Source organism: Alkaliphilus peptidifermentans DSM 18978 (assembly GCF_900101495.1).
Lineage (GTDB): Bacteria > Bacillota > Clostridia > Peptostreptococcales > Natronincolaceae > Alkaliphilus_C > Alkaliphilus_C peptidifermentans.
In genome coordinates this window covers 1-57,671 of sequence record NZ_FMUS01000002.1, presented here as the reverse complement: position 1 = coordinate 57,671, position 57,671 = coordinate 1, and the positions used below count along the sequence as shown (strand labels likewise).

The window sequence follows — 57,671 nt, the reverse complement described above, 5'->3', positions numbered from 1 at the left end:
TGGTGGTGCAGTCGTATCGGTGGCTATTTTAATGAATATCTCCTTATTAATTCCAATCATTGGTGGGATTTATTTTGCAGAAGCAGTATCAGTAATTTTACAAGTTGCTTCATATAAGTTGACTGGGAAACGTATATTTAAAATGAGTCCACTTCATCATCATTATGAGCTTAGTGGATGGGCCGAAACAAAAGTAGTTGTTGTTTTTTGGATTACAACTGTTATATTATGCCTAATTGGCATGATAGCAATAAGCTAAGAAAGCAGGTGTTGGAATGAACCTTAAAGATAAAAAGATACTAGTTATAGGCTTGGCAGTTACAGGTCTTCCCTTGGTAAAGGTTTTAGTAGAACTTGGGGGAAGGGTAATTGTTAATGATCTTAAATCCCCAAAGGACTTAGCTGAAGCCATTGAAGAACTTAGGGACGTAAAGGTAGATTATATTTTAGAAAGGCATCCTCAAGATATAAAGGAGCTTGGTGCAATTGATTTGGCTGTTGTATCTCCTGGAATACCTTTAGATATACCCTTCATACAAAAATTAAAAACTGAAGGGATTGAAGTTATTGGAGAAATTGAACTATCATATCGTCTCTCTAAGGCCAACATTATAGCCATTACAGGAACAAATGGAAAAACAACTACTACGGCATTAACTGGAGCTATTTTTCAAAATACAGGGGTCAAAACATATGTAGTAGGTAATATTGGAGTTGCTGCTATATCTAAAGCATTAGAAACAAAAGAAGGGGAGCCTATGGTGATGGAAGTAAGTAGCTTTCAATTAGAAAGTATAGTGAATTTTCATCCTAGAGTTGCGGCAATACTTAATCTAACACCAGATCATCTTAATAGACATAAGACAATGGAAAATTATCGGGATGCAAAGTTTAATATTTTTGCAAATCAAGATCCAGAAGACTATGCTATTATAAATTATGATGATGAACTATGCAGGAATCATAGCAGTAGTCTTAAAGCAAAAAAAATTTACTTCAGTAGAAAACAACAGCTGAAGGAAGGTATTTATGTTGAAGATGATGTTATAGTAATTTCATTTAATAATCAAAAGATCAATGTGATTTCAACAGATGAAATAAAAATTCCAGGTAATCATAATTTGGAGAATGCCCTTGCGGCAACAGCAATGGCCTTCGTAATGGGTGTAGATATAGAAATAATATCAAAAACCTTAAAGGAATTTGAAGGTGTAGAACATCGAACAGAATATGTTGATACCATAGAGGGAGTCAATTTTATTAATGACTCAAAGGGAACAAATCCAGATGCTTCAATTAAAGCTATTGAGGCTATTAAAGAACCAATAATTTTACTTGCAGGAGGTATGGATAAGGGAAGTGATTTTACTGAGTTTATACAGTCCTTTGGGGGTAAGGTTAAGGAAATGATAGTTTATGGAGAAACAGCAGAAAAGCTACAGGCTACAGCTAGAGCCTTGGGCTTTAATAACTATACTATAGTAAAGGATTTGGATGAGGCTGTTGTAGCAGCCTTTAAATTAGCAGTTACTGGTGACACTGTATTGCTATCACCAGCATGTGCCAGTTGGGATATGTATCCAAATTTTGAGGAGAGAGGAAAACATTTTAAAAATATTGTTTCTAGATTAAGGAGGTCTTAATAATGAAAAAAAAGGCTCCCTATGATTCTATAATTACACTGACAGTAGCTGCCCTTGTGTCTATTGGAATTATTATGGTGTTTAGTTCAAGCTTCTCCCATGCGTTAGTACAAAGGAATGACGGGTATTATTTTTTAAAGCGTATGTTAGCCTGGACATGTGTAGGAAGCTTTGCTATGTATTTCTGTGCCAAGTTCCCCTATTGGAAGTGGGAGAGATATGCAAATATTCTATTCTTCCTCAGTATAGGCCTGTTAATTGCAGTACTCACACCATTAGGAACTGAATTGAATTTTGCTCAGCGATGGATTTTTATAGGTCCTATAAGTATTATGCCATCTGAAATTGCAAAATTTGCTGTCATTATATACGTATCCACCAGTATCACAAGGAAAAAAGATAAAATGCAAAGTTTTGTTAATGGAGTTATACCTTACCTATTGATAATTGCTGTATACTTTGCGTTAATATTTTTCCAGCCAGATTTCAGTACGGCCTTTGTAGTGGCTGTAATTATTATGTCTATGGTATTTGTTGGTGGAATGAAGCTTTCTCATTTTATTGGCTTATCGCTTGCTGGTGCTGGAGCTATTTCGTCCATGATAGCGTATTTTTTTCTCACAGGAAAGACCTATAAGGCTAGTCGTATAATAGCATTTTTAGACCCTTGGGCAGATCCTACAGATACAGGTTTTCAAGTAATACAATCTTTGTTGGCGCTGGGCTCTGGAGGTTTATTTGGGCGAGGCTTGGGTAGAAGTGTGCAGAAGCATTTCTATCTTCCTGAACCACAGAATGATTTTATTTTTGCAATAATTGGTGAGGAATTAGGCTTTATAGGCAGTGTAGTGATCTTATTACTGTTCTTAGTGCTCATTTGGCGAGGTATAAGGCTTGCAATTAATGCACCTGACATGCTGAGCTGCCTAATGGCTACCGGTATAATTTGTATGATTACCATTCAGGTACTTATTAACATTGCTGTAGCAACATCATCTATGCCAGTTACGGGAATGCCGCTGCCCTTTATTAGCTATGGGGGAAATACACTGGCTATTTTTATGGCAGCAGCAGGAGTACTGCTGAATATATCAAGGTATGTTAACCCCGATAGGAGATGATGCAAATGAAAATTGTTATAAGTGGTGGTGGTACGGGAGGACATATTTACCCAGCAATTGCCATTGCTAACAAAATTAAAGAAAACAATAGTAGTGCTGAAATTCTTTTTATTGGAACAAGAGAAGGCTTGGAAAGTGATGTGGTTCCCCAAGCCGGGTTTAAGATGGAGTATATTACAATTAGTTACCTTAAGAGGAAGTTATCCTTTCATAATGTAAAAACAGGATTTAAGCTTATGAAGGGATTATGGGAGGCTAGAAGAATATTAAGGGTCTTTAAACCTGATATAGTTATAGGGACAGGAGGCTTTGTTTGTGGTCCTGTATTATATGCTGCCACTAGGATGGGGTTAAAAACAATGATACACGAGCAAAACGTTTTTCCAGGGCTTACAAATCGTATTCTTTCTAGATATGTAGATAGAATATTATTAAGCTTTGAAGATGCAAAAAAATATTTTAAGTATGATAATAAGATAATAGTTACTGGTAATCCAATTAGGGATGATTTCACCAGGGTCACAGAGGCAGAGGCAAAGGCTATCTATAGAAGTGAAGGTAACAAAGCTTTAGTACTAATAGTTGGAGGAAGCGGTGGTTCATCAAAATTAAACAACGCAGTCCTATCAATCTTAGAAAACACTAATAATTTTGATTTTCAGCTCCTGTGGGCGACAGGTAAAAATCATTATAGTAGAGTTATTGAGGCTATACAAAATAAAAATATATTAAATAATCATAAAATAATTCCATATATTAACAATATGCCCCATGCAATAAAGGCTTGTGATTTAATAGTATGTAGTGCAGGAGCAATTACAATAGCAGAGGTTACTGCGGCTGCAAAACCATCAATTCTTATTCCTAAGGCCCATACAGCCGAAAATCATCAAGAATATAATGCCGAAGCATTAGATAAAATTGGTGCAGCAGTTATGATTAAAGAAAATGAATTATCAGCAGAAACTTTATTGAATCATATAAATAATATTTTAAATAATAAGAAATTATTGGAGTCAATGAAGAAAGCAAGCTTTACTTCGGCTAAAATAGACGCAGTTGAGCAAATCTACAGGGAGATTCTAAAGCTAATAAATTAGAAAAGTAACACCTTCGAGTTTTTTGCATAATATGTTTATATATTTGGTAATTTTCATAATTGAATCAATTATAATACATAATATATAGAACTTTGGAGGTGACCAACTAGTGAGTAGGTATGAAATCCTTGGAGGAAATAAATTAGTTGGGGAAGTACGAGTGAATGGAGCGAAAAATTCTGTACTTCCTATATTAGCAGCAACGGTATTAAATGGTGGACTAAATGTAGTACACGATATTCCTAGATTATCAGATGTTATTACAATGACAAAAATTTTAAGGTCAGTAGGTTGTGAAGTGAAAAGGGAGAACAATACTCTGGTGGTCAATTCAAAGGGATTGAACAACTATGAGATTCCTGAGGATCTTGTTAGGGAAATGCGTTCTTCTATTATTTTTCTAGGTGCAATGCTTTCGAGATGTGGAAAGGTTAAAATTAGCTATCCAGGTGGATAGTAATACATATTGAACATATAAATCAAATGATGAATTTTATATGTTAAATGATGATTGAAATAAGACTATAGAATTGAAATTGAAGTTATAAATGGAATAAAGAAATTAAATTATTAATTTCTAAAATTCTGAGGATGACTAAGAATTGTAATTATACAAAGCTTTTAAAAAATTAATAATTATCATAAAAAAAAGTTTGTATGATGGATTATACTATGGTATAATTTTACTGTAATAGGAGCATCAATAAAATTAGGAGGTGAGAAGATGATTATCAATACTTTAGTTAACAGTGGTTCAAAAGTGTTTTTAACTACTAATGCAGCAATTTTTGTAGCAAACAAGGGAGTAGTGTGTCCAAAATTAAATAATCTGTTAATTAAGGAAAAAAATCATCTTTACTCATAGACTGATTAATAAGTTAATTCAGCCTAGGTAAGGGGATACTTACCTAGGCTTTAATTATTTTTGATATTATTTTAGTAAGTAATATTTTGCCTAGGAAGTAGTTTTCTTTCTAGGTTTTTTTATTGCATAGGAATTCAGGATTCAAATCACCATTAGAAAGTCCTAAGCAATAGGGGGTTTTTAATGTTTTTGTACTATTTCAAGGAGGAGATGTAGATGGAAAAAGTGTTAGGTAATAAAAAAAATAAGGGATTGTTCATTATTTAGCTTAGTTAAAAATAATAATTTTTGACCGCAAGGGGGGTCTACTATGAAGAATTTAAAGGAACTATGGAACTATATGAAGGGAAATAGAAGTCGGTACTTAGGTGCAGTTATAAGCATTGGGCTTGCAACTATATTTAGTCTTGCAGCACCTTTAATTATTAAAGTTACTATTGATTCAATAATTGGTAGTAAAGAATTAGAAGCACCAATTTGGATAGAAAGGATGATCACTGAATTTGGAGGTGTTGAGGTTCTTAGAGATAAACTTTGGATACCTGCAGCTGTAATTGTTGGATTTGCAGTTGTGAGGGGTGTTTTCTTGTTCTTGAAGGGTAAGTGGTCAGCAGAAGCAGCAGAAAAGGTTGCAAAAAGAATACGTGATGGTGTTTATAATCATTTGCAGTACCTTCCCTATCAATATCATGTAAATGCAGAAACAGGAGATTTAATTCAGAGATGTACCTCTGATGTTGAAACAATTAGAAAATTTTTAGCAACACAATTTGTCGAAATAGGCAGTGCGTTATTTATGTTACTATTTACTATTTATATAATGCTACCTATGGATATAACCTTAACATTGATCTCTATGGCCTTGATACCAATAATTTTTATTTTTACAGTTATATTCTTTATAAAGGTAAAAGAGGCATTTAGGTTAATGGAGGAAGCTGAGGGTAAAATGTCTTCAACTCTTCAGGAAAATCTAACAGGACTAAGGGTTGTAAGGGCTTTTGGACGACAGGCCCACGAAGTGGAAAAGTTTGATAAAAATAATAAAACAAACAGGGATTTAACCTATAAACTAATTCGTTTATTTGCATGGTATTGGTCTATATCAGATTTTATGTGTATGCTGCAAATGGGGATTGTCCTTATGACAAGTGTATACTGGACATTTACTGGAAGAATTACCTTGGGTACAATGGTTGTATTCAATACCTATGTGGGAATGCTCTTATGGCCTATCAGACAGATGGGAAGAGTTATTACCGATTTAGGTAAAGCAATGGTCTCTTTGGAACGGATTAGTGAAATACTTGATGTGCCTAAGGAAATCATGGAGAATACCAGTGAAAAACCAGCAATTGAAGGAAGTATCTCCTTTAAAGATGTATCCTTTGAATATGAAAAAGATAAGCCGATTTTAAAAAATATAAGCTTTGATGTTAAGGCAGGGGAGACTATAGCCATATTAGGACCTACAGGAGCAGGGAAAACAACACTAGTACATCTGTTGGCAAGACTTTTTGATTATCAGAAGGGATCAATTACAATAGATGGCAAGGAACTAAAGGATATTGACAAAAAATGGATTAGGAAGAATGTTGGTCTAATATTACAGGAACCATTCCTGTTTGCAAAATCAATAAAAGAAAACATTAGACTGGGAAAGGGAAATGCTCCGGACGATGAGGTTTATAGCGTTGCTAAAGTTGCATCAATCCATGATGTGGTTTTAGAGTTTGACAAAGGCTATGAAACACTAGTTGGAGAAAGGGGAGTATCCCTTTCAGGAGGACAAAAACAAAGGCTGGCTATTGCCAGAACCCTTATTTCAGATGCCCCAATAGTTGTTTTTGATGATTCATTAAGTGCAGTAGATACTGAAACAGATGCTGCTATTCGAGGAGCATTGAAAAAAAGAAAAAACAATGCGACTACATTTATAATTTCTCATCGAATTGCAACCTTATCTGAGGCCGACTTTATCTTAGTATTAGATAAGGGTCAACTTGTGGAGATGGGAAAACACGAGGATTTAATTAATCAAAAGGGCTTATATAGTAGGATTTGGAAAATACAAAGCCTAGAGGATGAAATTTTAGGAAAATCCAGTTGATGCAAATATTTAATAAAGTATTTATACAGCATTAGAGTATAGAAGGCAGGGTGATAAGATGATGGAACTTAAGGAACAAGAACATAATCAGAAATTTGATCTGAAGCTTTGGTGGGAGATATTTAAGTATACTCTACCGATGAAAAAACTAATTCTACTATTGATTGTTTCAATGGTTTTAGTGGCAGTGGTTGAAGCAGCATTCCCTCTAATGACTTTAGTAGCAATCGATCGTTTTATTTATGAAGGGCAATTAGAGGGGATATCAGGCTTTATAGCCCTATATGGATTGTTGGTAATATTACTGGCGGGAAACATATGGTTATTTATATCAATAGCCGGTAAAATTGAAACTACTTTGACCTATGATATTAGAAAAAAGGGATTTAAAAGACTTCAAGAGCTTTCCTTATCATACTATGATAATAAAGCTGTTGGATGGCTGATGGCTCGAATGACTTCTGATATAACGAGACTAGGTGAAATAGTATCGTGGGGTATGGTTGATATTTTATGGGGCTTTACAAAAATGACAGCAATTATTGCTGTAATGCTATTTCTTAATTGGCAGTTGGCATTAATATCACTTTCAGTAATCCCAATATTATTAATTACAAGTCTATACTTCCAGAAAAAAATATTAAAAGAATATAGAAGTGTAAGAAAAATAAATTCAAAAATTACTGGGTCCTTTAATGAGGGTATAACAGGAGCAAAAACTACAAAGGTATTGGTAAGAGAAGCAGAAAATTTAGAAGAGTTCACAGGTATTACAAGAGAAATGCAGGCTTCATCAATTAGAGCCGCCATATTCTCATCTATGTTTCTACCTATTGTATTAACCTTTGGAAGTATTGGAACAGCCTTGGCTCTATGGTTTGGAGGGATAGAGGTTGCAAAATATGCAATAACCTATGGAACTTTAGTAGCTTTCATTTCATATACAATTCAATTCTTTGAACCAATAAGAGAATTAGCAAGGGTATTTGCAGAGATTCAATCTGCCCATGCATCGGCAGAGCGAGTAATGTCTATGATTAATACTGAGCCAGAAATTAAAGACAGCTTAGAAATTGTAAGCCAGTATGGTGATTCCTTTGATCCTTTAAGAAAGAATTGGCCAGAGATAAAGGGAAATATAACCTTTAGAAATGTTTCCTTTAGCTATATTTCAGAAGAACCAATTCTAAAGGATTTCAATTTAGAAGTAAAGGCAGGAGAAACAATAGCCCTTGTGGGGGAAACTGGTTCGGGTAAAAGTACAATAGTAAACCTGGCCTGTCGTTTTTATGAACCGACAAAGGGAGAAATATTAATTGATGGAGTTAATTATAGGGAACGGTCTCAGCTATGGCTTCAATCTAATTTAGGATATGTTTTGCAAAGTCCCCACTTGTTTAGTGGAACCATAAAAGAAAACATTCAATACGGCAGACTTGATGCCAATGAAATGGATATTATTAGGGCAGCAAAGCTTGTAAATGCCCATGATTTTATTATGAAGCTGGAAAAGGGATATGATTCTGAGGTGGGTGAAGGTGGTGGTTTATTATCATCAGGAGAAAAACAGCTAATTTCATTTGCAAGGGCAGTATTGGCAAATCCTAAGATTTTTGTTTTAGATGAGGCTACCTCATCCATTGATACAGAAACAGAGCAGATGATTCAAAAAGCCATAAGTCGAATTTTAAAGGGCAGAACAAGCTTTATTATTGCCCATAGACTTTCTACAATACGCTCTGCAGATAGAATTCTTGTTATTAGAAAAGGGAGAATAGAAGAAGCAGGTAATCATCTTCAGCTTATACAAAAGAAGGGCTACTATTATAGACTATATACCAATCAATTTATGGAGGAAGAAGGAAAGAAGGCTTTAGAAAAATAAATTTTGGTTTGAAAGCTGGTTAAGGTGAATTTCCTTAACCAGCTTTCCTATTTAATATAGATATCAACATTTTGTCTTTAACAGAGCCATAGAAAAAATATGTTTTTAAATTTATAATTTTCTTGAATAATTAATTGCAAAATGTGAAAATATATGTTATAAATAACTGTATAAGCAAAAGTTTATTAAATAAACAAAAGTAAAGGAGGTACTATGACTGAGCGGGAAAGGCAAATAATCGAATTAATAAAGAAAAACCCTCTTGTTTCACAAAAGGAGCTTGCCAACAGCCTTAATATTACTAGGTCTTCTGTAGCTGTCCATATTACAAACCTGCAAAGGAAAGGCTATATAGCTGGTAAGGGATATATTGTTAAGGAAGGTGAATATGTGTGTATAATAGGTGGCACAAACGTTGACATTCAGGGCTTTCCAAAGGAAAATTTTGTTATAAGAGACTCTAATCCTGGTAGTGTTAAAATTTCATTTGGTGGTGTAGGCCGAAACATTGGTGAGAATCTAGTGAAATTAGGTATTGAAACCAAGCTTATTAGTGTTATCGGGGATGACCCCTATGGTAAAAGGATTTTAACGGAGGCTCTTAAAACAGGGCTAGACATGTCTGAATCACTTACATTAAAGGGCAAGTCAACCTCAACATATCTGTCCCTTTTAGATGAGAAGGGAGACATGTTAGGAGCTATATCAGATATGGATATATTTAATGAATTAACAGTTCAGTATTTGCAGGAGAAAAATCATCTGCTTCAACATGCTGCTCTTTGCATAGTAGATACAAACATTCCTACCGAGACAATAGAATATGCCTTAACACATCATAAAGATAAAGTGTTTTTCTTAGACACTGTATCCACTTCGAAAGCTGTACGAATTAAGGACTTAATTGGCAAATTTCACACTATTAAGCCCAATAGAGTAGAGGCAGAAATTCTTGCGGGAATTAAGATTAATAACGAAGCTGATATTAAAAGAGCAGGAGAGTACTTTTTGAAAAAGGGAGTAAGAAGAGCTTTTATTACCTTAGGAGAAGGCGGGGTATATTATACAAATGGAATTGAGGATGGAATAATAAATGCATCGAAAAGAGAGGTAGTAAATGCTACGGGTGCTGGTGATGCTTTTATGGCGGCGTTAATTTATAGCTATTTAAATAAGTTTCATATTAAAAAATCAACTATATTTGCTATGGCTGCAGCACAGGTGGCTTTATCTCATGAAAATACAATTAACCCCAATATGTCAATCGATAATATAAATAGAGAAATGGAGGATATCGACTTATGTTAGGAAAATATATTGAAGTTCATCCAGAGGTGAAATCTGCAATAGAAAATAATCAACCAGTAGTTGCTTTAGAGTCAACTATTATTTCCCATGGTATGCCTTATCCACAAAATGTAGAAACCGCCCTTCGAGTAGAAGAGATTGTTAGAAAAAATGGAGCAATACCTGCTACTATTGCCATAATCAATGGCAAACTAAAGGCAGGGCTAACAATAGATGAAATAGAGTATCTTGGAAAAGGGAAAGACATCCATAAAGCAAGTCGTAGGGATATACCTTTTATAATTGCAAAAAAAGCTGATGGTGCCACAACAGTTGCATCTACAATGATTATTGCAGATCTAGCCGGCATTAGAGTATTTGCTACTGGTGGAATTGGCGGTGTCCATAGGGGAGCCAATAATACCTTTGATATTTCAGCAGACCTACAGGAGTTAGCCAACACCAATCTTGCAGTTGTTTGTGCAGGAGCTAAATCAATACTAGATATAGGATTAACCCTTGAATATCTTGAAACCCATGGAGTACCAGTAGTAGGCTATAAAACTAATGAATTGCCAGCCTTCTATACAAGAAGAAGTGGTTTTAATGTTGACTACAGTGTTGAGGATACAAAGGAGCTGGCATTTGCATTAAAGGCAAAATGGGATATTGGCTTAAAGGGTGGTATTGTGGTGGCTAATCCTATACCTGAAGAATATGAAATGAACTATGATATGATTAATAATGCAATTGATAATGCTGTTGTTGAGGCCGAGGCAAAAGGAATTAAGGGAAAGGAAAGCACTCCATTTCTTTTAGCTAAGGTTAAAGAGATTACAGAAGGTAATAGCTTAGATGCCAACATTCACCTGGTATATAATAATGCTGAAGTAGCTGCAAAGCTAGCTGTCGATTTCGCAAAGTTATAGGCTCTTTATATAAATGTCCAAATGAAATGAGTAATGAGTAATGGCTAATGAGTAATGAGTAATGAGTAATTAGTAATGAGTAATTAGTAATGCAAGTAGGAGTTTGATAAAAATCAAATTCCTTTTTTTATTTGCCTCTTAGCTCTTAGCACTTATTTCAATTTTCAATTTTCAATTCTCAATTCTCAATTTTCTCTTTTATCTCTTAACTCTTTTTTAAAAGTTCGTTAATAGGACAACGGGAAGGGTGCATAAGCTTAATTAAGTAATTAGCTATAGAGGAAGGTGGAGGATTTGAGTAGTGAAAAGATTAAATCAAATGGTGATGAGAAGATTGAAGTAAAGCATGAATGGGCTGGAGAAAAAGAATTTCAGGTGATGCTAGAGGAATTAATTATAAAAAGAATATTAAAAGAAGAAGTCAATTGATAAGGGTAGGGTGGTGAAATTGAAGGTATATGGCTATGTCAGATTATCAAGAGATGAAGACAAGGAAAATTACTCCTCTATCTTGCAGCAAAGGAATATTATACATGAAAGAGCAAGAGAATTGGGTTATGAGATTGCTGAGATATATGAGGATGATAATATATCCGGTTACAGCTTTGATAGACCTGGTTTAAACAGGCTTATTGAAGAAATAAATCAAGGAGAGGTAGCTATTCTTATAGTAAAGGATAGTTCAAGAATTGGTCGGCATAATGCTAAAACTTTACTTTTTTTTGAACTTCTTAAAGAAAATGATGTTAGGTTAATTCTTGCTACAGAAAATTATGATAGTAAAATTGATAACGATGATCTTCTTGGTCTTCGAACATGGTATAACGAAATGTACATTAAGGATATAAGTAGAAAGATAACGGAAAACATTAGAAGTAAGCAAAAAAACGGCGGCTTGGTGATAAAAAGTCATTTTGGATATGTTAAGGATGCAAATGATAAACACAAACTATTAATAGATGAAGAGGCAGCAGAGATTATTAGAATGATTTTCGCAAGATATATTGAAGGATTGGGATATAGAAAAATCTCAGATGAATTAAACCTATTAAAGCTCCCTACTCCTTCCCAATATCTAAAAAAACAGAGGGGAGGTAAGTTTAAAACTGCATCAAAATGGAGTAGTGTTCACGTACAAAGAATCATAACCAATGACTTTTATATGGGGACCTTAAGATGTGGGAAAACTAGAAAAAAGAAGATAAAAGGAGCTTCATACTTAGTGGAAGAGGATAAGCAGATTATTTATGAAAATCATCATCCAGCTATAATATCAAAGGAAGATTTTTTGTTGTCTAGACAGATCAATGAGCGAAGGAATAATAGAAAAATAAGAGGTGGTAAAAGGGGGATAAATCTTTTTTCAGGATTTGTATACTGTAATGAATGTGGTAGTTACATGATTGCTAGAAAAAGAAAAAATCATGCCATAGGCTACTATTGTGGCGAATATCATAAGCATGGTAGAAAAGCATGCACTACTCATTATGTGTCAGAGGAAAATCTAAAAACAATAATAAGTACCAGTATTAAGCAGTTTATACTATGTAATAATTTAGATGTTATTCAAATTAAAAGGAAGGTTAAAAATATAAAAAAAAATAGTATTAATATAGAAAAAAGAATTGAAAAACTTTATTCCAGCATAGATAATAAAAAAGATGAAGCAAAAAATTATATAAGGTTATGGGCAAAAAATCAATTGGAGGATGAGCTTTACCAAGAAATCATATATGAAACTTACGCTGATTTGAATAATATGAAGGCTGCTTTAGAAAGATTGTTGGCAAAAAAAGACCTACATCGGTCAGAGGATACATTAGATAATACGGACTTTTTAGATAATTTTATGAACGATTTTGAACTTCAACGAGATGATATAGAACTATTGATAGAAAAAATAGTAGTCAAGCAGAATGATTCAACAGATCTTCTAAAAATAGTAATTATTTGGAGTTTTAAAGATCCAATGTGTATATCTAATCAGGTGGATGTGAAATTGGACCTAGACCGATAGATTTACATTTAAAATCATTAAAAGAATTAGGAGCCAATATCGAAGAAAAGCATGGTTTTCTAATTTGTGAGGCTAAAGAGCTTCGTGGTACAGAAATACAATTGGATTTTCCCAGCGTAGGAGCTACAGAAAACACAATTTTATCTGCTATATTTGCTAAGGGAACTACTGTAATAAGAAATGCCGCAAGAGAACCAGAAATAATAGATCTAGAGAATTTTATAAATAGTATAGGTGGCAGGGTAAGTGGAGCAGGAACAGCTACAATAGTAATTGATGGTGTAAAAAATCTTCATGATGTTGAGCATCGTATAATTCCAGATCGAATTGTGGCAGGTACCTATCTGATAGCTGCAGCTATAACAAAGGGAAAAATTGAGTTATCAAACATTATACCCGAGCATCTACAATCAGTGATCTATAAGCTGCGGGAGAGCGGCTGTATTATTGATTTAGAAGATCAAAGAATAAGATTAGCTGCACCCCAAAAATTGATAGCTGTAGATACAATCAAAACTCTTCCATATCCTGGCTTTCCTACAGATATGCAATCACAGATGATGGCTTTAATGAGTGTATCGGATGGAACAAGTGTATTTGTAGAAACAATTTTTGAAAATAGATTTAAGCATGCTGAAGAACTTGCCCGGATGGGTGCGAATATAAAGGTTAATGGACGTATTGCCCTTGTTAAAGGAGTGAAGGGCCTTACTGGTGCAAAGGTAAGTGCTAAAGACTTAAGAGGTGGAGCTGCCTTAATACTTGCAGCTTTATCAGCAGAGGGAAAAACTATTATTGAAAATGTTAAGCATGTTGAGCGTGGTTATGATAATATTCATGGTATTATGAATAGCTTGGGTGGTATAATTATAAAACAAGAAATACCAAATGAAGACTGATATCTGATATAATAAAATAATAGCTCTAAATAATCTAAGCAGTATTGTACTGCTTTTGATTTATTTCAATTTTGTACATGCTGTAACGTGAGGAAGGATATATTATGGGCGCTCAAGAGAGGCAAAAACGAAAAAAAATTCGTAGAAAGCTAAGAGGCTTTTTTTCTCTAATGCTAATTTTAGTAGTGTTTTTGCTTTGGGGAATTTATGGTATTCTACAATCAGATTTTATGAATTTAAAGGTAGTGGATGTAGAAGGGAATATTACATTAACAAGTGAAGAGGTTTTAGAAGCTTCCCAACTGCTACTCCAAAGAAATATTCTTAAGTATAATTTACAGGATATCCAGGAAAATATTGAGACTCATCCATATATCAAGACAGCAGAGATTGAAAGAAAACTACCAAATAGATTAATTATCAATGTGAAGGAGAGAAAAGAATATGCTATAATAGCATATATGGGTTCTTATCTATATATAGATAATGAAGGAGTCGTACTTAAAATAAGTGATAGCTATTTTTCTAATCAAATACCATTAATTACTGGATTAAGTCTGGAAAGCTTTGAGCTTGGGGGAGATATAGTTTCCTCTAACACAATCGGATTAATTAATGGATTAAGATTAATAGAGGCAGCTAATTTAAGTGATATGATAGATATTATCTCTGAATTAAATATTAATGAAGTAGATAATCTTCGTTTAATTACAATAGATGGTATAGAGGTTCTATTAGGAACCAGTGAGAATCCTGTGTATCAAATGCTTACATTAAGAGAAGTGCTTGTGAATTTATACTCCATGGAGAAAAGAGATGTCATTATAGATGTTCGATATGAGGGACATGTAACAGTAAAAGAGCGAAACATACAGGAGGAAGAGCAATGACGGATAAAAGGGGAAAAGTAGTCTTTGTTATCCTATGCATCATATTTGGAATAGCCTTATCAATGCAATTTAAGTCCGTAACTTCTAATACTAATGAAGGAAAGTTTCTTTCTTCCAATAGAGGCCAACAGGTGAGAATCCTTAGATCTGAGAATGAAAGGTTAAATCAAGAGCTTGCTGAGCTAGAAAAAAGACTTAGAGAGTATGAGCTATTTGAAGAGGATGAAAACTTTATTATTAGAAACCTAAAGAATGATTTGGAAAAGTATAGAATTTTGTCTGGACATAATTCAGTAGAAGGACCAGGAGTTACTATAAAAATAGAAGATACCTACAGTCTAGAAGGAGAAACAAGTAGATTTATTATGTACAATTATGATATCATTCTGGAGTTAATTAATAAGCTAAATGCAGCAGGGGCAGAAGCAATTTCGATTAATGACATCAGATATACTTCAACTACTGAAGTTTTCCTGAATTCAAATAGAATCCATATAAATGGTATAGCTACCTCGCCTCCATATTATATTAATGCAATAGGTAATCCAGAAACCTTGGAAGCAGCTTTGAACATGCGATTTGATTTAGTATGGAGATTAAGACAAGAGGATAGAATTAGAGTAAGTGTGAACAAAGAAGAAAACATTGAAATGTCAAGATATGATAGGCCTATGACATTTAAATATGCTAAACCGGTAGAGGCTAGTCAATAGATGCATGGAGGTTTTAAGAATGATAAATAGGTATGATACACTTAAAATCTTAATAATATTTGTTATATTTGGTTTTTTTCTTACGTTTCAAATCCGAAATATTGAAGAGGACTATAGTTTTGTTAGTCTAAAAACCATGAGTGACTTACAGGATCAAGTTAATAGAGAATTAGAGGACATTAAAAACTTCAGAGAACTTGTGATAGAAAAAGAAAACCGCTTAAATGAGTATAAGAAAGCATTATCAGAAGATGGAAGTATAAGGGATGTATTAAGAAGTGAATTGGACAGCGTAAAAATGATAAGCGGCTATACTGATTTACAAGGTCCTGGGATTATAGTTAAACTAAGTGACAGTGAAAGAGAGCTTTATGAGGGAGAGAATCCAAATGACTTAATTATTCATCGGACAGATGTTTTAATGATTATTAATGATTTAAAGATTGCAGGTGCAGAGGCTATTTCCATAAATGGGCAAAGAATAATTCATGCATCGGAAGTACTATGTTCTGGAGCAACCATTACTATTAATAATCATGTTTATGGACAGCCATTTATTATTGTAGCCATAGGAGATCCTATTACATTAGATGCTGCAATTAAGTCCGCAGATTCCTATGGATCACATTTAAGGGATTTTTTTGGTATTAAAGTAGAATCTCAAACCAGTCCAAGAGTAAGAATTTCAAAATATAACGGTGACTTCGCAATGAAATTTGCAGCACCAAGGGAAGGTGAATAGCTTGATTATTGCTTTAATTGGTCTATTAATTGGAATTATTTTAGGCTTGTATTTACCCATAACTTATCCAGCAGCCTATTCTTTATATATTTCTGTAGCTATCCTGGCTGCTCTTGACTCCGTTTTCGGTGCAATTAGGTCCAACATGGAGAATAAGTTCAATACAGAAATATTTGTTTCGGGTTTTTTTGGCAATGCCATTTTAGCAGGACTATTAGCCTATATTGGTGATCGAATAGGTGTACCCCTTTATTATGCAGCTATTTTTGCCTTTGGAAATCGTTTATTCCAAAACTTTGCAATCATAAGACGTTACCTTCTGCAGCATAATAGAGGATAAAAATAGTAATTGGAAATAAATCCCCTATATGGTATTATTTTTACCTCTAATATCTTGGAAAAATTAAATTTTATTGAGTTAGAAAAAAGGAAATCTATTGTTTTTGTTGAATTAAATAATCATTGTAGATGTATATAAAGTACTAAATCATAAAATGTCATTTTTTAGTACATAAGTCTCTAGATAAATATCAATCTATATGTTACAGTGTTAGAAAGATATTGTAATATCATTAGGGAAGTTTATACAAAATAGGACAAATACTTCTTCTAGGTAAGTGAATCTAGAATATCGAATATTTGTCTGCTCATATACATAACGAGGGGGTAGTTACTGTGTTAGAATTTGATGTAGATATGGATCAATTTGCACAAATAAAAGTAGTTGGCGTTGGCGGTGGTGGAAATAATGCAGTGAATAGAATGATTGAGTCCGGACTAAAGGGTGTTGAGTTTATAGCTGTTAATACAGATAAACAAGCTTTATTCACTTCAAAGGCTGAGCATAAAATTCAAATAGGGGAAAAGCTTACAAAAGGGCTTGGAGCAGGTGCTAACCCTGAAGTTGGTAGAAAAGCTGCTGAAGAAAGCAGAGAAGACGTATGTAAGCTACTTCAAGGAGCAGATATGGTTTTTGTTACTGCTGGTATGGGTGGAGGTACAGGTACTGGTGCAGCACCAATTGTAGCGGAAATAGCCAAGGAGATGGGAATACTTACTGTAGGTGTAGTTACAAAACCATTTACTTTTGAAGGCAAACGAAGATTAACTCATGCAGAGCAAGGAATAGAAGAATTGAAAAGTCGTGTTGATACTTTGGTTACTATACCAAACGATAGACTTTTACAGGTCATTGAAAAGAAAACTACAATGCTAGAGGCTTTTCAAATAGCAGATGATGTATTGAAGCAAGGTGTTCAAGGTATTTCAGATTTAATTGCAGTACCTGGTCTTGTTAATCTAGACTTTGCCGATGTTAAAACAATTATGTTGGAGCAGGGCTTAGCCCATATGGGAATTGGACGGGCTAGTGGAGAGAATCGTGCAGTTGAGGCAGCTAAGCAAGCTATACAAAGTCCATTGCTTGAAACCTCCATCGAGGGAGCAAAGGGAGTATTACTAAATATTACCGGTGGCTCTGGCTTAGGACTATTTGAGGTGAATGAGGCTGCTGAGTTGGTTACTCAGGCTGCAGATCAAGATGCTAATATTATTTTTGGTGCTGTAATAAATGAAGACTTAAAAGATGAAATACGTATTACTGTTATTGCAACCGGATTTGAAAAGGATCTAATGAAGATATTAGATAAACAAGGAAAATCAATAATTAATGCATCTGTAAAGGAAGTAGCTGCTAGCAATGATGAAGGTCAAAAAAATGATGACCTTGATATACCGATATTCTTAAGAAGAAAAAAATAATAAATATTATATAACCTAGAACCTGTTAAATAACAGGTTCTTTTTGTATTGATGATATTGATTTATAAAGAAAAATTTCGACCCGATAAATTGACAAAAAAATAAAATATCATCCTATATAATAGACATAAAGAAATGACCAATTGAATATTTCTATAATAAAGTGATATGTCCCTAATGGGAGGAGATATAATTGATTGTATACGCTGAATATGTGTTTCTTGAAAATTTTATTATGAATTATATAATTCTTTCACTAACATCAAAATTTGGAAAGGCTATACCAAAGAGATTTCAAATAGCTATTGCATCTTCGATAGGGGCGTTATATGCATTTATTATTTTTTTTCCTTCACTACATTTTTTATTTTCTTTTATAATGAAAATAGCTTGCTCTATGTTTATTATTGTTATAGCCTTTACTCCCTATAGGTTTAAAGACTTTTTTCGATTATTAGGCATTTTTTACCTAATTACTATCATCTTTGGAGGAGCAGGCTTTGCACTGTTTTATTTTACCAACTTCAATGGAATAATCAGTAATGGTATTTTTTACATAACCAATATATCTGTAAAAAATATTATATTGTCCTGCGGAATTGGTTATATACTAATAAATTTCTGTTGGGGCTACGTTCAGAAGCAATTAACAAGAGAAAAAATTCTTATGAAGGTAAAGATTCATATGAATGGTGAAGTTGTAGAGCTAATTGGCATGGTGGATACTGGTAATTCTTTGATAGATCCTATAACACATTACCCAGTAATGATCGTGGAATTCGATGCAATACTTAATTTGCTTCCAGAAGATATACATGCTATTTTTTTGGCCACTAGATTTCCAAATTATAACGAAATATCTTCTTCCTGCATTAATGCATCATGGATAACTAGGCTTAGAATTATTCCTTATGAGGCCTTAGGGACTGAGAACGGAATGCTTGTGGGCTTTAAACCAGATGGTGTTATTATAGAAAAAGATAGTCAGATTAAAAATATTAACGATATTATTATTGCTATATATAGTAAAAAACTCTCCAAGACAGGGGATTACAGAGCTTTGCTTCACCCAGATTTAGTTTAAAAAACAAAATGGCACAGGAGGTCTACTAAATTGAAAAGTCTATTATTAAAAAGCCGGTTAATACTACGATACTATTTTATAAAAGTGATAAAGCGATTAAATATTTATACCGATGAAGGTATTTATTATATTGGCGGTAGCGAAGCTTTACCACCCCCATTATCTAATGATGAAGAAAGCTTTTTAATATCAAAGCTTAAGGATGATGAAAGTACTGTACGTACAATACTAATTGAACGTAATCTAAGACTTGTAGTTTATATAGCAAGAAAGTTTGAGAATACAGGGGTGGGAGTTGAAGATCTTATATCAATTGGTACAATAGGGTTAATAAAAGCTGTTAATACCTTTAATCCAGATAAAAATATTAAGCTTGCCACATATGCCTCAAGATGTATTGAAAATGAAATATTAATGTATTTAAGGCGCAATAATAAGATCAGGATGGAGGTTTCATTCGATGAACCTTTAAATATTGATTGGGATGGAAATGAGTTGTTATTATCTGATATCTTAGGTACAGAAAACGATATAATATATAGATTTTTAGAGGAGGAAGTAGATAAAGAATTACTCAAACTAGCTTTAAATAAATTATCTAAGAGAGAAAAAAAGATAATGGAATTACGATTTGGTCTTTTTACAGGGCAAGAACGAACACAAAAAGAGGTTGCAGATATTTTAGGAATTTCTCAATCTTACATTTCTAGGCTAGAAAAACGTATTATAGTTCGTTTGAAAAAAGAAATTAATCGGTTAGTATAAGAAAGAGTCGTCTATATAAGTAGGCGATTTTTTTATTGCATACTTTATTTTTTTGACTGCTTTTTTATTCTTCTGCATATGTAATCGTATAAAAATATTACATCAGTCAATAATTAAAATATAGAAAGGGGTAATTCAAGTTGAAAGGACTGAAGTAAAACAATGCATATAAACAAAGTAGAAATTTGCGGAGTTAACACATCGGAATTACCAGTATTAACCAATCAGCAAATGAGAAAACTCTTCGACAGAATTAATCAAGGAGATTTTACTGCTCGGGAAGAATTTATAAGGGGAAATCTAAGGTTGGTTTTAAGTGTTATTCAGCGTTTTAATAATAGGGGAGAGCACGTAGATGACTTGTTTCAAGTGGGGTGTATAGGGCTGATTAAGGCAATAGACAATTTTGATCTTTCTCAGAATGTAAGATTTTCTACATATGCAGTACCCATGATAATAGGAGAGATACGAAGATATTTGAGAGATAATAATTCTATTCGCGTCAGTAGATCCTTAAGAGATACAGCATATAAGGCACTTCAAATAAGAGATCAACTGGTAAATAAAAATGGAAAGGAACCAAACATAACAGAAATTGCAGAGCAGCTAAATGTTCCTAGAGAAGATATAGTATTCGCTTTAGATGCTATACAAGATCCAGTTTCACTTTTTGAACCAATTTATCATGATAGCGGAGATGCAATTTTCGTTATGGATCAGGTAAGTGACGAAAAGAGTGAAGATGAAACCTGGATTGATAGCATTGCTTTAGGTGAAGCTATGAGGCGGCTTAATGACAGAGAAAAACTAATATTATCTTTAAGATTTTTTGAAGGTAGAACTCAAATGGAGGTGGCTGACGAAATTGGTATTTCTCAGGCACAGGTTTCTAGACTTGAAAAAACTGCCCTTAGACATATGAAAAAATATATATAGAAAAACTTAATGAAGAATGAATAATTAATAATGAGGGAATTTGACGAGGTCAAATTCCTTTTTTATTTTTGGTATAAAACTGATTTAAAAATGATAAATATGTATGGTAGAGACAAGTTTAATGATTGTTCAAAGGATAACCATGTGAAAAAATAGGAGGGATAAAATGCTAAGGGCATCTGAATTAACACAAAAGGAAGTTATAAATATAACTGACGGTAAGCGTATTGGTATGATTGTTGATCTAGAGGTGGATTTGCTAAAGGGAAGGATTAATGCAATTATAATACCAGGTGAAGGGAAATTTATGGGTATATTTGGTAAGGAGCATGATTATGAAATTAGCTGGAATCAAATTAAAAAAATAGGCGAAGATGTTATATTAATTGAAATGAAAAGCAGTGTAGAACCCTATAGAATAATTGAAGATGAGAAGAAAAAGATAGTAGAGCCTGAGTTTATACAAAAAAAAGTGAATGATGACACTCTATAGCAATAGATATAGATATAAAAAGAATTAGACAAGGTATAATGTGTATATTATAATGAAAGCAATAATATGGATTAAAGAAATGGAGGGATATAATGAATTGTCCATTTTGCACTTTTCAGGATTCAAAGGTGGTTGACTCAAGACCGACAGAGGAAGGACAAGCTATTCGAAGAAGAAGAGAATGTATATCCTGTAGCAAAAGATTTACTACTTATGAAAAAGTAGAGGAAATTCCTTTAATAATAGTTAAAAAAAGCGGTAATAGGGAAGCCTTTAATCGTAATAAGCTATTAAATGGTATTATACGAGCATGTGAAAAACGGCCAATATCCTTAAGCCAAATTGAACATACAGTTGATGAAATTGAAAAATTCCTTCACAACTCAATGGAGAAGGAGATAACAACAGAGCTAATTGGACAACTGGTTATGGATAAGTTAAAGGATTTAGATGAGGTGGCATATGTTAGATTCGCCTCTGTTTATCGTGAATTTAAAGATATAAATACATTTATGGATGAGCTCAGAAAGCTATTAAAGGATAAGTCTGAAATTAATTAAAAGGTAAGAGCATAAAAATAAAATGTTGAATGTTGAATGTTGAATGTTGAATGTTGAATGGAAAAAATATAACAAAACTAAAGAGATAAGAGACTAAAAATAAAAATTGAAAATTGAAATTAAAGAACTAAGAAATAACAATTAAAAGTCATTCTGAGGCTGGCGAAGAATCTTATGGTGAGTATATAAATCTAATAACTTACACGAAAAAACGAAATATAAGATATGAAACTGGAGGGAATAGATTGAACTACAATATCCTAGAAAAAAATAATGTTAAATATATCAGTTTTAATGCATATGAAGAACTGGGCTTTATTAAACATGGATTTAGTACAAGAATAGGAGGCGTCAGTTCAAATACCTATACCTCCATGAATTTAGGAGTAAAGACCTCTGACAACCCTAATAATATAATGGAAAATACTAAACGATTTTGTGAAGCTGTAGGGGTAAATTTTAATAATGTTGTAATATCTGATCAGGTACATAAGGATCAGGTTAGAGTGGTTACTAGAGACGATACTACAGACGATACTACAGACGATACTACAGACAAACTGAACCTAACAAGCAATATTAAAAATATTGATGCACTTGTCACAAATCAAAGGGGTGTACCACTGATGAGCTATTATGCAGACTGTGTGCCACTTTTTTTTGCCGATCCAGTTGCTAAGGCAGTAGGACTAGCTCATGCAGGCTGGAGGGGAACAATGCTAAAGATTGGCAACAAAACTATAGCTAAAATGACGGAGATATATGGCACTAAGCCAGAAAATGTAATTACAGCTATTGGTCCTTCCATTGGAAGCTGTTGCTATGAGGTAAATGAGGAGGTAATCGAAAAATTTAACATAAATTTTACAGATATCCAAAACTTTGTAATATCAAAGGGTGAAGGGAAATATATGCTGGATCTATGGGAGGCCAATAGGTTAGCCTTAAAGGAAATAGGGGTATTAGATAGAAATATATTAGTAAGTAAAATATGTACAGGCTGTAATCTACAGTTATTTTACTCCCATAGAAAAGAAGGTCCATTGACAGGACGAATGGCATCTATCATTGAAATAGTATAGCTAGGAGGTATAGTAATGAGCCAAAGAAAGGTTTTGGTTGTTGATGATGAGGAGCATATACTTGAATTAATTAAGTTTAATTTAGAGAAAAACGGTTTTGAGGTCTACACCAGTGACGATGGAGAGGAATGTATTAGTTTCCTTACTAAGCAAAAAGTAGATTTAGTAGTTTTGGATTTAATGCTGCCCGGAACTGATGGTTTAGAAGTTTGTAAAAGAATTCGAAGACTTGAAGGTTTAGAAAAAATTCCAATAATAATGTTAACTGCTAGAGGAGAAGAGACAGATCGTATTCTAGGATTAGAGCTGGGAGCAGATGACTATATTACAAAGCCCTTTAGTGTAAGAGAATTAGTAGCAAGAATTAAGGCAGTATTAAGAAGAATAGAAGATGCACCTCAAACTAAAAGCAAGCTACTGAAGGTGAAGGACTTAGAAATGAATATAGAGCAGCATGAGATTAGGGTTAAAGGAATTTTGATAGAGTTAACCCTAAAGGAGTTTGAATTATTACGAATTCTAATTGAAAATAGAGGAAAAGTATTGTCCAGAAATTTATTGCTGGATGAAGTTTGGGGCTATGAATACTTTGGAGAAACTCGAACGGTGGATGTACATATTAGACATTTAAGAAAAAAAATAGGCGACGACGAGACTGGTGATTATATTGAAACTATTAGAGGTGTAGGCTACAAAATTAAATAGGGGGATTTATGCAAAGAAAAATTCTTATTGCGTTCTTTATTATTATGCTTCTAGGTATATTATTATCTGGATTTCTAAACCTAACTTTAATTCGAACCAGTTATATGGATGAATTGGAAAGTAGGTTAATTTCCAATGCTCGTTTATTGGAAAGGGTAGTAATTGATAGAGGAGATTCGTTAACCCATGAAGATTTGCAGACCATTGCAATTGAATATGGTCAGCGGATTAACTTAAGAATAACCTTTATTGATTATAGGGGAGAAGTCTTGGCAGATACCTTAATAGACCCTGATAGTGTTGAAAATCACTATGATAGGCCCGAAATAACAACTGCATATGAAGGAGAAATAGGTAAAGCCGTTCGTTATAGTACGACAATAAATGAAGAAATGCTTTACATAGCCTTGCCTGTAGATTTTGATACTTTAGAGCTAAAGGTGATACGTCTTGCAGTTAATCTGCAGCAAATTAAAGAAATTAACCAAAAGCTATATAATTATATAGGCGTTTCAATATTATTTGGTTTCTTTGCATCACTTACATTGGCCTATAGATATATTCGAAAAATAATGGAACCAATATATGAGATGACGGAGGTATCGAAAAAAATAGCTGAAGGAGATTTGAGACGCAGAGTGGATGTCAGCTCTGACGATGAAATCGGGCTTTTAGCTAATAATTTTAATAATATGGCAGATAGATTAAAGACAATGATAGATAAACTATCTGATAATAATACTAAATTTAAAGCACTATTAACCAGTATAATTAACCCCATTATTGCTGTAGATAATATGCATCATATAATACTAATAAATCCAGCTGCTGAAAAGCTATTTGAAGTAAAGGCAGAGGATGCAATGGGTAAGCATATAATTGAAATAATAAGAAATAGTACTCTTGAAGATAGAATAAAGGACATTTTTGAAAATCATCAAGAAACCCAGATGGAAATTAATATACAAGATCCAGAAGAAAGGATATTGAAAATATATACGAACTTGATTAAATTAGAAAACGATCCAACTAGAGTAATAGGTATTGTAACATTATTGGAAGATGTAACAGAAATGCGGAAATTGGAAAAAATGCGTTCGGACTTTGTTGCCAATGTTTCCCATGAGCTAAAAACTCCACTGACATCAATAAGTGGTTTTGTTGAAACCTTGAAGTCTGGCACAATCGAAGATGAGGATACTAAAATGCGTTTCCTTGATATTATTGATATTGAGACGGAAAGATTAACTAGACTAATAGATGACATTTTGACCCTTTCAGAGATAGAAAATAATAGTACAAAAAGCATAAGAAGTGAAACCTATACCACTGAAGCAATTAATGAGGTTACAGAGATAATGAGACCAATAGCAGATGGTAAGAAAATCGATATAATTACTGAGGTGGAGGGGAATCTTCCCATAATTTATGGTAACCGAGATTGGTTTAAACAGATGCTAATAAATCTATTGGACAATGCTATTAAGTATACTCCACAGGGTGGAAGAGTACAGATTAATGCCTATCAAAAATATAATCATGTGGTCATAGTCGTAAAGGATTCTGGGTTAGGAATACCTAAAAATGAACTGCCTAGATTATTTGAACGGTTCTATAGGGTAGATAAGGCTAGGAGTAAAAAGGTAATTGGAACAGGATTAGGCTTGGCAATTGTAAAGCATATTGTTTTAGCCTTCAACGGAAGAATAAAGGTAAATAGCGAGGTAGGGAAAGGAACAGAGTTTACAATTATTATTCCAACAAAAATAAATTAAGTTGAGAAATAAGAATTAGAGTAAAAAGAATTGAGAATGAACCCTAAATTAATTAGGGTTCATTTAATTTTATAAAAAATAATGTTACAATAAATAATATAATAACCAATTATTAACAATGGGGTGACAGTTATGAAATTTAAAATCATTATAATCATTTGTCTCTTGGCAGTTACATTTATGGGGTGTACTGAAACAACTGAAAACGAAATTGAAGTATTAGAAGATTTGTCTATGGAAGAGAAATTAGAAGACTTTGAGTATCTATATAAGGTAATTAAAGAAAATTATCCCTTTTTAGGAGTAAATAAAAGAATGAATGGTGTTGACTGGGTAGCTAATTACCAACGCTACAAGCAAAAGGTACTAGCTACAAACACGGATTTTGAATTTCACAATGTGTTAGAGGAAATTTTAAGAGATTTGAATAATGGACATACACATATATTAGATCAATCTTTTGTAATATTTTGTAGAGATATATATTATCATGTATTAAATGATGAACATTATAAAAATTCCTGGTATAAAATAATTTTTGACTCTTTAAATGATGGAGTTGCATTAAAACGTTATGGGCTAGAAACCTTAAGCTTGAAAGAGTTTAATAATGAAAACACAGAGGAAGTTATAAGTGAACCTATTGAAAACGCAGAAGTTGGTGATATTATTGAAGGGATGGTAGGGTATATTTATATACCTAAAATGATTCAAAACCACCAAAGAGAAAAGGACGAAAAACTAATAAGTAATTATTTAAAAGAAGTGAAAGATTATCAAGCATTGGTTATTGATATTAGAGGTAATAGTGGTGGAAATAATCAGTACTGGAGTGATTTTATGCTTCCTCTAATTATAGATAAAGAATATTCCTTTGAAACCTATACCTTTTATAGGGAAGGAGAAATTTCAAGCAAGCTAGTAGACAATTGGGTAGGACATGAAGAAATCCATCTGCAGAAAGTAGAGGATTTAGATAAAAATAAATTTTCAATGCTACCGCCTGAGGTTTATGATTCTTTTAATAATTATTACTGTTATGTTTATAATGTTAAACCCAATGAAGAGTCAATTAGATTTCATGGGAACATTTATCTATTAATTGATAGATGGGTATATTCAGCCTCTGAAGCCTTTGCTGTATTCGCCAAAGGTGTAGATTTTGCTACCTTAATTGGTGAAAGAACAGGGGGAGATGGAATTGGTCATGACCCATGGATAGAAATGTTGCCAAATAGTGGTTATCTTGTTAGATTTCCAGTGGATCTTTCAACAACCAGTGACGGTACTGTTAATGAAGAGCATAAAACAACACCCCATTATGAAGTTGAGTTTTCTAAAAAGCACGAATCTTTTAAATATGACCAATGTATACAAAAAGTACTGGAACTGGAAGGAATAGAAAGTGTAATCAATTAAACTCACATAAATTCTATTACATAGATATAACATATTTTATTGATTAGTCCTTAATATAAGAAGGGAGTTAGGGTTGGACACTAACTCCCTTTACTGTCTATATCTCTTTAGTTAATTTATTTAGCTGCGAGATTATTTAAAAGAAGATATGTGATTGGCTTTGGAGATAACAATGTTCCATATTCTGTTTCCATGTTTTCATAATCATATTCAGTAATATATTCTATATAATAATTATCTATAATTCTAAGTGGAATTAATTCTGCTCTCATGTAAATGACTCTGCCATCAGCAAGATATACTGTTGCTGTAGCTCTAGGCTCGTCATCTATTTCAATACCATATACTTCGGTTGAAACTTGCTTTGTTACACGTCTAACTATGTCTGCAACTACTTCATATTTATCATGCACAAATCCAATATAAAAATGGGCAATATTATAGGATGGATCAACACCAGATGGGAAGGTATAGGATTGTCCCTGTTGCACGGCAAAGGTGGTGGTTTCGCTGTTGGTAGATGTATATTGAGTATTTACCTTTATGTCTAACCATTTTATTAGATTAATGCCAAAGTTGGCTCCCACATTCCATGAGGAGGTATAGCTTTTCTGAATAGTCTTTGTCTCGCTGGTTGAATAGGTCATTCCTCTGGGAACAGAAATAACATGGGTGGAATTCACAATAGGCCCAACATCAATTTGCTGTAGCTTAATATGTCTAACTCTCATCATGTATCTACTGCCATCATTGTCTGTATATTCAACAAATCCATCCATGGATGACTCCTGATATGGAGTTCCAATATACATATCTGGTGGAGATGAGCGGGTTTCAGTGATAAACATATTCTCACCATAAGTATAATCTTCTTGAGGTAATAGTGCATTAGACTCTTTTTGGTTAAAGGCACTAGCTTCCATTGGCAATAACAGGATAACCATTATTATAGATAGGACTAAAGCTGTCTTTTTTCTTTTGAATTTCATAAAAACACATCCCTTCAAATTTTTAAAAGCACCTAAAAGACATATAGTCAATCATAATAAGTCCTAATCTTATATATCACCTCCAACTGTACTAATATAATATTAAAACTAAATGAATTAATTAGCTGACTGAATATTTAACGAAATATTTTGAAAATTCTAAATATATCTTTATAACTCTATTATATATCTTAAATGGACATAGTCAATTAAATATTTACATAAATGTAGAAAAATACCATATTTGATACTAAAGTACCAATTTAATTCCCTTCTTTGTAGCTTATTCTTATTTCAAGTTTGTTCTTGCAACTCTCAACTCTTAACTTCCTTCGTATACTTTAATCCTCATGAGGGAAACCTAAAATCAACCTAAGGTTTAAATAAGGAGGAAAAAATAATGTCCATAGGAATGATTTTGCTTATAGGAGTTACAGTATTGATATTTATGGGTTTGGCTGAAAGAGTATTAGATCGTTTACGTCTAAACGATAAAGCTGCTATAGTAATTATTATTGCCATTGTCTTATCTACAATATTTATCCCAGATATAGATATAACAGAGAGGATATCTGTTAACGTTGCTGGATTTTTGATACCTTTAGGCCTTGTAATTTATTTATTTGTTAAGGCAGAAACAACAAAGGAACGTATGAGGGCAATAATTGCAGCAATAGTTGCTGGTGCAGTTATTTATGCAGTACAAAGGTATGTTTTGCCAGCAGAGCCTGAAGCTCAATTGATTGATCCAAACTATGTATATCCAGTTTTAGCAGGCTTAACAGCCTACTTAATAGGAAGATCTAGAAGAGCGGCCTTTATTGCTGGCATTGGCGGTGTAATTATTAGTGATGTAATTCAGCTTGTCCTTAATACAATTAATAATATTCCATCACCAACTAGATTTGGAGGGGCTGGAGGGGCTGATACAACAGTAATAGCAGGTATTGTTGCAGTTTTGATTGCAGAAATTGTTGGTGAAACAAGGGAAAAGCTTCAAGGTGGAACAGAAAAAAAGAATATGCACTTTGAGAAGGGTCATTTTGTAAGTACTTTGGGACAAAAAGAAGATAAGGCACCAGAAAACAAAAAAGAGAAAGATAGCCAAAATAATAGAATAGGAGATGATGAGAATGATAAATAAAAAAGTCATTTGCCTACTATGTTTAACCTTTATAGTAATGTCTCTTCAGTTTTCCTATAGTGATGATTGGTATGATGATTATGGTGGCTACTATAGGGTTTATGATGTAAAAAGTGGTGATAGATTATTTGAAACAGCTAGGGACGTTACAAGGGGCGACCAGTATTTAAGTGGAGACAATAAAATGTATAAGGTAGTTAGGGTAAACACCTCCAGTAAAATTGCTTATGCAGAATTCATAGAAGATATTACATTACCAGAGATTGATGAACTGGCCTTTGAGAGTATTGTTTTTGCTTTAAGAAACAATATAGGATTGGAGAATTTCCTCGTGCAAGATGAAGATCGTAGGGTCGGAATTTATTGTACCCATACAGCAGAATCTTATACTCCTACTGACGGCAGTGAGAGTATTGAGGATGGTGGGGGAATTCTAAAGGTTGCAGAAAGTCTTAAGGAAAGCTTTGAGGGACATGGTGTAGAGGCGATTTTTGATAATACCAGTCATGTACCCCATGATTCAGGAGCTTATAAAAGATCCAGAAGAACAGCAGTCCAACTAATGAGGGATAATGGAATTAATACCTTAATAGATGTACATCGAGATGCTACACCAGCTGAGGCCTATTTAACGGAACTAAATGGTGAGCCTGCTTCAAAGGTAAGGCTTGTAATAGGAAGAAATAATCAAAATTTCAAAGCTAATGAAGAAATGGCTTGGAAGATTAAGTCCGTTGCAGATAAAATGCATCCTGAGCTAATTAAAGACATTTTTTATGCCCAGGGAGGTTATAATCAAGACTTAACTCCAAATGCTATGCTGGTGGAAATGGGTACCTATGAGCATACCCGAGAAAGAGCTGAAAAATCAACAGAATTTCTATCTGAAGCATTGACTACTGCTTTATATGGTGGAACCTTTACAGATCAAAAGGATGGTGAAAAGGAAGAAGTTAAACCACAAAAAGAGAGCAATGCTGGCTCTGGTACAGGTATAGCTGCGCTATTGGCAATTATAGGTGGAGGGGGAATAGCCTTTCTATTCTTAAGTAGTGGTGGAAAGGAGTGGCGTTCTAAAGTTTCTAACTTTAAGGACGAATTCAATAGCTTCCTAGGTAGAAGAAAAAAGAAATAGTTAGGTGGAGATGAATATTGGATAAGTATTTTATTTCGATTGTTACGTCTCTGATTATGGGGACACTAGCTAGAGTTTTAATGATGAAGGTGGATTACAGGCAATATCCAACTTATCCACAGGCTTATTTGTCACACTTTACATTAGGTATTATTGCTGCAGCCTTGGGGGCTGTAGCAATTCCATCTATAGCTGAGAAAGAATTTGTTGCAGTAACCTTTTTAGCTTTAGCAGCTCAACAGTTTAGAGATGTAAGAAATATGGAAAGGCAGAGTCTTGATAATATAGAAGTAACCGAGCTGGTCCCAAGGGGGACAGCTTACATAGAGGATATAGCCAAAACCTTTGAAGCAAGAAATTACATGGCTATTTTAACAGCTATAGGTAGTTCTATTGGCGTGTACATTGCTATATATTTTAAACTTCATTGGAGTGTACAAATAGTTATAGGAGTAGTATTTGGAGCCATCGTTATATTTTATCTTACTCAAATGCTTAAGGGTGGAGCAATTGATGATATTGCAGATGTAAGAGTAGCAGAAATTACCTTTGAAGGACCATTGTTAACTATTGCAGGTGTACCTGTTATGAATATTGGTCTTAAAGAATCACGAAAAATTTTCCAGGATGTTGGTATTGCTGTTGAAATAATACCTAAAAATCCCTATGCTGTTGCTATACTAGGGAACATAGGACAAAGACAATCGATACAGCATAATGCAGCTACACAGCTGGGAATAAGAAAAGATTTGGATGAACCAGATTTTACACCCATAGCTAGAAGAAATCCTGAAAATGGAAATATTGTAATGGCATTGATTACAATGGAATCTGATGCAGAAGCTCTAGTTGAGGTAGTAAAAAGATCACCTGTGCTGGAATCTTCAAAAAGAAAACCAGTTGATGCTGCTGGAAACCATAAGAATAGGGAGAAGTAATTATGGATATTGGAATTAAAGAGAATATAGTGGCAATAGTTACAATAAATAAGGATATCGTCAGTAGCTCCTCTGCTCCTATTTTTTATGCCGAGAATGAAGAACAAAGGGAAAGAGTAGCCCTTTTAATAGCAAAAACAACTAGAGGAATGGTACATGACTTGGAAATTGGAACATATATTATAGTTAGGCACTAGGTGATGAAATGAAGTATTTCTATTCTTACAAAAAAAATGATTATGCAGCTCTTTTGGCTGCATATCTTCATTTAGAAATGGATTATAATCAAATAACTGAAAAGAAGCTCAAGCCATATAAGCTTTATTATATGGGTAGTGATAGAAAGCTTGATGAGGTCTATCTGATAAAATATCCATCAAGTAAAAAGGAAACTTTAATGAATATTTTAAATGGAATGGGTTATATTTTTAATGAAAATTCAATTATTAATGACTTAAGCAAGTACGATGGTTTATTCTATCGTCTGTATAAGAATAATATTAAAAAGGATATTGAAATGAGAGTGGTGGAGTGGAGACATGAAAATAATTTATAGCTGCTATGGTGGTGCCCATACATCAATAGTGGCAGCGGGTATTCACTTAGGATTACTCCCCACCAAAAGGGTACCAAAAGTTAGGGAAATAATGGCTATTCCCTATTATGATTATACTTCTTCTAAATGTATAGGAATTCCTATTTATATGGGTAAGGATAAGGATAACCATGATATTTATGTTGTTGGTATGGGGTCTGCCCGAAGAGAGCTAACTCAGTTGGTTTACGATTATGTATACCACCATAATAGATATAGTATAAAAGAGGTTTTAGTTGTAAATTCCATTGCCCTAATAAACTTGCCAGTAAGGATTGGTGGCTTCATTTCAAAAAAAATAAATATTATAGCCATTGGCAAACCTATTACTGCCTATGGTATACAGAAAAACTATATGCTTTTTGTAGATTTGGTTAAAAATGTTAAAGCAGTAATTGATCCATAACAAGTTCTTGACTGCTTCTAAAGCTAAATGATATTATTACATGATGTAATATTTTACTAGGTATGTTAAAATATTTTTATAAATAAAAATATGAAGTAGGTGTTTTTTTGAAGGAAGCTCAAGGTAAAAATATAATTAATCATGTTGAGGTAGGTAGTATAGCAGAAGAGCTTGGAGTAGAAAAGGGAGATGTACTCATTAGTATAAATGGACAGACTATAGAGGATATAATTGAATATAAGTTTTTTATAGCTGATGAGTATTTGGAAATTGAAATAGAAAAGCCTGATGGTGAACAATGGCTATTGGAAGTTGAAAAAAGCTTTGATGAAGATTTAGGTATAGATTTTGAAAATCCAATATTAACCCATATGCGCAGCTGTCAAAACAAATGTATTTTCTGTTTTATTGATCAACTACCACCAAATATGCGTCAAAGCCTCTACTTTAAGGATGACGATTCACGATTATCATTTTTACATGGAAACTATATTACATTAACAAATATGAAGAAACGTGATATAGAAAGAATTATAAAATATCGTATTAGCCCAATCAATATCTCAGTACATACTACCAATGGTGAACTAAGAAGAAAAATGCTAAATAATCGTTTTTCGGATAACATAATGGAGCTATTAAATCAGCTTGCTGAAAATCAAATAGAAATGAATTGTCAGATAGTACTTTGTCCTAATATTAATGATAAAGAAGAATTAGATAAAACATTAAGGGATCTGGAGGGTCTCCATGAATCCATCGGCAGTGTTGCTGTTGTGCCAGTAGGATTAACTAGATACAGAGAGGCTTTAACAGAAATAAAACCATTTAATAAAGAAATGGCTCTTGAGACTATTGAACAGGTTACAAAATGGCAAAGATACTTTCACAAAAAATTCAAAAGAAACTTTGTATATTTATCAGATGAATTTTACATACTTGCAAAAGCCAATTTCCCATCCTATGATAGCTATGATGGATTTCAGCAGCTTGAAAATGGAGTAGGAATGGTTGTTAAGTTTAGGGAAGAGGTAAGAAAGGCTTTAAAGAAAAAACCTAATCATAACATGAAGGGCAAAAGAGTTTCAATAGTATCAGGAACCTTAGCATGTGAATTTATGAAGGATATATGTGGAGAAATAGTTAAGGTAATAAAGGATATCGAAATTGATGTTGTATGCGTTTCAAATGATTTTTTTGGCGGACATGTTTCTGTAAGTGGACTTCTTACTGGCAAAGACATCTTAGCTACCTTAAGCAAAACAAAATTGGGGGATATGATTGTCATTGGAGAAAACATGCTGAAATCAGGAGAAAAGGTATTCTTGGATGATATGACTGTTGAAGAACTTGAAGGATTAACGAAATCCTCTGTAAAAGTTTCTCCTGTAGATGGAAATAAGTTTTTAAATACAATATTAGATTTGGAATAATAAACTGAGGTGATATATTATGGCAAAGCCAGTAGTAGCTATTGTAGGAAGACCAAATGTAGGAAAATCTACACTATTTAATAGAATTGCAGGTAAACGTATTTCTATTGTTGAAGATCAGCCAGGAGTAACAAGGGATCGTATTTATGCAGAGGCAGAATGGCTAAACAATGTATTTACATTAATAGATACAGGTGGAATAGAGCCTGAATCAAAGGAAACCATCTTATCTCAAATGCGTAACCAGGCAGAGATTGCTATTGAAACTGCTGATGTTATTATTTTCATGGTGGATGGTAAAGAGGGCTTAACTGGAACAGATAGAGAAGTTGCTTCCATGCTTAGGAAGGCACATAAGCCTGTTGTATTAACATTAAATAAAGTAGATACAGTGGAGCATTCTCCATATTACTATGATTTCTTTGAATTAGGAATGGATGAACCGGTGGAAATATCTTCTACTGCAGCCTACAACATAGGAGATCTATTAGATGCAGTTGTAGCACATTTCCCAGATGAAAAGGCGGACAAAGATGAAGATGAAGTTATTAAGGTTGCCATCATAGGAAAGCCTAACGTAGGTAAATCTTCCATGATCAATCATATTCTAGGGGAAAATAGAGTGATTGTTAGTGATATTGCAGGAACAACTCGAGATGCAATTGATACACCTTTTACTGATGGAGAAGATAAGTATTTGCTTATTGATACTGCAGGAATAAGAAGACGTAGTAAAATAAAAGAGAATATTGAAAAGTACAGTGTTATACGTGCTTTTACAGCTGTAGAAAGGGCAGATGTTTGCCTTTTGGTTATAGACTCAACTGAAGGGGTTACCGAACAGGATAAAAAAATAGCGGGTTATAGTCATGAGAATGGTAAAGGTATGATTATAGTTGTTAATAAATGGGACTTGATTGAAAAGGATACCCATACAATGAAAGAATTTACAAAAGAAATTCGTAATGAATTGGCGTATCTTTCATATGCACCCCTTCTATTTGTATCTGCTATGTCAGGACAGCGGATGAAGCAAGTATTGGAGACCGTGAAGTTTGTAGCAAATCAAAATGCTATGAGAATACCTACAGGTAACCTAAATGAGATTATAGGTGAGGCAGTTTTACTAAATCAACCGCCTTCAGATAAAGGAAAAAGGTTAAAGATTTTTTATGGAACCCAAGCCGCTGTTAAGCCACCGACTTTTATACTTTTCATAAATGACAAAGAATTAATGCATTTTTCTTATCTAAGATACATAGAGAACCAGATACGTCAAAACTACGGCTTTGAAGGAACACCAATACGATTTATTCTTCGGGAAAAGGATAAAGGAGGGAAATAAGTGGATTATTTGATTTGGATTTTTATCGCGTATTTACTAGGTAATTTTTCAACATCGTATTTTGTAGGCAAAATAGCTGCCAATATTGATATACGCAATTATGGCAGTGGTAATGCTGGGTCCACTAACGTATTTAGAACATTAGGTCTTAAGGCTGGAGCCTGGGCATTCCTAGGTGATAGTCTTAAGGGCATATTAGCTGTTTATTTAGGCCGACGCTTTGGTGGTGAAAGCCTTATGCTGCTATGTGGTATAGCTGTTATAATAGGTCATAATTGGCCTGTAGCATTGAAATTTAAAGGTGGAAAGGGAATTGCTACTTCTATAGGGGTTGGTTTATTCGTTCAACCATTATCAGCACTTATTTGTATAATTATTGGTGTTATAATTCTATTTCGTTTTAAGTATGTATCGCTGGCCTCAGTATCAGCTATAAGTTTACTTCCCTTTGTTTTTATTTTTCATGGGACTAATTACTTTTTATTCGGTTTATTTTTATCGATTATGGCAATTTATAGACATAGATCAAATATTAAACGACTAATTAATGGTACTGAAAGCAAAATATCATCAGGCTCAAAGACAAAAGGAGGGTTATAATTGAATAGCAACAAAATAACCGTTTTGGGAGCAGGAAGCTGGGGAACAGCCCTAAGTCTATTGCTACACGAAAAAGGACATAAGGTAAATTTATGGATGAAGGATGAGGATCAATTCCAGAACATTTGCTCAACAAGGGAAAACCCTAAATATTTACCTGGAATAGCGATACCAAACAATCTTAAGCTTTTTACTGATATTGAGGAGGCTGTTACTGGTTCTGAGCTAATTGTACTGACGATTCCTTCCCAAGCTATTAGAGGAGTAATTCAAAATACAAAAAAGTTTTTAAGCTCAAATCAAGTCATTATAAATGCAGCTAAAGGATTAGAACAGAATTCTTTAATGAGAATATCTGAAGTGGTAAAGGAAGAGTTGCCCCAAAACCCCTTTGCGGCCCTTTCTGGACCTTCCCATGCAGAAGAGGTATGTAAAAACATGCCCACAACATTGGCAGTGGCCTCTGAAAAAAGAGACATTGCTGAGCTTGTACAGGATGTTTTTATTACTAAAAGCTTTAGAGTATATACAAATCCAGATTTAATTGGTGTGGAATTAGGAGGCGCCTTGAAAAATGTAATTGCCTTTGGTGCTGGAATATCAGACGGGTTAGGCTTTGGAGATAATGCAAAAGCTGCCTTGATGACTAGAGGCATTAGGGAAATTGCCAGACTTGGAAGTCAAATGGGGGCCAATTTAGCCACCTTTGCAGGTCTTACAGGTATAGGTGATTTAATTGTAACCTGTACAAGTATGCATAGTCGTAATAGAAGAGCCGGGATTTTAATAGGAGAAGGTAACACAATCGAGGAAACACTAAAGAAAATTGGCATGGTGGTTGAAGGAGTTAGCACCACTAAAGCTGCATATAAATTATCTATAAAGCATGGGATAGAGATGCCAATAACAAAAGAAATATATAAGGTAATATATGAAGGAAGTAACGCCAGAGAAGCAGTGACTAATTTAATGTCAAGGGATCGTACCCATGAGATGGAAGAGATTGTAGAAGACGCTAATTTAAATTGGTAGAAGAAACAGTAATAAATTTTGAATGTTGAATGTTGAATGTTGAATGTTGAATGGAAAGAATAAAAGCAAAACTAAAGAATTAAGAATTAAGAGTTAAGAGTTAAGAGTTAAGAGTTAAGAGTTAAGAATTGAGAGTTAAGAGTTAAGAATTAAGAGACAAAATTGAGAATTGAAAATTGAAAATTGAAAACCGTAAATAAGAACTAATACTAAAGGGAGGACGACTCTGTCCGCCTTTTAGTTTTAAGAAAATTAGAAAGCTAATAAAAAGAATATATATAGTAAATCCCAATCTACCGATTGGGATTTTTATTATATTGAGAATTAGTTATAAAAAAAGTAATAGGCATAATTTACCCTAAAGAAAAATATAAAGTATTAAGCAGTTTTAGGGGGAGTGATTTGTCATAATATATACCTGTAATCAATATATTTATAATGTTAGACATGTATTATTTATAAATCATAATGAAGCTAAAAGGAGGGAAAGAGTATGGAAAATTTCGACATTTATAGGGATATAGCCCAGCGGACACAGGGAGATATTTATATAGGGGTAGTTGGACCTGTTAGAACCGGAAAATCAACGCTTATTAAGCGAGTGATGGATTTATTTGTTTTACCCAATATAGAAAATACCTATAAAAAAGAACGTGCCAAGGATGAATTACCCCAAAGCGGAACTGGAAAAACTATAACAACTACAGAACCCAAGTTTGTCCCTAATGAGGCTGTAGAACTAATACTAAAGGAAAACGCATCCTTTAGAATGAGGATGATAGATTGCGTAGGATATTTAGTAAAAGGAGCAATTGGCCATCAAGAGGATGGCAAACCGAGAATGGTAAATACCCCTTGGTTTGAAAAGCAAATACCATTTGAAGAGGCGGCTGAAATAGGAACAAAAAAGGTTATTCAAGAGCATTCAACAATAGGCTTCGTAGTAACAACAGATGGGTCAATAACTGACATCGATAGAGAAAGCTATATTGAGGCAGAGGAAAGAGTTATTAGCGAATTAAAGGCAATAAAAAAACCATTTGTTATTATCCTCAATACAAAGACTCCATTTGAAGATTCAACCAGAGCCTTAAGGGATAGCTTAGAGGAGAAATATCAAGTTCCTGTAATAATTGAGGATTGTGCAAAGCTGGATATGGATGGAATTCATAATATTTTAGAGCAAATTCTATTTGAGTTCCCTATAACCGAGGTAAATATTAATCTTCCTGGTTGGTTGGAAAGTATAGAATCTAGCCACTGGTTAAAGGCTTCTATATTTAATGAAATAAAAGAAGCAGCTCAGGAAATGAAAAGGTTAAGAGACATAGATAATATGGTTAGTCGACTTAAAGAAATAGAAAATATTAAGAAGGTAGGAATTGAAACCATTAGAATGGGAGAAGGCTCTGCCTTAATTGACTTAACAACATCTGAACATCTATTCTACAAGGTTTTAGAGGAAAAGACTGGCTACACAATAGAGGGTGATCATCAGCTGATTGGCTTAGTAATTGAGCTGGCACGAGCTAAGCGGGAATATAGTAAGGTGGAAAAAGCACTAAATGACGTTATGAATATAGGCTACGGACTAGTACCACCTGCTTTAGATGAATTAACATTAGAAGAGCCCGAAATATTTAGACAGGGTAATCAATTTGGGGTTAAGCTTAGGGCAAACGCACCATCCCTTCACTTTATAAGGGCTGATATTTCTACAGAGGTATCACCTGTAGTAGGTACTGAAAAACAAAGCGAAGAGCTGGTTAAGTTCCTACTGGAGGAGTTTGAACAGAATCCAGAAACTCTTTGGGACACAAATATGTTTGGCAAGACCCTACATGATTTAGTTAAAGAGCAGCTTCAAAATAAACTATACATGATGCCTGAAGATACAAGAATTAAACTACAGAAAACCTTACAAAAAATTATAAATGATGGTAGCGGTGGACTAATAGCCATCATATTATAAAAAAAATTGCAAATACTAATAGCAAAGGGCCGGGGTATAGTGATATACCCCAATTCATTTTAAAAAGACCTTGACAAATAGCTAATTTCCTCATACAATATTATTTGTAGCACTAATAACTGGACTAAATTTATGTAGTACATTTTAAGATGCTAGTATCAGATTTCGGGGCGTAGTTCAGCTTGGTAGAACGCATGACTGGGGGTCATGAGGCCGCAGGTTCAAGTCCTGTCGCTCCGACCAAAAAATTAATAAGAAAAATCCAGTAGCTTGACGTATATTTATGTACGCCAAGAATACTGGATTTTTTTATGTTTTATTATTTCTTTTGTTAATCAATAAATTGTTAATAAAGCTGCTAAAGGGGCTGATTAGATAGTAAAATTTTGATATACTGGCTTCTTTCATATGCCCAAGGATCACTGATGTTACCTTTTGCTAACTTTCCTCTAAAGTCATCCAATGATACATAACCCTTCTCCTTCATCCATTCTTCTATACCTATAATAACTTCCTCAACATATTCAATATTATTTTTATATAGGGCGCTGACCATTTGAACTCCCGTAGCACCAGCAAAAATCATTTTAATAACATCATCAGCAGACATAATTCCTGTACTACTGATAATAGAAGTCTTTAATTTTTTACTTAGTAATGCAGTCCATCTTAGAGGTAATTGATGATCTTTAGTGGTGGAGAATTCAAATGACATTTTTTCTTTTTCTTCATGTATATCTATTTCTGGCTGAAATAATCTGTTAAATAGAATTAGACCATCTACCTTTTCTTCATCCAGCTGATGGGTAAAATGAGATATACTGGAATAATAAGGGCTTAGCTTAACAGATACTGGGATTTCTACAGTCTTCTTAACTGCCTTCAATATTTCTATCTGTTCCTTTTCAATAGTGTCACCAGAAATATTCATTTCCTTAGGTAGAGAATAGAAGTTTAATTCTAATGCATCTGCGCCTACTTCCTCCAATGCCTTTGAATATTTTATCCAAGTAGATAGATTTACAGCATTTAGACTGGCAATAACGGGAATAGTAAGGGCTTCCTTAGCTTTTTTTATAAAGTACAAATGCTCCTTTGGTCCGCTATGTTTAATGTCTGGGTAAATGGATGTCATCTCAGCATGAATATCATCAAATCTCTTTATATCCTCATTAAATTGAAAGGTGCTAAGCTGGATTTCTTCCTCAAACAGTGATTTTATAACAATTGCAGCGGCTCCAGAAGCTTCTAGCTTTTTCAAAATATCTATATCTCTCGATAGTGAGCAAGCACCTACAATAATAGGATTTTTTAGTTCTAGGCCCATATAATTTGTTTTTAGGTTTATCATAATAATCCTCCTTGCTTTATTAAACTGATACCTAAATTTCAGTTAAATAAACATAAAGAAAGAACAAAAGCATTTTATGCTTTAAAATAAAGGCTTTAAAATAAAAGAAAAATGCTTAATATTGTTAGTATTAAATTAAAGGAATCTTTATGTATTATAAAGAATAAGAGATTAGTTACTTGATATGAAGGCAGGTGATTACCATGAAGGATAGAGAAGAAGAAAATCAGGTTAATGAAGAGCTGTTTGATGAAGAAATAAATCAGCCCAGTAGTAAAGGTGTTTACAGAATACTGAGTATTTTGCTAGTAATAGCTATAATTTTTACTTTTGTTTTACCTCCACTTTTCAGCTCCTTAAGCTCTTTGCTAGCCGGAGGAAGATTAGAGAATCACGAAGCTGTAGAACTAATTAATTATTTTGAAGATAACTATTTACATCAAAATGTTTTTGAAACAGAATATTATCAAAGTAAGAGAGCGAAATTACTAGAAAAAAACTCAATCTCAATGCTCCAGTTTAACTTATTTGTAAAGGATGTGGCAAGAAATGCTGGAGATCCATACACATATTTTTCAATTAATCCAAAACCCCCTACTGGAGGGATTGTTGAAAATAGAATTATTGATTTAAATAACAATTATATGAGAATTTATAACTTCAAGGAAAATGTGTCGGGTATCTTGCGTGATCTCCTAATGGACAATAATCATCGGATTTTAATCATCGACTTAAGGGATAATGTAGGGGGTAATCTGTTGGAATTATTGAGTATAGTTGACTTTTTTTTGCCAGAAGGAATTGAAGCCTTTCGTTTAGAGGGAAAGGGTGAAATAAGATCCTTTATAACTAAGGAAAAGAGCAATAGCTCCTTTGAGAAGATATTTATTCTGTTAAATGAAGATAGTGCCTCTGCCTCAGAAATTTTTGCCCTAACTATGCTATTAAATATGGATAATGTCAGACTAATAGGAAAAAAAACGTCAGGAAAAGCAGTAGCACAGCTGGAGCATAAAAACCTAGATCATAATTACACATTTTCTGTTGTAACATATGAATGGTACGTAGAAAACCAGACAGCTGTTGATCTGCAGAGTTATCTTTTAGAATATAAGGATGAAAAGCTGTATACTTTAGAAGATTACTTATTAATTGTTAAAGAAATTATAAATACTGAAAGAAAATAGTATATAAATAAAGTGTAGTTTTTTAAATTATATATTGTCTTATATTATTATAGCAGTTTATAAAAAAGTGGGTAAGAATTATAAACTGGCTAAAGAGAGGTATCACATGAAGATTAAATTTGCATATATATGGATTATAGTAGGAGCTGCCTTGTGGGGACATATAGGAATTTTTGTCAGAGGGTTAAGTGAAATTGGATTTTCAGCACTGCAAATTGTTACCCTAAGGATATTAACAGCAGCCATAATATTATTAACCTATGTTTACTTTAAGGATAGAAAGCAATTAATTATTAAATTAAAAGACTCTATATATTTTGTAGGCACAGGAATATTCAGTATCGTTTTTTTCAGCTGGTGCTACTTCACCGCAATGGAAGAAACCTCTCTGACAATAGCTGTAATTTTACTCTATACTGCACCTGCCTTTGTTACAATACTTTCTCGTATTATATTTAAAGAGTATTTTACCAAAAAGAAACTGTTTTCTTTACTGGTTACATTAATAGGGATTATTTTGGTTATAGGATATACTCCAGGAGAAAATATTTCTTTATATGGGCTTGTGGTGGGGTTAGGCTCAGGCTTTGGATATGCCCTCTATAGTATTTTTGGAAAAGCAGCTCTAAATAAGTATTCTACTCTAACAACCACTACATATACCTTTCTTCTTGCTAGTATAGCTATCTTTCCTTTTAGTGGATTATGGAGAATGACTGCAGAATTTAATGAAGGAATTAGTTGGTTATATGTTATAGGGCTAGGACTTATTCCTACAGCCCTTGCCTATATATTTTATACCAAAGGGCTATCACAGATAGAGCCCAGCAGGGCATCTATTACGGCTACAGTTGAGCCTGTAGTGGCTACCTTAGTAGGAGTATTATACTTCAAGGAATCCCTTGCTCTTTGGCAGTTTATTGGCATATTACTTGTTTTGACAGCAGTTCTGTTGGTACAGGATAGTAAAGAGCAAGCAAATAAAGTTGTTAATATGGAACATTTAAAAGAGCAAGAATAATCCTTGTCCATTGCTAATATAATATTATTGATAGACTAACTGTTATTGCCAAAGGATGATGCTTATGCAAAGGGTTAATAAGGGTAGGATCAGATATGATAGTAATGAACTAAATATTCTAGCTCAATCAGTAAATTGTTATTCTATTATAGAAATATTTCAATCAGTGTTGGTATTTTCATTGCTTATAGGGTGTTTTTTTGGATTATTAGCACTTTTAGTAGAAATCCATTAATTTTAGGTTTATTATATTTTGAGTATTGCAAAAATATGATATAATATACTTGTAGCTCACTTAATCAGTATAAAACATCATGGTAAGGATGTGATTTTGTGATAATAGATAGCTTACTGCTAATTGCATATACACTTTTTGCCTTGTTTCTATTGGGTTATGCTTTTACTGTAATCAAAGAGAAGTACTATTTAAGTAATCAAATCATTTTTCTGGATTATAAAAATCTAGAACCTGAAGACCTCAACAGAGTAGATATTAAACATTTTATGCTGGGGACAATCGAAATTATGGCAGGAGATGAGGTAAAGGTTTTACTAGAGAATTCTGCAAGAATTAAGGGCACTGTACTGGGTGTAATAAAAAAAGAAAATAGTATATCCATTATAAGCCCCCAGGGTGTTAAAAACCTAAAGGTCAATTCAATAAAAAAGTTGAAGATAATTAGTCGATATGGAAAATTCTTCAATTACTTTTAGAAAGCCTCTTTAAGGGGCTTTTATTTATTTACATCTTTTAGTACTGAAGTATTATAAATTATGATTATTAGATGAAGGACTTTTGCAGTATATGAAGAATTATTATACAGAGTAAATTTGGCAGGTGGTATTGTTGCAGAAGAAGAAACAGAAAAAAATAAAAAAGGTATTGTTTAGAATAGTAATAATTTCAATAATTTCTTTGTATTTTTTGTCAAGGTTTTTTCCAACTATTGGGTCATCTAGCTATCAAACATATGTAACTGAATATGGTACAATAGAGGAAATTATCCCCATAACAGGAATTTTAGCTCGTGAAGAAAAGATTTATACAAGCTTTGGAGAAGGTGAAGTAAGATACTTTGTCACTTCAGGAGAAAAGGTTGCTAAGGGTCAAAAGCTCGCAGAGGTATATTTAGAAAATTTAGATGAAAAAACTGTAGAAGAATTAGAAATAGTAAATTTGAGGATAAAGAATATTCAAAGTAAGCAAGAGGAAGGTTCTATATTTAATAAAGATATTGATAACATTGAAAAAGATATTAAAACAATTATGAAGCTTTTACAGAAAGAAATCGATGAGGGCACATATAGCAATGTATCGAAATATGAAAGCATCCTACAGGAGTTAGCTGAAAAGAAAAATATTATTGCAGGAGAAGATAGCTTCTCAGGTAGAAATCTAAATCAACTGTTAGAAGAGAAAAGAGCACTTGAGGAAAGAGTAAAGTCGGACCTGCAGGTTATATATAGTAATTCAGCTGGTTTTGTTGCATTTGGTAGTGATGGGCTTGAGGACTTAATCACCCTTAAATCTATTGAAAAAATATCTATATCGGATTTAGAACTGTTTAAAAAGGCTAAGCTAGATATAGAGGAAGAAGATATTAAAATGGGTACGCCTGTTATTCGGATGGTTACTAATCATCGCTGGAGTATCTTCTGTCAGCTTGAAACAGAACAATTAGAGAATTTGGTAGAAGGACGGCAGTATTATTTTAGAAAACATGAAGATGAGAGACTATATAAAGCTGTCCTAAGAAAAACTGTTTTAGAGGATGAAGGTGGTATTGCGATATTTGATCTTTCAGAGGCGATGGAAGGTTACCTTGATGAAAGAACAATGCAAATCGACTTAATAACACAGCATTATGAAGGTGTTATTATTCCGAATTCTGCTATAGTAAATATAGAGGGTAGAGAAGGTGTTTATAGAATAGATGTAAACGGATTCGTAAGATTTATTCCAATTCAAGTAAAGGGAAAAAATCACGAGTTCTCAGTAGTTCATAATGGTACTTTTCAAGAGGTAAATAAAGAATCAAATGAAACCAAAAGAGTAAATACCATTAATATGTATGATGAAATTCTATTGATTGGAGATAAGGCAATAGATGGACAAAAAATTCGATAAAAGGAGGTTGTTATTCTTTGAATATTAAAACCAATTTGGAAAGAATAAATGCTGATATACAATCTTCTGTTTCTAAAGCATTAGATAAAAATGTAACACTAGTTGCGGTTACAAAAACAGTATCATCAGATGAAATTCAAGAGGCCATTAACTTAGGAGTAACTGACATCGGTGAGAATCGAGTACAAGAGCTATTAAAAAAATATGATATTCTTGGAGGGCAGGTTAAGTGGCATTTAATAGGGCATCTTCAAAAAAATAAGGTTAAATATATAGTTGATAAGGTCGACTTAATTCATTCTCTGGATTCCTATGAATTGGCTTTAGAAATAGAAAAAAGGGCTGGTAAAATTGAAAGAGAGATAAATTGCTTAGTTGAAGTTAATATATCAGGAGAAGAATCAAAGTATGGCCTTGCCCCTAAAGAGGTTAAGCCATTACTAGAAAAGCTTGATAAGCTTAGTTATGTAAAGATAGTTGGGCTTATGACTATGGCACCCTATGTAGAAGATTCAGAAGACGTTAGAAAATATTTTAGAGGTCTTAAGGAGCTGTCGGAAGAAATTAAGTTGATGCCTTTCCAGAAGGTACATATGGATTATTTATCGATGGGCATGTCTAATGATTACAAGGTTGCATTGGAGGAAGGTGCCAATATTATTCGAGTAGGAAGTGCTATTTTCTCATAATATAAAATTAGAGGAGGTTTATAAATATGTCAGGGAAAATAATGGATAAGGTGAAGTATTTTATTGGCTTGGATGTTTTTGAAGAGGAAGATGAGTTAAATGAAGAGGTGGAAATAGAACAAGAAGAGCTACATACCATGAATAGTAATAAGAAAAATAAGGTAGTTAATATTCATACTAAAAGTCAAATGAAGGTAGTAATATACGAACCAAGTAGCTTTGACGAAGCACCAAGCATAGTAGATAATTTAAAAAGTAGAAAGCCTGTAATTATAAATTTAGAAAATATAGAACCTGAGCTGGCTAGGAAATTTTTTGACTTCTTAAATGGTGCCATATATGCTTTAGATGGAAATATTCAAAAGGTTTCACATGGAATTTTTATCCTAGCACCGAATAATGTTGATATAGCAGGAAATATTAAGGATGAATTAAAAAACAAGGGAGTTTTTCCTTGGCAGAAATAGAATAGAGGAGTGATAACTTGTTTTCTCGTTTGGATATTATTTATGCATTACATTATTTAATCAGACTGGTAAACCTTTTAATACTTGTGAGGGTATTAATGACTTGGATTAACCCAAGCCCAAGGAACCCAATAGTTCAATTTATTTTTACCGTAACTGAACCAGTTTTATCACCCATTAGGCATCTAATATATAATGTCTTTGGATACAGCGGAATGTTAGATTTCTCACCAATCCTTGCAATCTTTGTTTTGAATTTTTTATTCTATAATGTACTTTTGAGATTCTTATAAAAAGGTTGTGTCGTGATTGATTGACAAGCTAAGATATACACAGCATATTCAGGATATTGAATTACAGCAAATTGCAGTCAAGGTAATTGATCAAGTAAATAGCGTTATAGATAAGCACATTATTCGTACCACTGACTTTCTGACCCCATATCATGGAAAAGCCATTATCAATATTTTAGTAGGTATAAAAGGTATAAATTATATCTTTAATGGAGGTTATGATGGAGCAGAAAGAAGGGTAATTACAATATTCCCAGACTATATGGAGGCTGAATCAATAAATGTACCTATTGCTCCTATAGAGGTTGTGGGTAGTGCACACTTTAACAAATGTACTCATAGAGATTATCTTGGAGCAATACTAGGATTAGGGATAAAACGGGAAAAATTAGGTGATATTCTTGTTCATGATGATGGCTCGAATCAGCAGGTATGCCAAATCATCATAAAAGAGGATCTTAAGGACTATATATTATTTAATCTTGATCAAGTTGGAAATTGTAGAGTTAATACCAAAGAAATAACATATAATGATATACTAGTTCCAAGGTTAGATTACAAGGAGTATAGTGGGAATGTCTCTTCCCTTAGGCTAGATGCAGTATTGGGTTCTGCCTACAATCTATCAAGATCTGTGGCGCAGAGTATTATAAATAAAGAATTAGTGAGTGTTAATTGGGAAATCATTAAAAAGAGTGGCTATGAAATAAAGTGTGACGATGTAATTTCTGTTAGAGGTAAAGGAAGGGTATATATTACTGAAGTCGGTGGTAGGACAAGGTCTGATAGAATAAAGCTATCTTTTAAAAAACCATTATAATTCAGGAGGTGTCATATGTTAACGCCTTTAGATATTCAAAATAAGGAGTTTAAAAAAGGTTTACGTGGCTATAAGGAAGACGAGGTTGATGAATTTTTAGATCAATTAATGATCGATTACGAAAAATTATATAAGGAAAACAGTGAATTAAAGGAAAATGTTGAAAAGGTAAGTCAAAAAATTGAGCAGTACAAAACTATTGAAGAGACGCTGAAGAATACCTTAGTGGTGGCACAGAATGCAGCAGAGGATTTAAGGGCTAATGCACTAAAAAAATCAGAACTAATTATTCAAGAAGCTGAGAATAGAGCAAAGGAAATTATTGCAAATGCCCATAAAGAGACAGCAGAAATAAACGGACAGTATAATGAAGTTAAGAAGCAAATGCATATATTTAAAACCAGGTACAAAACCTTGCTTCAAGCACAGCTAGATGCTGTATTAAATGATTGTGAATACATAGATAACGATGAATAAATAATGAATCTCGTCTGATATGGTAGGACGAGATTTTGCATTTAAAAGAATAGCTTATAATTTTTATAGAATTATTGTATAATAGTCATGATGTTATTCATGTTAGGATACAAGCAGTATTTACATAATATATGAGAGTGAATATAAAAAATAGGGTATTATAAAAGGAGGAGAAACATATGAAGAGAATTGGTATTATTGGTGCTATGGATGAAGAAATCCAATTATTAAAGGAAGAAATGAATATTCATGAAATTAAACAAATTGCAAATATGGAATTCTTCATTGGTGTATTAGAAAATCAGTCTATAGTATTAGTAAGATGTGGAATAGGCAAAGTGAATGCTGCAATATGCACTCAGGTATTAATTAGTGAGCTTGGGGTTTCAATGGTAATTAACACAGGTGTAGCAGGGGCAATTCATGAAGAACTAGATGTATTAGATGTGGTTGTATCAACAGATGTACAGCAGCATGACTTTGATGTTACAGGCTTTGGCTACCCTTTAGGAGAAATTCCAAGAATGGAAACTTCAGTTTTTTCTGCTTCAGAGGAACTGCTTAATAAGGCATATAATGCAGCAGAAAAAGTACTAAAGAATAGTAAGGCTTATAAGGGACGAATTATTTCTGGTGATGTATTTGTTAGTAGTGCACAACTAAAGGATAAGCTATGGAATAATTTTAAGGGCTTTTGTACTGAGATGGAGGGAGCTGCAATTGGTCATACAGCTTACGTTAATAGTGTTCCCTTTGTAATTATTAGAGCTATGTCAGATAAGGCAGATGGTTCTGCCCATGATAATTTTAATGAGTTTGTTGATGAGGCAGCAATTAATTCAAAGGAAATAGTAAAGAATATGCTAAGACAGATGAACTAAGAGGAGTAGGAATGGAACTTAAGATAATTAATAAGAAGCATAAAGAAGATAAAAAAAAGATAAAGATAAAAAATGTTGAAGTGGGTGGAGATGCTCTTGTAGTTTTTGCAGGGCCCTGTGCTGTTGAGAATAGACAACAAATTATGGAAACTGCTGAAGCTGTAAAGACCTTTGGTGGACAAATATTACGAGGTGGAGCCTTTAAACCCCGAACATCACCTTATTCATTTCAGGGACTTGGTGAAGAAGGACTGAAGCTTTTAAAGGAAGCAGGAGAAAAATATGATATGCCCATTGTATCAGAGGTTATGGATACAAGAGAGGTGGAAATGGTTTGCCAATATGTAGACATTATTCAAATTGGTTCTAGAAATATGCAAAACTTTAGCTTATTAAGGGAGATTGGTAAGATCAAAAAACCAATAATGCTGAAAAGAGGGATGGCTGCTTCCATTGAAGAATGGTTGATGGCTGCAGAATATATAGCATCTGAGGGTAATGAGGAAATTATACTTTGTGAAAGGGGTATTCGCACCTTTGAAACCTATACAAGAAATACCTTGGATTTATCAGTGGTACCTCTGGTCAGACAGCTGTCATCTCTACCAATTATAGTCGACCCCAGCCATGGTACAGGTATAAAAGAGCTTATAGCCCCAATGTCGTTGGCTTCAATCGCAGCCGGCGCCCATGGTATAATGGTGGAAATACACCCTAAACCTCAGCATGCTTTGTCTGATGGGAAGCAATCACTACACTTTGAAGAATTTAACCATCTGATGAAGAGTGTAAGAAGGTTACATGAGTACTTAAAAAAACAATTAGTAATGAATAATGAGTAATGAAAGAATGAAATATTAAAGAGAAAAGAAAAGAGATATTTGATGTAGTGGCCGACGACTCTGTCGGCCTAAAATAAAATAAGCAATAAGGATTTGGCAATTGTCAAATCCTTATTGCTTTTTTATCCATAAAAAGATTTCCTCAAAAATACTTATAAAACACTTAAAAAGGGAAAAATAGTTTTGAGAGTGGAGGATCAAAATGAAGGATAATAATAAAAAAGAGGAAGAAAAAAATAAAAATATAATAGAAGGTCTTTCAAGAAAAATGGATAACATGAGGGTTGCAGAATATGTAATGATGATTAATCGGCCAGGCAGATTAATATTTATGAATTTTATTTTAGGCTTAATTCGCGGCTTTGGTATGGGCATTGGTTTTACCATATTAGTTGGGGTATTAATTTATATGATGCAAGGATGGGTAAATTTACCCCTTATTGGTAGATTAATTGCAGATTTATTAGACATTATTGATAATTATAGATAGGAGGTTGTTGATTTGGATAAAGAAAAATTGAAATACTTCAAAAAACGATTATTGGAGGAAAAAGCTGATACATTAAGAACATTAAAGCAAATGGAAAATCACCATGGAACCCATGCCTCCATAAGAGAATATACCGAGGAGCTTTCAGCCTATGATAATCATCCTGCAGATTTAGGGACAGAAATGTTTATGGTGGAGATGCAGGGGAATCTAGAAAATCATGAAAGGTATCATATTACTGAAATAGATAGAGCTCTTGATAAAATAGAGAATGGTACCTACGGTGATTGTAATTTGTGTGGGAAAACTATTCCAGAGGAAAGGCTTGAGATTTTACCAGAGGCCAATATATGTATGGAATGCGCTAAGGATAAAATGCCAATAGAGGCTATGCAGGGAGATAGAGGACGCCCGGTTGAAGAAAAATTGCTTGCACCTCCATTTTCAAGAACAAACATGGATGGAAAGGATTACACTGGGTTTGATGGTGAAGATGCTTATCAAGCAGTTGCAAGATTTAATGAGGTTAAAAATGACCCTTCATTTTCTACAATGGACTTCTCTATGGTTTTCGATGACGATGCTCCAGGTATTGTTCAGGGAGTAGAAAAAATTACAGAGGATGAATACCTTGAACAGCTGCCGGATGATGAGCTTGAAGAAACTTTAAAAGACAAAAAAATGCACCCTTAAATAATCCAGTGACACTCAGAAAAAGGTACTTTTTGTATCTTTTTTCTGTTGATAATGATATAATCAGTAAAGATATTAGACAGAAGGGTGGGGTTTCATGATATATATATTAATTTTAATAGTTATCGCATTAGATCAGATCACAAAATATTGGGCAATCAATTCATTACAATATATAGGTGAAATACCAATAATTCAAAATGTATTTCATTTAACATATGTTGAAAACATAGGGGCTGCCTTTGGTATTTTACCAAATCAAAGACTTTTCTTTATAATAGCAAAATTAATTGCTGTAATAGGGCTATTAATATTTTTATATAAGAATAAAGAAATGCATTCGATTCTAAGAATAGGAATATTATTTATTATTGCTGGAGCCGTCGGAAACCTTATAGATCGTGTAAGATTCGGATATGTTGTTGATTTTTTCGACTTTAGAATTTGGCCAGTATTTAATATTGCTGATATGTCTATAATTTTAGGTGCAATACTTGTCTCCTATATAATATTACGTTATGATTCCATAAAACCAAAGGAGCTGTAAGTGTGGATATAGAAAGAATTTTAGTATCAGAGGAAGAGGAAGGAATAAGATTAGATGTCCTTCTTGCAGAGCAGCTTGAAGATTTAAGCAGAAGCTATATTCAAAAATTAATCAAAGACCAATTAGTAACGGTAAATGGTTCCTTAGAAAAGAATAGATACTTGGTAAAAACAGGAGATATTATAGAGCTTAAGGTCCCAGAACCCAAAGAATTATCAATTGAGCCACAAAATATTCCCCTGGAAATAGTTTTTGAAGACGATGATTTATTAGTTGTGAACAAGCCTCAAGGTATGGTGGTACACCCAGCACCGGGGAATTATGAAAATACATTAGTCAATGCTCTACTATATCACTGTAGAGGTAGATTGTCATCTATAAATGGAGTTATAAGGCCTGGAATAGTACATAGAATTGATAAGGATACATCTGGTCTATTGGTGGTGGCAAAAAATGATTTTGTTCATCGTTCTCTGGCAGATCAGTTGAAGGAGCATACCATTACAAGAAAATATCATGCCATTGCAATGGGGAATATTAAGGAAAACCAGGCAACAATTGAAGCTCCAATAGCAAGAAATCCCAATGATAGGCTGAAAATGGCTATCGTTAGTGGTGGAAGAGATGCAGTAACACATATTAGAGTTATGGAACGTTTTATTGATTATACTTATGTTGAAGCACAGCTACAAACTGGTAGAACACATCAAATAAGAGTGCATCTTTCCTATATTAAGCATCCACTATTGGGGGATGATACCTATGGTGGTAAAACATCTAAGTTTAATTTAAAGGGCCAGGTGCTACACGCTAAGGTTCTTGGATTTAACCATCCCACTTCAGGTGAGTATATGGAGTTTGAGACGGTGCTTCCAGCTTATTTCGAGAAGCTTTTAACTGTTATCAGAAATAAAATGAAGACGAAATAATGCATAATATCATTTCATGGATACAATGAATGATATTAGAGCAAATACGTAATAGAGAGATTCCAGGTTTTAAAATGGAATCCTCTTTTTTTTGAAAATTCAAAATCGATTGAAGCCTCGATTTATGAACTGAAAGAAACTTTCCTAATCAACTAAACTTTCCTAAAGCAAAGACGCAGCGTAGCTGCTTCAGGTTGATGACAAAGTCATCAAAATGCAGACTGATCAAAAAACCGCAGATTCAAGGCGCAAGAAAACCTAGCGACTGCAGCGTATACGTAATACGTAAGGGTGCTAGGTTTTCGAAGCAACGAAGAAGATGGGGGTTTTTCATCAGTCTAACGCAGCGTAGCTGCTTTCTTGTTTGTAATGGTAGGCTATTTTGATATTACTCCAGGTAATTTTAGATTTTCAGTAAATGGAAAGGGTGAATCTAATGGAGGAGTATTTTGAAGCTAATAGTGAAGAGTAAAAATATCCTAATATTAAGATTTTAAAACACAATACCAATATTATTAGTAAGCTTTAATATTCGATTTATCTCATTTATTTTTATCTTACAGTAATAATTACCATTATTTAATATTTTGATAACGGTTGGTGTGCCCCTATGCTATGATTAATATATATGAAAAAAGTCGCAAGGGGGAGAAAGCCTTGGTCACAAAAAAAAGCTTCTTATACAATGAACAAGTCCAGGAGCTGGAAAAACTAAAAGAAAGTATGGCTATGATGGAAGAGCTCTTAGATAATGCCTACTATGGTATGGTATTAGTTGATAGTGAAGGGCATATTGTAAAGTGGAGTTATGAAAAGTTTTTTGGGATTCCAGAAGAGGAAGTACTGGGAAAACATGTTGAAGATGTAATAGAAAACACTAGACTACACATGGTTGTAAAGACAGGAAGAAAAGAACTATGTGATATACAAGAGATAAATGGCAAACATGCAATAGCAAGTAGAATACCTATAATTAAAGAGGGACGTGTTATAGGAGCTGCTGGAACTATTCTATTTAGTGATACAAGTGAATTGCAATCCCTTGCAAAAAAAAGTTAAAGCCTTAGAGGATACTATAGATAGATATAAAGGAGAACTAAGTAAAATGTACGAAGCAAGGTACTCCTTTGAAGACATCATAACTCAAAACTCCATCATGATGGAATTAAAAGATATTGCCAAAAGAGTAACAAAGACAAATTCCACTGTCCTTATCCAGGGAGAAAGTGGCACAGGAAAAGAGCTATTTGCTCATGCCTTTCATAAAGAAAGCTTAAGAAGACACGGAAACTTCGTGACATTAAACTGTGCAGCCATACCTAAAGAGCTTCTGGAATCAGAAGTTTTTGGCTATGAAGAAGGTGCATTTACTGGTGCAAAACGGGGTGGAAAAATAGGAAAATTTGAATTGGCTAACGGTGGAACTATCTTACTGGACGAAATTGGATCAATGCCCATAAACCTGCAATCAAAGCTGTTAAGGGTCTTAGAATCAAGAGAATTTGAGCGAGTAGGGGGTAATAAGAGGATAAAATTGGATGTAAGGATTATTGCTTCTTGTAATGAAAACTTAGAATTATCCGTACAAAAGGGAACTTTTCGAAGGGATCTATATTACCGCTTAAATGTTATAAAAATAGATATTCCACCTTTAAGGGAAAGAATAGATGATATAGAACTATTGGCTCAAACAATGGTGAGTAAATTAGCTATTGACTTACAGCTAACCCCCAAAACAGTGTCAAGTGAAGCTTGTGATAGGTTAAAGAGCCATAATTGGCCGGGAAATGTAAGGGAACTAAGAAATGTCTTAGAAAGGGCATTGTACTTTGCAACCTATAATATAATTTTACCAGAGCATTTGCCAGAATATATTAATGAAAAAGGTACCACACCTTCAAGTCAACCATCATTAACATTGAAGGATATGGTTGAAAAAACAGAAATAGATGCTATAAAGCGAGCCATTAGAGATGCTAATGGTAGTAAAACTATAGCAGCAGAGATGTTAGATATTCACCGTACATCATTATATAAAAAAATTGAAAAATACAAATTAACAGAGTTGATGGATTAAACTTAATGTAGCGAAATATATACACACGGTAAAGGCATGTAGAAAAATATCTACATGCCTTTATTACTGTAAATAACGGGATTGTAATTGATTTAATATTACAAAAAAATTGGATGTAGAAAATTCGCTACATTCAACACACTAATACCTAAAGAAACATCTGTAATATATCTTGGCACGTTACTTGCACTTAAATCAATTAATTAATTTAAAGGGAGGTTTTTGATATATGAGAGAGGTTGTAATAGTGGGTGCTGCAAGGACACCCATAGGAAATTTTGGAGGAAGCTTGTCCAGTCTTACAGCTGTAGATTTAGGGGTAGTAGCAGCAAAGGCAGCCATCAATAGAGCTGGTATTACACCTGATATGATAGACGAAGTATTGGTGGGAAATATATTATCTGTGGGCCTTGGCCAAAATCCCGCAAGACAGGTAGCCATAGGGTCTGAGATACCTGAAACAGTACCGGCAATGACAATAAATAAATTATGTGGCTCTGGACTTAGGGCAATTAGTATGGCAGCTCAATTTATTATGCTTGGAGATGCAGATGTTGTACTTGCTGGTGGAATTGAGAGTATGAGCAATGCTCCATATACTATTCCTAAAGCTAGATGGGGTCATAAAATGGGAAATGGAGAAATAATTGACACTATGATTTTAGATGGCTTAACTGATGCCTTTAATAATATCCATATGGGTATTACAGCTGAAAATATTGCAGAAAAATGGAATTTCACAAGAGAAGAGCAGGATCAATTTGCTTTAAATAGTCAACATAAGGCTGAAAAGGCACAAAAAGAAGGCAGATTTAAAAATGAAATTGTTCCAGTGGTTATACCACAAAGAAAAGGAGACCCGATAGTTGTGGATATAGATGAGTTTCCTAAGCATGGATTAACTATAGAAAAACTAGGAAAATTGAGACCAGCCTTTAAAAAGGATGGAACAGTAACAGCAGGCAATGCCTCTGGTATTAACGACGGTGCCGCCATGCTGGTGGTTATGTCAAAGGAAAAAGCAGATGAGCTTGGGCTAAAACCATTGGTAACTATTAAATCCTATGGATCTGCAGCCCTAGATCCTAAAATTATGGGTTATGGTCCAGTTCCAGCCAGTGAAAAGGCTCTGGCAAAAGCAGGATTAACTATTGAAGATATCGATTTAGTGGAAGCAAATGAAGCCTTCGCAGCCCAATCTCTAGCAGTAGTTAAAGACTTAAAGCTTGACCCAGAAAAAGTTAATGTCAATGGTGGTGCAATTGCCCTGGGACACCCCATTGGTGCATCTGGTGCAAGAGTATTAACAACTTTGATCTATGAGATGCTTAAACGAGATAGCAAAACTGGTTTAGCAACCCTTTGTATCGGTGGCGGTCAAGGTGTGGCTATGGTAATTGAAAGACAATAATTGGAGGTGTTAAAATGGCAAAAATAGTTACATTTGAAGAAGCAGTAGAGTTGGTACAGGATGGTTCTACAGTGATGATAGGTGGTTTTATGGGTTGTGGAACACCCCACAAAATGATTGATATGCTACTAGAAAAAGGAGTAAAGGATCTTACCGTTATTGCTAACGATACATCTACAACAGAGTATGGTCTGGGAAGATTGATTGCAACCAGACAAATTAAAAAAGTGATGACCTCTCATATTGGGACTAATCCTGAAACAGGAAGACAGATGAACGAAAAAGAAACAGAGGTAGAACTAATACCACAGGGTACTCTAGTTGAAAGAATAAGATGTGCAGGAGCAGGTCTGGGAGGTTTTTTAACCCCTACAGGTATCGGCACAGTGGTGGAAGAGGGCAAAGAGAAGATTACTGTTAATGGAAAGGAATATCTCTTAGAATTGCCCTTGAAGGCAGACATAGCCCTTATAGCCGGAGCCAAGGTTGATAAAAAAGGAAATGTATACTATGAAAAATCCACTAGAAACTTTAACCCTATTATAGCAACAGCTGCAGATATAGTAATAGTAGAAGCGACGGAAATTGTTGAGGTGGGAGATATAAATCCTAATGATGTCATGACACCAGGTATATTTATTGACTATATAGTAGGGGGTAGTTATTGATGGATAAGCATAGAGTAAGAGAAATAATAGCCAAAAGAGTTGCTCAAGAATTACATGATGGTGATGTTGTAAATCTAGGTATAGGTTTACCTACTCTGGTTGCCAATTATGTACCAGAAGATATAGATATAATCCTGCAATCTGAAAATGGATTTTTAGGATTAGGTCCAGCCCCTTCTTCAGGTGATGAGGATATGGATTTGACAAACGCTGGCGGTATGCCAGTTACCATTAAAGCTGGAGGTGCCTTTTTTGACAGTGCCACTTCCTTTATGATAATCAGAGGAGGTCATGTGGATGTGACGGTTTTAGGCGCTCTACAAGTAGATCAATACGGTAATCTAGCAAACTGGATGATACCAGGGAAGATGGTACCTGGCATGGGTGGAGCTATGGATCTGGTTGTGGGGGCTAAAAAAGTTATAGTAGCCATGGAACATACAGCAAAGGGTAATCATAAAATCCTTAAACAATGTACACTGCCCCTTACTTCAGCTAATCAGGTAAACCTTATAATAACTGAGATGTCAGTTATTGAAGTAACAGAAAAGGGCCTGCTACTAAAAGAATTAGGGCCTGAGGCAACAGTTGAAGATGTTGTGGCAGCAACTGAAGCAGAATTAATAATCCCTGAAAACATAAAGAGAATGGAAGTATAATCTTAGGGGCTGTACTCAGCCCTACTAAGAAAAAATATAAGGAGGTATTATTCACATGTTTAGAAAGTTTACTAACGGATGCGTTAATTTGGTACAAAAGTATTTGCCAGACCCCTTCTTGTTTGCAGTTATCCTAACTATCATAGTATTTATGATGGGGGTATTTCTCACTGGACAAGCTCCTAAGGATATGGTGGGACACTGGAGCGGAAGCTTCTGGAGCCTATTGCAATTTTCTATGCAAATGGCATTAGTATTAGTAACAGGACATACCTTGGCTCAGGCTCCAATTATTAAAAAAGGTCTAAGGGGTCTTGCCAGCATTCCGAAAACACCAGGCGGCGCAATTTTTGCTGTAACATTGGTTGCTTTAATTGCATCCTGGGTCAATTGGGGATTCGGTCTTGTAATTGGGGCTCTTTATGCTAGAGAATTAGCAAAAAAAGTAAAAGGTGTTGATTATCGTTTACTTATTGCTGCAGGATACACAGGCTTTGTAATCTGGCATGCTGGTTTCTCCGGTTCAATTCCATTAACACTGGCAACAGCGACTTCAAATTTAGCTGATATGACTAGAGGGGCTGTCACAGATCCAATTCCAACCAGCGACACGATATTCGCACTATTCAACTTAGTACCAGTTCTTATTCTATTGGTAACTCTTCCCTTTTTAAACAAGGCTATGCATCCTAAAGCAGAAGATGTAGTAACTGTAAACCCAGAATTATTGGAAGCAGACGAAGATCAATTGGCAGTTACTAAAGAGAATATGACTCCAGCTGAAAAAATGGAAAATAGTCCAGTTTTGTCGTTAATTATTGGAATTATGGGTTTAGTTTTTATTTTTAAATATTTTGTAGATAATGGATTTAGTCTAAACTTAAATATTGTAAACTTCATATTCTTATTTATGGGTATTATACTACACTGGACACCAAGAAAATTCCTGAACGCTGTAGCTACTGCAGCAAAAGGTACTGGTGGAATCATCATCCAATTTCCTTTTTATGCAGGTATCATGGGTATGATGACTGGTGCCAATTCAGAAGGTCTATCCTTAGCAGCTATGATGTCCAATTCTTTTGTTAGTATTTCCAGTACCACTACATTCCCATTCTTCAGCTTCTTAAGTGCTGGAATAGTAAACTTCTTTGTACCATCAGGTGGTGGACAATGGGCAGTTCAAGCTCCTATAATGATGCCGGCTGGTGCTGAACTAGGTGTAGATGCCGCAAAAACAGCAATGGCCATTGCCTGGGGGGATGCTTGGACCAACATGATTCAGCCATTCTGGGCACTCCCTGCATTAGGTATCGCTGGACTTGGAGCCAAAGATATTATGGGCTATTGTTTAGTAAATCTAATCTATGTAGGTGTTGTGGTAAGTTTATGTTTACTGATACTATAAAGGATCGCAAGACAATGGGACAGGCACTTGCAATGTCGTCAACATAAGATAATTTGGAAAAAATTCTTATGTATGAGTGATTTTTTAGATAGGGTATTTTCAAGCAAAAAAAGTAAACCCGAATTAGTTCGGGTTTACTTTTTTTGAGACTGTTGACAAAGTCCACCTGAAAAGGGTGGATTTTTTTTTATTCAAAAAGGATTTATCCAATCGATGTCGAATATGTATAATGAGGTGATGAATTATGCTTACTAAAGCTAAAG

61 protein-coding genes and 1 tRNA gene (1 of these 62 running past the window's edge) are annotated in these 57,671 nt (G+C 33.9%); 60 read left to right on the top strand and 2 right to left on the bottom strand.

The genetic code is table 11. The annotated features are described in order from the left end of the window. From mraY to BLP68_RS01785, 27 genes are all read left to right on the top strand, one after another. Window positions 1-259: the final stretch of a phospho-N-acetylmuramoyl-pentapeptide-transferase gene (mraY, locus tag BLP68_RS01905; RefSeq protein WP_091539369.1), read on the top strand. The gene continues 737 nt to the left of window position 1, outside the view; the window shows 259 of its 996 coding nt (coding positions 738-996); its start codon lies off the left edge, out of view; the stop codon is at window positions 257-259. A 16-nt stretch (window positions 260-275) separates the two neighbouring features. Beyond that, on the top strand, window positions 276-1,643 hold the full coding sequence (gene murD / locus BLP68_RS01900; protein WP_091539367.1) for a UDP-N-acetylmuramoyl-L-alanine--D-glutamate ligase: 1,368 nt from the start codon (window positions 276-278) through the stop codon (window positions 1,641-1,643). A gap of 2 nt (window positions 1,644-1,645) precedes the next feature. Next, window positions 1,646-2,764, top strand: a complete 1,119-nt coding sequence (ftsW, locus tag BLP68_RS01895) for a putative lipid II flippase FtsW (protein WP_091539365.1) — start codon at window positions 1,646-1,648, stop codon at window positions 2,762-2,764. A 5-nt stretch (window positions 2,765-2,769) separates the two neighbouring features. After that, complete coding sequence (murG, locus tag BLP68_RS01890) at window positions 2,770-3,864, top strand: undecaprenyldiphospho-muramoylpentapeptide beta-N-acetylglucosaminyltransferase (protein WP_091539363.1); 1,095 nt, start codon at window positions 2,770-2,772, stop codon at window positions 3,862-3,864. A 109-nt stretch (window positions 3,865-3,973) separates the two neighbouring features. Further along, window positions 3,974-4,321: a UDP-N-acetylglucosamine 1-carboxyvinyltransferase gene (locus tag BLP68_RS01885; protein ID WP_091539361.1), complete on the top strand. Its 348-nt coding sequence runs from the start codon at window positions 3,974-3,976 to the stop codon at window positions 4,319-4,321. A gap of 267 nt (window positions 4,322-4,588) precedes the next feature. Continuing rightward, entirely contained in the window at window positions 4,589-4,729 is a 141-nt protein-coding gene (locus BLP68_RS21580) for a hypothetical protein (RefSeq protein ID WP_176758826.1), read from the top strand. A gap of 310 nt (window positions 4,730-5,039) precedes the next feature. Beyond that, complete coding sequence (locus BLP68_RS01880) at window positions 5,040-6,839, top strand: ABC transporter ATP-binding protein (RefSeq protein ID WP_091539359.1); 1,800 nt, start codon at window positions 5,040-5,042, stop codon at window positions 6,837-6,839. Window positions 6,840-6,897: 58 nt separating this feature from the next. Further along, window positions 6,898-8,724 (top strand): ABC transporter ATP-binding protein, encoded by a 1,827-nt coding sequence (locus tag BLP68_RS01875; protein ID WP_091539356.1) that lies wholly within the window; start codon window positions 6,898-6,900, stop codon window positions 8,722-8,724. A gap of 213 nt (window positions 8,725-8,937) precedes the next feature. Further along, window positions 8,938-10,032 carry a PfkB family carbohydrate kinase gene (locus tag BLP68_RS01870; RefSeq protein WP_091539354.1) on the top strand — a complete coding sequence of 365 codons (1,095 nt, stop codon included), beginning with the start codon at window positions 8,938-8,940 and terminating at the stop codon, window positions 10,030-10,032. After that, window positions 10,026-10,940: a pseudouridine-5'-phosphate glycosidase gene (locus BLP68_RS01865; protein ID WP_091539352.1), complete on the top strand. Its 915-nt coding sequence runs from the start codon at window positions 10,026-10,028 to the stop codon at window positions 10,938-10,940. The genes BLP68_RS01870 and BLP68_RS01865 overlap by 7 nt, the downstream gene beginning before the upstream one ends. Window positions 10,941-11,234: 294 nt before the next feature. After that, the gene (locus BLP68_RS22210; protein WP_278278173.1) at window positions 11,235-11,369 is read left to right on the top strand and encodes a hypothetical protein; all 135 of its coding nucleotides are present in this window, start codon (window positions 11,235-11,237) and stop codon (window positions 11,367-11,369) included. 19 nt (window positions 11,370-11,388) lie between these two features. After that, window positions 11,389-12,957, top strand: coding sequence for a recombinase family protein (locus BLP68_RS01860; protein WP_176758825.1), 1,569 nt, complete (start codon window positions 11,389-11,391; stop codon window positions 12,955-12,957). After that, entirely contained in the window at window positions 12,939-13,856 is a 918-nt protein-coding gene (gene murA, locus BLP68_RS01855) for a UDP-N-acetylglucosamine 1-carboxyvinyltransferase (RefSeq protein ID WP_091539347.1), read from the top strand. The genes BLP68_RS01860 and murA overlap by 19 nt, the downstream gene beginning before the upstream one ends. Before the next feature lie 104 nt (window positions 13,857-13,960). After that, the gene (locus BLP68_RS01850; RefSeq protein WP_091539345.1) at window positions 13,961-14,746 is read left to right on the top strand and encodes a cell division protein FtsQ/DivIB; all 786 of its coding nucleotides are present in this window, start codon (window positions 13,961-13,963) and stop codon (window positions 14,744-14,746) included. Continuing rightward, on the top strand, window positions 14,743-15,459 hold the full coding sequence (locus tag BLP68_RS01845) for a DUF881 domain-containing protein (protein ID WP_091539343.1): 717 nt from the start codon (window positions 14,743-14,745) through the stop codon (window positions 15,457-15,459). The genes BLP68_RS01850 and BLP68_RS01845 overlap by 4 nt, the downstream gene beginning before the upstream one ends. A gap of 19 nt (window positions 15,460-15,478) precedes the next feature. Then, the gene (locus BLP68_RS01840; protein ID WP_091539341.1) at window positions 15,479-16,201 is read left to right on the top strand and encodes a DUF881 domain-containing protein; all 723 of its coding nucleotides are present in this window, start codon (window positions 15,479-15,481) and stop codon (window positions 16,199-16,201) included. Window position 16,202: 1 nt separating this feature from the next. Next, window positions 16,203-16,541, top strand: a complete 339-nt coding sequence (locus BLP68_RS01835) for a small basic family protein (protein WP_091539339.1) — start codon at window positions 16,203-16,205, stop codon at window positions 16,539-16,541. A 335-nt stretch (window positions 16,542-16,876) separates the two neighbouring features. Then, complete coding sequence (gene ftsZ / locus BLP68_RS01830) at window positions 16,877-17,962, top strand: cell division protein FtsZ (protein WP_091539337.1); 1,086 nt, start codon at window positions 16,877-16,879, stop codon at window positions 17,960-17,962. Window positions 17,963-18,155: 193 nt separating this feature from the next. After that, on the top strand, window positions 18,156-19,046 hold the full coding sequence (gene spoIIGA, locus BLP68_RS01825; protein WP_091539335.1) for a sigma-E processing peptidase SpoIIGA: 891 nt from the start codon (window positions 18,156-18,158) through the stop codon (window positions 19,044-19,046). 30 nt (window positions 19,047-19,076) lie between these two features. Continuing rightward, a complete protein-coding gene (sigE, locus tag BLP68_RS01820; protein WP_091539333.1) occupies window positions 19,077-19,811 on the top strand; it encodes an RNA polymerase sporulation sigma factor SigE in 735 nt (244 codons plus the stop codon). Window positions 19,812-19,973: 162 nt separating this feature from the next. Further along, the gene (sigG, locus tag BLP68_RS01815; protein ID WP_091539331.1) at window positions 19,974-20,747 is read left to right on the top strand and encodes an RNA polymerase sporulation sigma factor SigG; all 774 of its coding nucleotides are present in this window, start codon (window positions 19,974-19,976) and stop codon (window positions 20,745-20,747) included. A gap of 166 nt (window positions 20,748-20,913) precedes the next feature. Continuing rightward, window positions 20,914-21,240, top strand: coding sequence for a YlmC/YmxH family sporulation protein (locus BLP68_RS01810; protein WP_091539329.1), 327 nt, complete (start codon window positions 20,914-20,916; stop codon window positions 21,238-21,240). Window positions 21,241-21,332: 92 nt separating this feature from the next. After that, complete coding sequence (gene nrdR, locus BLP68_RS01805; RefSeq protein ID WP_091539326.1) at window positions 21,333-21,800, top strand: transcriptional regulator NrdR; 468 nt, start codon at window positions 21,333-21,335, stop codon at window positions 21,798-21,800. Window positions 21,801-22,045: 245 nt separating this feature from the next. Further along, entirely contained in the window at window positions 22,046-22,882 is an 837-nt protein-coding gene (gene pgeF, locus BLP68_RS01800; protein ID WP_242876885.1) for a peptidoglycan editing factor PgeF, read from the top strand. Between the two features lie 15 nt (window positions 22,883-22,897). Then, the gene (locus tag BLP68_RS01795) at window positions 22,898-23,587 is read left to right on the top strand and encodes a response regulator (RefSeq protein WP_091539323.1); all 690 of its coding nucleotides are present in this window, start codon (window positions 22,898-22,900) and stop codon (window positions 23,585-23,587) included. An 8-nt stretch (window positions 23,588-23,595) separates the two neighbouring features. Beyond that, window positions 23,596-25,362, top strand: coding sequence for a two-component system histidine kinase PnpS (pnpS, locus tag BLP68_RS01790; protein WP_091539321.1), 1,767 nt, complete (start codon window positions 23,596-23,598; stop codon window positions 25,360-25,362). 132 nt (window positions 25,363-25,494) lie between these two features. Continuing rightward, window positions 25,495-26,781, top strand: coding sequence for a S41 family peptidase (locus BLP68_RS01785; protein ID WP_091539319.1), 1,287 nt, complete (start codon window positions 25,495-25,497; stop codon window positions 26,779-26,781). Between the two features lie 116 nt (window positions 26,782-26,897). On the opposite strand, the gene BLP68_RS01780 is transcribed toward BLP68_RS01785, so the two are convergent. Then, entirely contained in the window at window positions 26,898-27,770 is an 873-nt protein-coding gene (locus BLP68_RS01780) for a hypothetical protein (protein ID WP_091539317.1), read from the bottom strand. 400 nt (window positions 27,771-28,170) lie between these two features. Between BLP68_RS01780 and BLP68_RS01775 the strand changes: the two genes are divergently transcribed. The 12 genes from BLP68_RS01775 (at window position 28,171) to BLP68_RS01720 (ending at window position 38,613) form a co-directional block, all read left to right on the top strand. After that, on the top strand, window positions 28,171-28,914 hold the full coding sequence (locus BLP68_RS01775; protein ID WP_091539315.1) for a DUF1614 domain-containing protein: 744 nt from the start codon (window positions 28,171-28,173) through the stop codon (window positions 28,912-28,914). Next, window positions 28,904-30,049 carry a stage II sporulation protein P gene (spoIIP, locus tag BLP68_RS01770; RefSeq protein WP_242876884.1) on the top strand — a complete coding sequence of 382 codons (1,146 nt, stop codon included), beginning with the start codon at window positions 28,904-28,906 and terminating at the stop codon, window positions 30,047-30,049. The genes BLP68_RS01775 and spoIIP overlap by 11 nt, the downstream gene beginning before the upstream one ends. 17 nt (window positions 30,050-30,066) lie before the next feature. Continuing rightward, entirely contained in the window at window positions 30,067-30,987 is a 921-nt protein-coding gene (locus BLP68_RS01765) for a YIEGIA family protein (RefSeq protein WP_091539309.1), read from the top strand. Between the two features lie 2 nt (window positions 30,988-30,989). After that, on the top strand, window positions 30,990-31,184 hold the full coding sequence (locus tag BLP68_RS01760; protein ID WP_091539306.1) for a capping complex subunit for YIEGIA: 195 nt from the start codon (window positions 30,990-30,992) through the stop codon (window positions 31,182-31,184). Between the two features lie 8 nt (window positions 31,185-31,192). Then, window positions 31,193-31,543 (top strand): hypothetical protein, encoded by a 351-nt coding sequence (locus tag BLP68_RS01755; protein ID WP_091539305.1) that lies wholly within the window; start codon window positions 31,193-31,195, stop codon window positions 31,541-31,543. Further along, complete coding sequence (locus BLP68_RS01750) at window positions 31,527-31,988, top strand: DUF3189 family protein (RefSeq protein ID WP_091539304.1); 462 nt, start codon at window positions 31,527-31,529, stop codon at window positions 31,986-31,988. Before BLP68_RS01755 ends, BLP68_RS01750 begins: the two co-directional genes overlap by 17 nt. A 107-nt stretch (window positions 31,989-32,095) precedes the next feature. Then, complete coding sequence (locus BLP68_RS01745) at window positions 32,096-33,421, top strand: DUF512 domain-containing protein (protein ID WP_091539303.1); 1,326 nt, start codon at window positions 32,096-32,098, stop codon at window positions 33,419-33,421. Window positions 33,422-33,440: 19 nt separating this feature from the next. Beyond that, window positions 33,441-34,766, top strand: coding sequence for a ribosome biogenesis GTPase Der (gene der / locus BLP68_RS01740; protein WP_091539300.1), 1,326 nt, complete (start codon window positions 33,441-33,443; stop codon window positions 34,764-34,766). Continuing rightward, on the top strand, window positions 34,767-35,366 hold the full coding sequence (gene plsY / locus BLP68_RS01735; protein WP_091539298.1) for a glycerol-3-phosphate 1-O-acyltransferase PlsY: 600 nt from the start codon (window positions 34,767-34,769) through the stop codon (window positions 35,364-35,366). It begins immediately after the preceding gene. Next, a complete protein-coding gene (locus BLP68_RS01730; protein ID WP_091539296.1) occupies window positions 35,367-36,398 on the top strand; it encodes an NAD(P)H-dependent glycerol-3-phosphate dehydrogenase in 1,032 nt (343 codons plus the stop codon). It begins immediately after the preceding gene. A 493-nt stretch (window positions 36,399-36,891) separates the two neighbouring features. Further along, complete coding sequence (spoIVA, locus tag BLP68_RS01725; protein ID WP_091539294.1) at window positions 36,892-38,370, top strand: stage IV sporulation protein A; 1,479 nt, start codon at window positions 36,892-36,894, stop codon at window positions 38,368-38,370. Between the two features lie 166 nt (window positions 38,371-38,536). Beyond that, a tRNA-Pro gene (locus tag BLP68_RS01720) sits at window positions 38,537-38,613 on the top strand. A gap of 115 nt (window positions 38,614-38,728) precedes the next feature. Here BLP68_RS01720 and BLP68_RS01715 read toward each other — a convergent pair. Continuing rightward, window positions 38,729-39,721 carry a dihydroorotate dehydrogenase-like protein gene (locus tag BLP68_RS01715; RefSeq protein ID WP_091539291.1) on the bottom strand — a complete coding sequence of 331 codons (993 nt, stop codon included), beginning with the start codon at window positions 39,719-39,721 and terminating at the stop codon, window positions 38,729-38,731. A gap of 203 nt (window positions 39,722-39,924) precedes the next feature. On the opposite strand from BLP68_RS01715, the gene BLP68_RS01710 reads away from it, so the two are divergent. From BLP68_RS01710 to BLP68_RS01615, 21 genes are all read left to right on the top strand, one after another. Next, window positions 39,925-40,908: a S41 family peptidase gene (locus BLP68_RS01710; protein ID WP_091539288.1), complete on the top strand. Its 984-nt coding sequence runs from the start codon at window positions 39,925-39,927 to the stop codon at window positions 40,906-40,908. 106 nt (window positions 40,909-41,014) lie between these two features. Further along, a complete protein-coding gene (locus BLP68_RS01705) occupies window positions 41,015-41,929 on the top strand; it encodes a DMT family transporter (RefSeq protein ID WP_091539287.1) in 915 nt (304 codons plus the stop codon). A 333-nt stretch (window positions 41,930-42,262) separates the two neighbouring features. Beyond that, the gene (locus BLP68_RS01700) at window positions 42,263-42,643 is read left to right on the top strand and encodes a hypothetical protein (protein WP_091539284.1); all 381 of its coding nucleotides are present in this window, start codon (window positions 42,263-42,265) and stop codon (window positions 42,641-42,643) included. 133 nt (window positions 42,644-42,776) lie between these two features. Continuing rightward, the gene (locus BLP68_RS01695) at window positions 42,777-44,057 is read left to right on the top strand and encodes a biotin/lipoyl attachment domain-containing protein (protein WP_091539281.1); all 1,281 of its coding nucleotides are present in this window, start codon (window positions 42,777-42,779) and stop codon (window positions 44,055-44,057) included. A gap of 17 nt (window positions 44,058-44,074) precedes the next feature. Continuing rightward, the gene (locus BLP68_RS01690) at window positions 44,075-44,746 is read left to right on the top strand and encodes a YggS family pyridoxal phosphate-dependent enzyme (RefSeq protein WP_091539279.1); all 672 of its coding nucleotides are present in this window, start codon (window positions 44,075-44,077) and stop codon (window positions 44,744-44,746) included. Window positions 44,747-44,772: 26 nt separating this feature from the next. Beyond that, on the top strand, window positions 44,773-45,213 hold the full coding sequence (locus BLP68_RS01685; protein WP_091539277.1) for a cell division protein SepF: 441 nt from the start codon (window positions 44,773-44,775) through the stop codon (window positions 45,211-45,213). 17 nt (window positions 45,214-45,230) lie between these two features. Then, on the top strand, window positions 45,231-45,506 hold the full coding sequence (locus tag BLP68_RS22370; protein ID WP_091539275.1) for a YggT family protein: 276 nt from the start codon (window positions 45,231-45,233) through the stop codon (window positions 45,504-45,506). 16 nt (window positions 45,507-45,522) lie between these two features. Next, window positions 45,523-46,326 carry a YlmH family RNA-binding protein gene (locus tag BLP68_RS01675; RefSeq protein ID WP_091539273.1) on the top strand — a complete coding sequence of 268 codons (804 nt, stop codon included), beginning with the start codon at window positions 45,523-45,525 and terminating at the stop codon, window positions 46,324-46,326. Between the two features lie 15 nt (window positions 46,327-46,341). Next, entirely contained in the window at window positions 46,342-46,803 is a 462-nt protein-coding gene (locus BLP68_RS01670) for a DivIVA domain-containing protein (protein ID WP_091539270.1), read from the top strand. Between the two features lie 179 nt (window positions 46,804-46,982). Then, window positions 46,983-47,684 (top strand): 5'-methylthioadenosine/adenosylhomocysteine nucleosidase, encoded by a 702-nt coding sequence (locus tag BLP68_RS01665; protein WP_091539268.1) that lies wholly within the window; start codon window positions 46,983-46,985, stop codon window positions 47,682-47,684. An 11-nt stretch (window positions 47,685-47,695) separates the two neighbouring features. Further along, window positions 47,696-48,526 carry a 3-deoxy-7-phosphoheptulonate synthase gene (gene aroF / locus BLP68_RS01660; protein WP_091539265.1) on the top strand — a complete coding sequence of 277 codons (831 nt, stop codon included), beginning with the start codon at window positions 47,696-47,698 and terminating at the stop codon, window positions 48,524-48,526. A gap of 202 nt (window positions 48,527-48,728) precedes the next feature. Next, on the top strand, window positions 48,729-49,016 hold the full coding sequence (locus BLP68_RS01655) for a DUF5665 domain-containing protein (protein ID WP_091539262.1): 288 nt from the start codon (window positions 48,729-48,731) through the stop codon (window positions 49,014-49,016). Window positions 49,017-49,028: 12 nt separating this feature from the next. Continuing rightward, window positions 49,029-49,709 (top strand): TraR/DksA C4-type zinc finger protein, encoded by a 681-nt coding sequence (locus tag BLP68_RS01650; RefSeq protein WP_091539259.1) that lies wholly within the window; start codon window positions 49,029-49,031, stop codon window positions 49,707-49,709. 97 nt (window positions 49,710-49,806) lie between these two features. Further along, window positions 49,807-50,256, top strand: a complete 450-nt coding sequence (gene lspA, locus BLP68_RS01645; protein WP_091539257.1) for a signal peptidase II — start codon at window positions 49,807-49,809, stop codon at window positions 50,254-50,256. 2 nt (window positions 50,257-50,258) lie between these two features. Continuing rightward, the gene (locus tag BLP68_RS01640; protein WP_091539254.1) at window positions 50,259-51,185 is read left to right on the top strand and encodes an RluA family pseudouridine synthase; all 927 of its coding nucleotides are present in this window, start codon (window positions 50,259-50,261) and stop codon (window positions 51,183-51,185) included. A 657-nt stretch (window positions 51,186-51,842) separates the two neighbouring features. Continuing rightward, the gene (locus BLP68_RS22060; RefSeq protein ID WP_242876882.1) at window positions 51,843-52,244 is read left to right on the top strand and encodes a PAS domain S-box protein; all 402 of its coding nucleotides are present in this window, start codon (window positions 51,843-51,845) and stop codon (window positions 52,242-52,244) included. After that, the gene (locus BLP68_RS01635; protein ID WP_242876881.1) at window positions 52,228-53,262 is read left to right on the top strand and encodes a sigma-54 interaction domain-containing protein; all 1,035 of its coding nucleotides are present in this window, start codon (window positions 52,228-52,230) and stop codon (window positions 53,260-53,262) included. Before BLP68_RS22060 ends, BLP68_RS01635 begins: the two co-directional genes overlap by 17 nt. 229 nt (window positions 53,263-53,491) lie before the next feature. Then, window positions 53,492-54,673, top strand: coding sequence for an acetyl-CoA C-acetyltransferase (locus BLP68_RS01630; RefSeq protein ID WP_091539252.1), 1,182 nt, complete (start codon window positions 53,492-53,494; stop codon window positions 54,671-54,673). A 14-nt stretch (window positions 54,674-54,687) separates the two neighbouring features. After that, window positions 54,688-55,341 (top strand): acetate CoA-transferase subunit alpha, encoded by a 654-nt coding sequence (gene atoD, locus BLP68_RS01625; RefSeq protein ID WP_091539250.1) that lies wholly within the window; start codon window positions 54,688-54,690, stop codon window positions 55,339-55,341. Continuing rightward, on the top strand, window positions 55,341-56,000 hold the full coding sequence (locus BLP68_RS01620; protein WP_091539247.1) for a 3-oxoacid CoA-transferase subunit B: 660 nt from the start codon (window positions 55,341-55,343) through the stop codon (window positions 55,998-56,000). Before atoD ends, BLP68_RS01620 begins: the two co-directional genes overlap by 1 nt. Before the next feature lie 55 nt (window positions 56,001-56,055). Beyond that, a complete protein-coding gene (locus BLP68_RS01615; RefSeq protein ID WP_091539244.1) occupies window positions 56,056-57,408 on the top strand; it encodes a short-chain fatty acid transporter in 1,353 nt (450 codons plus the stop codon). The last annotated feature ends 263 nt before the right edge of the window (window positions 57,409-57,671 follow it).

What these genes read in the sequence shown, in the direction of transcription:
- murD (WP_091539367.1), top strand. Translation starts at nt 276, where the DNA reads ATGAACCTTAAAGATAAAAAGATACTAGTTATAGGCTTGGCAGTTACA.
- ftsW (WP_091539365.1), top strand. Translation starts at nt 1,646, where the DNA reads ATGAAAAAAAAGGCTCCCTATGATTCTATAATTACACTGACAGTAGCT.
- murG (WP_091539363.1), top strand. Translation starts at nt 2,770, where the DNA reads ATGAAAATTGTTATAAGTGGTGGTGGTACGGGAGGACATATTTACCCA.
- BLP68_RS21580 (WP_176758826.1), top strand. Translation starts at nt 4,589, where the DNA reads ATGATTATCAATACTTTAGTTAACAGTGGTTCAAAAGTGTTTTTAACT.
- BLP68_RS01880 (WP_091539359.1), top strand. Translation starts at nt 5,040, where the DNA reads ATGAAGAATTTAAAGGAACTATGGAACTATATGAAGGGAAATAGAAGT.
- BLP68_RS01875 (WP_091539356.1), top strand. Translation starts at nt 6,898, where the DNA reads ATGATGGAACTTAAGGAACAAGAACATAATCAGAAATTTGATCTGAAG.
- BLP68_RS01870 (WP_091539354.1), top strand. Translation starts at nt 8,938, where the DNA reads ATGACTGAGCGGGAAAGGCAAATAATCGAATTAATAAAGAAAAACCCT.
- BLP68_RS01865 (WP_091539352.1), top strand. Translation starts at nt 10,026, where the DNA reads ATGTTAGGAAAATATATTGAAGTTCATCCAGAGGTGAAATCTGCAATA.
- BLP68_RS01850 (WP_091539345.1), top strand. Translation starts at nt 13,961, where the DNA reads ATGGGCGCTCAAGAGAGGCAAAAACGAAAAAAAATTCGTAGAAAGCTA.
- BLP68_RS01845 (WP_091539343.1), top strand. Translation starts at nt 14,743, where the DNA reads ATGACGGATAAAAGGGGAAAAGTAGTCTTTGTTATCCTATGCATCATA.
- BLP68_RS01840 (WP_091539341.1), top strand. Translation starts at nt 15,479, where the DNA reads ATGATAAATAGGTATGATACACTTAAAATCTTAATAATATTTGTTATA.
- sigG (WP_091539331.1), top strand. Translation starts at nt 19,974, where the DNA reads ATGCATATAAACAAAGTAGAAATTTGCGGAGTTAACACATCGGAATTA.
- BLP68_RS01810 (WP_091539329.1), top strand. Translation starts at nt 20,914, where the DNA reads ATGCTAAGGGCATCTGAATTAACACAAAAGGAAGTTATAAATATAACT.
- nrdR (WP_091539326.1), top strand. Translation starts at nt 21,333, where the DNA reads ATGAATTGTCCATTTTGCACTTTTCAGGATTCAAAGGTGGTTGACTCA.
- BLP68_RS01795 (WP_091539323.1), top strand. Translation starts at nt 22,898, where the DNA reads ATGAGCCAAAGAAAGGTTTTGGTTGTTGATGATGAGGAGCATATACTT.
- pnpS (WP_091539321.1), top strand. Translation starts at nt 23,596, where the DNA reads ATGCAAAGAAAAATTCTTATTGCGTTCTTTATTATTATGCTTCTAGGT.
- BLP68_RS01785 (WP_091539319.1), top strand. Translation starts at nt 25,495, where the DNA reads ATGAAATTTAAAATCATTATAATCATTTGTCTCTTGGCAGTTACATTT.
- BLP68_RS01780 (WP_091539317.1), bottom strand. Translation starts at nt 27,770, where the DNA reads ATGAAATTCAAAAGAAAAAAGACAGCTTTAGTCCTATCTATAATAATG.
- BLP68_RS01775 (WP_091539315.1), top strand. Translation starts at nt 28,171, where the DNA reads ATGTCCATAGGAATGATTTTGCTTATAGGAGTTACAGTATTGATATTT.
- spoIIP (WP_242876884.1), top strand. Translation starts at nt 28,904, where the DNA reads ATGATAAATAAAAAAGTCATTTGCCTACTATGTTTAACCTTTATAGTA.
- BLP68_RS01760 (WP_091539306.1), top strand. Translation starts at nt 30,990, where the DNA reads ATGGATATTGGAATTAAAGAGAATATAGTGGCAATAGTTACAATAAAT.
- BLP68_RS01755 (WP_091539305.1), top strand. Translation starts at nt 31,193, where the DNA reads ATGAAGTATTTCTATTCTTACAAAAAAAATGATTATGCAGCTCTTTTG.
- BLP68_RS01750 (WP_091539304.1), top strand. Translation starts at nt 31,527, where the DNA reads ATGAAAATAATTTATAGCTGCTATGGTGGTGCCCATACATCAATAGTG.
- der (WP_091539300.1), top strand. Translation starts at nt 33,441, where the DNA reads ATGGCAAAGCCAGTAGTAGCTATTGTAGGAAGACCAAATGTAGGAAAA.
- spoIVA (WP_091539294.1), top strand. Translation starts at nt 36,892, where the DNA reads ATGGAAAATTTCGACATTTATAGGGATATAGCCCAGCGGACACAGGGA.
- BLP68_RS01715 (WP_091539291.1), bottom strand. Translation starts at nt 39,721, where the DNA reads ATGATAAACCTAAAAACAAATTATATGGGCCTAGAACTAAAAAATCCT.
- BLP68_RS01710 (WP_091539288.1), top strand. Translation starts at nt 39,925, where the DNA reads ATGAAGGATAGAGAAGAAGAAAATCAGGTTAATGAAGAGCTGTTTGAT.
- BLP68_RS01705 (WP_091539287.1), top strand. Translation starts at nt 41,015, where the DNA reads ATGAAGATTAAATTTGCATATATATGGATTATAGTAGGAGCTGCCTTG.
- BLP68_RS01685 (WP_091539277.1), top strand. Translation starts at nt 44,773, where the DNA reads ATGTCAGGGAAAATAATGGATAAGGTGAAGTATTTTATTGGCTTGGAT.
- BLP68_RS01670 (WP_091539270.1), top strand. Translation starts at nt 46,342, where the DNA reads ATGTTAACGCCTTTAGATATTCAAAATAAGGAGTTTAAAAAAGGTTTA.
- BLP68_RS01665 (WP_091539268.1), top strand. Translation starts at nt 46,983, where the DNA reads ATGAAGAGAATTGGTATTATTGGTGCTATGGATGAAGAAATCCAATTA.
- aroF (WP_091539265.1), top strand. Translation starts at nt 47,696, where the DNA reads ATGGAACTTAAGATAATTAATAAGAAGCATAAAGAAGATAAAAAAAAG.
- BLP68_RS01655 (WP_091539262.1), top strand. Translation starts at nt 48,729, where the DNA reads ATGAAGGATAATAATAAAAAAGAGGAAGAAAAAAATAAAAATATAATA.
- lspA (WP_091539257.1), top strand. Translation starts at nt 49,807, where the DNA reads ATGATATATATATTAATTTTAATAGTTATCGCATTAGATCAGATCACA.
- BLP68_RS01630 (WP_091539252.1), top strand. Translation starts at nt 53,492, where the DNA reads ATGAGAGAGGTTGTAATAGTGGGTGCTGCAAGGACACCCATAGGAAAT.
- atoD (WP_091539250.1), top strand. Translation starts at nt 54,688, where the DNA reads ATGGCAAAAATAGTTACATTTGAAGAAGCAGTAGAGTTGGTACAGGAT.
- BLP68_RS01620 (WP_091539247.1), top strand. Translation starts at nt 55,341, where the DNA reads ATGGATAAGCATAGAGTAAGAGAAATAATAGCCAAAAGAGTTGCTCAA.
- BLP68_RS01615 (WP_091539244.1), top strand. Translation starts at nt 56,056, where the DNA reads ATGTTTAGAAAGTTTACTAACGGATGCGTTAATTTGGTACAAAAGTAT.